The sequence below is a fragment of the Gordonia sp. (in: high G+C Gram-positive bacteria) genome, from assembly GCF_052106715.1.
GTDB lineage: Bacteria > Actinomycetota > Actinomycetes > Mycobacteriales > Mycobacteriaceae > Gordonia.
Genome location: NZ_JBQEDL010000027.1, coordinates 1 through 43,299, shown reverse-complemented (window position 1 = coordinate 43,299; position 43,299 = coordinate 1). Strand labels below are relative to the sequence as shown.

Genomic DNA, 43,299 nt, shown 5'->3' with positions numbered 1-43,299 from the left:
GGCTCCGATGGCGATCGTGTGGACCAGTTCCTCCAGATAGTCGGGGAGCTTGTCGTGGGTGATGCCCAGCTGTTCGTGCAGATCGACGACCAAGGCGGCGGCGCTGACCGGTAGGTCGGCACCGGAACGGACCCGACGGATCGACGACTCGTCGACGGCCCAACTGTCGAGAGCCAGAAGGTCGGCCGCGAATGTGTACTCGGTCCGGCGGTCGTCGGAGAACAGCGTGAACTGCCCGCGCCCGGTCTCGAGAGGAGCGAGCGCCTGCTCGTGGCAGAACTCGGCGATGATCTTGGCGGCGACCCGACGTTCGTACACCTGGCGAAACGACCGTTCTCCGGTGCCTGCAGTGGACGCGGCGTCGATGGAGGCGCTCATCGTCGGACTCCCGTCTCTGGGTCGACGACCGTTCCGTTCTGGGTGACTCGGATGAAGTCCTCACGCGTGCAGTAGCTCAGGCGGGCGGTCTTGGCGCCGACCGGGTAGTCGCCGACCACTGTGAATCCGACGGCGGCGTTGAGAGCCTGCACCGATGCGTTGCGCACGTCGGGCTCGACGACGACTCGCGAAGCGCCGACCTCGAACAATGCGGTGCGCATGATGTAGAGCATGACCTCGCTGGTGAATCCGGCGATCGGCTGATCGGCGGGCGCGACGAGCAGGTGCATGCCGATGTCGCCCGCGGCGTGGCGGTAGCCGGTGCCCGGGTCGGCGAGTTCACTGGTGGCCGGGTCGTACAACTCGAACATGAACTCGTCGCGGCCGTCGGCCTGCCCGATGTGCAGACCGTAGTCCGTGCCGGCGGCCGCCCGCATGGTGTCGTTCAGGAAGGTGCGGACCTCGTCGACGGAGGCCGACTCCATCTCCCAGTACTTCGACTTCGGGTGGCTCAACCAGCGGTGCACGGTTATTGCATCCCGGTCGGCGTCGACTCGGGTGGACGACAGCAGTGGTGTCGTCACGGGAGATTGGCTCGTCATCGGCCCTACTTCGCTAGAGGGAGAAACTGGGTGTCTGCGGGGCGGCAGAGTGCACAGCCGCACGCGGCTGGCAGAGACTTAGGTTAGGCTACATCACTTAGGTTAGGCTAATGAATGGTCCTCGATCTACCTCCGTGGGGTGCTGACCTCGACTGGAAGTCGCCGAGCCAGTAGCCGTGAGGTCACCCTAACCTTGCGGTGCCCCGAGGTGTTAAGTTTAGGCTAGCCTCATTCACTTCCCTCCCCGTGTAGAAAGGTGACCCATGACGACCGTCGACGATCACATGGAGACCGCCACCATCCGGAGTCTGATTCCCGATTGGCCGGCTGACTTCGCCGAGCGCTACCGCGACCTCGGTCTATGGGAAGGTAAGACGTTCAGCGCCAGACTGGACGAGTGGGCGCAGCGGTACGGCACGTCGACCGCGGTGGTCGATGGCGAACGTCGCTTCACCTACCGCGAGCTGGCGGCGCGTGCCACGCGCCTCGCGCACGGTCTGCGCGGCCTCGGCATCGGCCAGGGCGACGCCGTGCTTCTGCAACTGCCGAACTCGAGCGAGTTCGTCATCGGATGGTTCGCGCTGCAGCGTCTGGGCGCTGTTCCGGTCCACACCCAGCCCGGCCACCGCCATCTCGAGGTCAGTTACCTCGCCGGTGCGACGTCTGCCGTCGCCTACATCACCACCGATGAGTTCGCGCGCTTCGACCATCGCGTCCTTGCCGCCCAGGTGGCCGACGAGGTCGAGTCCATGGCCTCGGTGATCGTCGCGGGTGACCTGGGCGACCATGCGGGAGACGACCGGTTCCACACTTTCGAGTCGCTGTATGTCGACGACGACTCCTCCCTCGGCGACCCGGCGGCCCCGTCCGACATCGCGTTGCTCCTGCTGTCCGGCGGGACCACCGGCATGCCCAAGCTGATCGGCCGGACCCATGACGACTACGCGTACAACTCCCGGGTCGCCGGTGACCGCAGCCGACTCGATGCCGACAGTGTCTATCTCGCGATTCTGCCGATCGCGTTCAACTACACGTGGAACTGCCCCGGCATCCTGTCGACCTTCCGCGTCGGCGGCACCGTGGTCCTCGCGCCGAACCAGGATCCGGCGATCTGCTTCGAGCTGATCGAACGCGAGAAGGTCACGATGACCGCGATCAACCCGCAGCTCGCACCGATGTGGCTCGACGAACGCGAGTGGACCGAGAGCGATCTGAGCTCCCTGAAGATCATCGAGATCGGCTCGGCACGTCTGTCCGACTACGAAGCCCGGCGCATCATCGACGAGTTCGACGCGACTCTTCAGCAGATCCTCGGCATGTCCGAAGGACTGTTCTGCGCGACCCGCCTCGACGACGACCCGGACCTGCTCGCGACGACCCAAGGCGTCCCGGTATCCGAGTACGACGAGATCCGAGTAGTCGGCGCCGACGGCAGCATGGTCCCCGACGGGGAGATCGGCGAACTGACCGTCCGCGGTCCGTACACCCTGCGCGGCTACTTCGACGCTCCGGAACAGACCGCCAAGGCCATCACCGACGACGGCTTCTACTGCACGGGCGATCTCGTCCGCCGGCTCAGCACCGGTCATCTCATCGTCTCGGGTCGTATCAAAGACCAGATCAACAGGGGAGGCGAGAAGATCGCGGCGACCGAAGTGGAAGGCGCGCTCCTCGAACACCCCGACATCCGCTCCGTGGCGATCCTCGGCGAGCCCGACGAGACCCTCGGCGAACGGTCGGTGGCATTCGTCGTCCTCGAAGACGGTGCGGCGCAACTGACTCGACGAGACCTGCAGACCTTCACTGAATCGGTCGGTCTGGCCGCATACAAGGCGCCAGACGTGGTGCGGGTGATCGACGAGATGCCGTTGACGCCGCTCGGGAAGATGGACAAGAACGCGCTCCGCGCCGTCCTCGGTTGAGTCGTCAGACATGCAGACTCTCTCGACCTGTACGGCAGTCAGCGAACTCTCGGCGATCCTCGACGACGCTGTCGCCGACCACCCCAACCTCTGTGCGATATCCACGGAGACCGAACACATCACCTACGCCGAACTCGGGGGTCGGGTGGCGGCTCTCGCCGGTCGGCTCCGCGACGCCGGGGTCGGCCCCGATCGGATCGTCGCCGTCCATGTCCCGCGTTCGGCCACTGCGATCATCGCGATCCACGCGGTCATCGCCACCGGAGCCGTCGTCGCGCCCCTCGACGCCAACGATCGGCCCGAGCGTGTGTGCGCGCTGCTCGACCAGGCGGGCGCCTCGCACCTGATAGTCGCCGACCGCGAGCAGTCAGCGACAGAGATCGGTGAGGGGCTCGCGGTAGTTCGGCGCGACGTCGCACCGACACGTGTCGATCCCGGCTACCTGCTCTTCACATCCGGCAGCACCGGCGTCCCCAAGGGCGTGCTCCTGTCCGACCGTGCGGTCGCGCACTTCGCTCAGTGGGCAGCCGAGTCCGTCGGGCTGGCATCGGACGACCGCGTCGCGGCACAGGCATCCCTGACCTTCGACCTCAGCACTTTCGACGTGTTCGCCACGGCGGCCGCCGGAGCGACGGCGGTGATCTTCCCGGACTGGCTCAAACCGTTCCCCGCGGACACCGTCGACTGGCTGGCAGAGCAGAGGATCACCGCTCTGTACGGTGTCCCGACCCTGGTCAAAGGGATCGTCGCAGCAGGCGGCCGATCGTCGACGCTGCCCGACCTCACCACGGTGCTGTTCGCGGGGGAGCCCTATCCGGTCGCAGCGCTCGCCGACCTGCAGACAGCGTTCCCGGACGCCGCGATCGGGAACTGGTACGGGCCGACCGAGACCAACGTGTGCACCGCCTACGACGTCCGTCAGTGGCGGCCGGGCACTCCGGTGCCGATCGGTGAGGCGATCGACGGAGTGAGCGTCGCCGTCGTCGAGGACGAACTCGTCGTCGCGGGCCCCACCCTGTTGACCGGCTACGTCGTCGACGGAGTCGTGTCCGATCCGGCCACCGACATCGTCTTCCCGGACGGGCGGACCCGTCGCGCGTATCGGACCGGAGACCGCGCGTACCGCGACGACGACGGTCAGTTGGTCCTCCTCGGCCGGGTCGACCGACAGATCAAACGGAGCGGATACCGCATCGACCTGTCCGGCATCGAGGCCGTCGCCTCCGACGTCGGGTCGGTGCACGGCGCGGCAGCCGTCGTCACCGGCGACGACGAACGCCTTGTCCTGTTCGTCGACGTCGACCCGGCATCGACGACGGTGCTCGAAACCATCGACCACGCACTGTGTGGGGCGCTGCCGAGCTACTCGCTGCCCGACCGCGTCGTCGCGTACACCCCGCTGCCCACCAACCGTCGCGGGAAGGTGGATCTTCCCCGCCTGGAAGAACTCGCCGCACACATCCTCACCGACCAACAGGAGGCTCAGACATGACACAGGACGATTCCGGACAACTCACGATCGACGACGTGTGCGAGGTGGTATCGGAGGCGATCGTCCGTCGGCACGGCAAGACTGAGCCGATCGATGCCGACACGCAGATGCTTCTCACCGGCATGCTCGACTCGCTCACCCTGGTGAACATCGTCGGCGACCTCGAGAAGCGACTGGGGCGCAAGCTCCCGGAAGACATGGTCGTCGCGCGCAACTTCCGCACTCCGACGGCGCTGCACGTCGCGGTCGACACCGTGCTCGCGGAGCGCGTCTGATGACAGCGGTGATCCGAACCGCCGATGTCCCGGCGGCCGTCGCCGCCGAGGCCGCCGAAGTGGTTCCGGGGCTGGCGGGTGCGAGCTTCCGAGACGGGTGGCGTGCGCTGCTCTCACTCCCGCCGGTCAGGTCCGTCATGGCCGATTCGCTTCGTGGCGAGACAGGCGACGGCGTCGTCGAGAACGCGGTCGCGGTGATCGAGGGCATCGGGCGCGCAGGCGTCCCCGCCGGCCTGTGCTACGCGTTCACCTCGCAGGTGTTCGGCATCCAGTGGCCGTTGTCGGCGTCCGCGCGCGCACCACTGGCGCCCTACGTCGACGGCCTCGTCGACGGCTCCCTCATCTTGTGTCACGCACTCACCGAGGAGACCGGAGGCTCGGATCCGCTCTCGATGCGAACCGCGGCCACAGCGACCGACGGCGGGTACCGCATCGACGGACGCAAGGCGTACGTGACCGCGGCGCCGGAAGCCGACCTGATCCTGACGTTCGCACGCACCGACGAAGCGCGTCATCCGTTCGCGCTGAGTTCGTTCCTGATCCCGGTCGACCGCGCCGGGGTCACCCGATCGGACCCGTTCGCGAAAATCGCGCTCACCGAAGTACCGATGGGGGCCATCGACTTCGACGGCGTCGCAGTCACCGACGCGGACATGGTTGCCGCCGAAGGGTCCGGCCTGGCGTTCCTGTCGAGCACGACGACGTGGGAGCGCGCGCTGTTGATGAGCTATGCCGTCGGCGGGATGCACGCAACCATCGAACGAGTCGTCGCGTGGCTGCGCGACCGTGAACAGTTCGGTCGCAGTCTCGGCGCCAACCCGCTCGTCGCCTCTCACGTCGCGGACCTCTCGATGATCGCGTACCGAGTCCGCACTCTCGTGTACGACATGGCGCGTCGGATCGACGCGGGTGACACTCCGCTCAGCGCGTTGTCGACCGATGCCGCGCAGGTGAAGATCTCGTGTGCCCAGGACCTGTTGGCGTTCGAGACGACGGCGGCACCGCTGTTCGGCGCGCGTTCGGTGGTCGCCGACTCGGGATACAGCGCCGACCTGAGCAGTGCGATCGCCGCATCGATCTACGCGGGAACCAACGATCTGTTGCGGGTGTCCATCGCCCGCGACCTCGGACTTCCGGTGGCGAACTGACATGACTCTGGCAACGCATTCCGTCGACACCGCCCTGGAACTCGCCACGGCGATCACTCCGCGCCTGGCCGAACTCGCCGACCCGATCGACCGTGGCGAGACGTCCCCACACGTCGCCTACCAGTTGATCCGCGAGTCGGGCCTCCTGGCCGCGATGGTCCCGCGCGATCGCGGCGGACTCGGACTCGACTTCGCCGACTACACGCGGGTCCTCGCCGAACTCGCCGCAGCGAACGGCGCGATCGCACTCGGATTCAACATGCACAACGTGGCGATCGGCTCCCTGTTCGAGGCCGACGTCGACGCGCTAGGCGCGACCGGTGTCGCCTTCCGCGACTGGGTGATCGGCCAGGTCGTCGACGGTCGCAAGATGTTCGCTTCGGCCGCGTCCGAACCTACGACCGGTGCCCGGCTGCGCGGCATCGCGACGGCCTACCAGCGCGACGGCGACGCGTACGTTCTCGACGGTCACAAGTCGTTCGTGTCGCTATCGGGCGTCGCCGACTACTACGTCGTCACCGCGCGTGCTCACGACGACGACTCCGACGTCGAGGTGTCCCACTTCGTGGTGAGCGCCGACGATCCGGGCGTCTCGTTCTCGGCCGAATGGGCCGGGACCGCCCTGCGCGGCACGTCGACGGCTCAGATGTTCTTGGAGCACACCAGGATCGGAGTCGATCGACTGTTCCTCGGTGTCGAAGGCATGTCGTTGTTCAAGGCGGTGCGCGACCCGCACTGGATGGCGGCGGGTTACCTCGGCGCCTATCTCGGGCTCGCGGAGGCGATTGTGGACTTCGCTGCTCAGCGGCTCGGCGCCGACGAACGACGTCGTGATCAACCCGCAGACGTCCAACGTCTCGGTGCGATGACGGTGGCTCTGCACGCGACACGGGCGTTGACGATGACCGCGGCGCGGGGCGTCGTCGATCGCCGTTCCGACCAGGAGACCAACGCGACCGTGTACGCGGCGAAACACCATCTCAGCGAAACAGCGCAGTCGCTCGCCGCACAGTCCGTGGCACTCGTCGGGTCGGCTGCGATGGCCGCGGACGGCCCGATGCAACGACTGCTCCGCGAAGTCCAGTTCTGTTCGATCATGCCTGCCAAACCCGCCGACTGCCTCGACTACGTCGGGCGGGCACAGTTGGGCGCCAACATGTTCGACGTCTCCAACCACGGGTGGTGACGGCGGTGCCTGTTCTCGCGCACCCGCGCGGCGACCTCGAGTACGTGCTGCACGGCGGTGACCCGAATCTGCCGACCGTGGTGTTCCTGCACGAAGGACTCGGATCGGCAGGCCAGTGGGGGCGGCTGCCGTCGCTCGTCGGCCGCGCCACCGGGATGCGAGTCCTGGTGTACTCGCGACACGGGTACGGCGGTTCGGCGGGTGACGGTCCGACCGGGGCCGACTATCTGCACCGAGAGGCACTCGACGTCCTACCGGAGATCCTCGCCGAATTCGACATCGAGGCGCCGATCCTCGTCGGGCACAGCGACGGTGCGTCCATCGCAGCGATTTACGCCGGCGCGCACCCGGTGCGCGCCGCCGTCCTGATCGCACCGCACGTCCTCGTCGAGGACACGACCCTGAATGGGATCCGATACACCGCAGCACATTTCGCCGAACACGTCCGTCCGACGCTCGCCGCGTTCCACGACGATCCCGACGCGCTGTTCGCTCGATGGTCGGGCGTATGGCTCTCCGACGACTTCGCCGCGTTCGACCTGACCGGACTCCTACCGGACATCGCGGCCCCGCTACTCGTCGTGCAGGGGGTCGACGACGAGTACGGCACACCGGTGCACGTCGACGCCGTCGCTGAACATGCGTCGGGTCCCGTTCGGACGCGACTGCTCGCGGGCCACGGACATCACCCGCACCTGCACGACCCCGAGGCGATCGCCGTGTTGATCGCGGATTTCGCATCCCTTCCGACCAGTTCCACGAAAGAAGACGAGACGCCATGACGCAGCCGACTGTGCTCGACGTGACCGAAGCACCGAGTGTGTTCACCGAACCGTTCAGCAGAGCGATGCTCACCAGCGACGAGTCGCTGTCAGTCCTGGACGCCGAGACGGGGGAGTGGACCACCCGCACTTGGCCGCAGGTGCACGAGCGCGCCGTCCAGATCGCTGCGACGCTCGTCGTCCAGCGGCGGGAGGATGCGCCCCATGTCGGTCTCATCGGCGATCCGACCGTCGATCTGATCGCCGCCGTCCAGGGGGCCTGGCTCGCGGGCGTCGCCGTGTCGATCCTGCCGGGACCGATCCGCGGCGCCGACGAGAAGCGCTGGGCCGAAGGCACACTCGAACGGTTCGCGCGTATCGGCGTCGGCACCGTGCTCGGCGACGATACTCAACTCCACCTGCTCTCCGAGGCCGACCACGGCGGCCGGACCGGCGGCGGGCTGCATTTGACGACAGCCCGTGACTACGGTGTCGGCGCCGACGTCGCCGACTTCGTCCCGGTCGACGCGGGCCCTGACGCGCCGGCCGTTCTGCAGGGCACAGCGGGGTCGACCGGGGAACCGAAGACGGCGGTGCTGCCGGGCGCCGCGGTGCACACCAACACGCGCGAACTCGTTGTGCGCCTCGGCATGCACCACAGCCGCGACGTCGGATTCAGTTGGCTGCCGCTCTACCACGACATGGGGCTGACCTTCCTGCTCGCGACGATGGGGTCGGGTATGCGGTCGTACATCGTGCCGAACTCGGCGTTCGCGGCCGCACCGTTCAAATGGCTCGAATGGCTCACCGAGACCAAGGCGAGCGTTACCGCAGCACCGAACTTCGCGTACGACATCCTCGGTCGCTACGGGCGACTGCTGCAGTCGGCCGATCTGAGCGGTGTGCGCGTGGCGATCAGCGGCGGCGAACCCATCGATCCGGACGCGTTCGACAAGTTCCTCGCCGAGACAGAGCGTTTCGGATTCGATCCGGCGGCCGCCGCACCCGCCTACGGAATGGCCGAGTCGACGTGTGCGGTCACCATGCCGTCGACGGGCGAAGGCGCGGCGTACGACGAGGTGACAGTGACCGTGCCGGGCGAGGGCCGGGAACCCATGCGACGTCGCTATGCGATTCTCGGAAAACCGTTGGACGGCATGGAGGTCCGCATCGTCGAGCCGAACGTCGAGGTTCCCTTGATCGACGACAGGGACGTCGGACGTGTCGAGATCCGCGGTACGTCGATGATGGCGGGCTACCTGGGCCATGAGCCCATCGCCGATGGCGAATGGTTCGACACCGGCGACCTCGGTTACCTCGTCGATGGCCGTCTGGTCATCTGCGGTCGGGCCAAGGAGATCGTAATCGTCGCAGGACGAAACCTTTTCCCGGTCGAGATCGAGCGGGCGGCGGCGTCGGTCGCCGGCGTCAAACGCGGCGGCGTCGTCGCCATGGCTCGAAGTAGGGGGTCGGCTCGGCCCGGGTTGGTCGTCGTCGCCGAGCATCGGAGCGACGACTCGGCGGTCACCCGTTCGGCGGTGATCTCTGCTGTCGCCTCCGAGTGCGGAATCGTCCCAGCCGAGGTGATCCTCGTCGAACCGGGCACCGTGCCGCGCACCACGTCCGGCAAACTCCGACGGCTCGAGACCAAGCAACTCGTGGAATCGGGGGCCCTGTCATGACGGTGGCGCTCGACGAGTACCGCGCCCTCCTCGACGAGGTCTTCGATGACGAAGTCCGCTCGTGGGTGGACGAAGCCGAAGTCTCCGAACACTTTCCGCGAAAGCTCCTCGAACGGCTCGGCGCCGCGGGGGTCTTCGCGCAGAAGTGGGGCGAGGAGAAGAAGCCGGACGTCGCGAAGCTGTTCGCCCTCGGCTATGCCCTCGGCAGACAGGGCTCGGCCGGGATCAGCGTCGGTGTCAGTCTCCACGACTCGGCCATCTCCGTGCTCCGCCGTTTCGGCAGCCGGTCGCAGACACTCAGTCGGGTCGCCGAGGCGGCCATCCGCGGCGACGCTGTGCTGTGCCTGGCGGCCTCGGAGTCATCGGGCGGATCGGACCTCCAGATCGTCGAGACCACGGTCCGGACCGGCGACGACGGTCTGCACGTCGTGGGGCGCAAGAAGTTCGTGTCGCTCTCGCCGATCGCCGACTACATCCTCGTCGTCGCACGCAGCGTCGACCAGGACGCGGGCGATGCCGACGGCCCAGATCCGACTCATGGAAACGTCGCGCTGGTCCTGGTCCCGACGGCGCAGGTCGTCGTCGAGCCGCCGTACCGCAAGGCCAGCGCAGGCCCCCTGGACACGGCAGCGGTCGTCATCGACACCGTCGTGCCTGCCGACTACCTGATCGCGCGAGCCGGCACCGGTCTCGCCGCCGTCAGTTGGGGGCTCGCGCACGAACGACTGTCGATCGCGGCACAGGTCGCGTCGTCGTGCGACACCGTGATCGCGGTGACTCTCGCACGGATGCAGGAGCGCAGCCAATTCGGCAAGACCCTGTTCGAGCATCAGGCGCTTCGGCTGCGCGTGGCGGACCTGCAGGCGCGTGTCGACATGCTCCGGTATGCGCTCGATGGGATCGCTGCAGGCGGAAAGATGAATCTGCGGGCGGCCGCCGCGATGAAGGTGACCGCGGCGCGGTTGGGGGAGGAGGTCGTGTCCGAGTGCATGCATCTGTTCGGCGGTTCCGGCTTCCTCACTGATGAGACTCCGTTGGCGCGGTGGTGGCGCGATATGAAGCTGGCGCGGGTCGGTGGCGGGACCGATGAGGTGCTGTGGGAATTGGTCGCCGCGTCGATGAGGCCCGACGTCGCAGGGTATCGGCGGTTTGCCGGAACCATCACGTGACAGACATCGCATTGCCCCGCCCGAAAGGCCGGGTTTGAATGTTACCTGACATTCAGGTTAGCCTGACCTATATTACTTGGCGGGTGGCTCGGTGCCCGCGATGAAGGAGACCCACCATGACGCAGGCAGACCCCTACGGCGACGAGCCGTCTTACGCTGACCAGCAGTACCCGGAGCTGCAGCCTGCGGAGCCGAAATCGGAGTCGAAGGTCAACGTTCCGACGATCCTCGCGTCCGCGGGGGTCGCCGCCGTCATCTCAGCGCTCATCGTCACCATCGGAGTGGTCGGACTGGCCACATCGGACAAGCTCGGCAACAACTCGGCGGCGGCTCAGCCGACCGTCGTCAACCTCGGCAGTGCGCAGGGCACGCAGACTCCGAACGGGGTCACGGTTCCGCAGAACACCGGCGGCGACCCGGCCGCGGGTGACGCACCGGCGGGAGCGCCGACGGAGAACGTGCCGGAAAGCGACGGCGACGCCGGAACCGGCTCGGGCACCGAAGGCACCGGGGCGGGAACAACCGCACAGCCGGGCACTGCGGCACAGCAGGGCACGGCGGGCCAGCAGGGCTCGGGCCAGGGACAGTCGGGCTCGGGCCAGGGACAGTCGAACCCGTCGCCGCTGACCGCAGGCCAGCTCAACACCAAGATCAAGACCATCATGAACACCAGTGCGTCCGATGCGACGCGGGCCGACGAACTCCAGGGCGGCCAGCAGGCGCTCGGATCGATCAACTCCGTCGCCCAGATGTTGAAGGTCAGCGGCGCGGGCTTCAGCTACAAAGTCGTCGGGCCGGTCAACCAGAGCGGCACCACCCTCAACGCACGCCTGCAGATGTCGTTGGTCGGCAACGGCTCGCGGTACCGCGAGCTGAGCTGGGTGTGGGTCGACAACAAATGGAAGCTCTCGAACAAGAGTGTCTGTGTCATCGCGGAGTACGCGATGCTCAAGTGCACAGTCTGAGTCTGATTCATCGAATACTCCGCCTCGCGGAGTACAGGAAATAGGAGATAACCGATGACCAGGCTGAAATCGAGTCTTGTTCTCATCATCCTCGCGATCACCGCGCTCGTCGTCGGCGCATGCTCGTCGTCGGACGACGCCGATTCCGCGCCCGTCCAGATCAATCTGCCCGACGGCCGCACCGTCAACGTCCCCGAGACGCCACAGCGAATCGTCACCCTGGGCGGCCAGTGGACCGATGTCGCACTCTCGTTCGGCGTCACGCCGGTCGGCTACTACGACGCGCAAGAACTCCAGACCGGGGAGAAGGCTCCGTGGTTCGGAAACAAGCTCAACGACTCGGTCCTGGTCGATCCGAACAAGGACGTCGTCGGCGCGGTGGCCGAACTCAAACCCGATCTGATCCTGGCCCCGGGCTTCGCCTCGATGGCCGAAGGCTTCGACAAGCTCAGCGAACTCGCGCCGACGATCGACAAGATCAGCGGTGAGCAGGTCGACCCGTGGCAGGACATGGTCAACCTGATGGGGACCATCCTGCACCAGCCGGAGAAGGCCAAGGAGATCATCGACGGCGTCGACTCCAAGATCAAAGCGGTCGCCGACGAGTTCCCCGGGCTGAAGGACAAGACGTACACGTTCGCGTACCTGTACGGATCGGACCAGATCTCGGTGCTCGGCGACGAGTCCGACGGCGCAGCCAAGCTGTTCAGTCAACTCGGCCTCAAGATGTCCCCGAAGGCGACCGCGCAGTCCACCAAGACCGGCCAGCCGCGCTTCCAGATCAGCACCGAGAACATCAACCTCCTCGACTCGGACCTGCTCGTCGCCGCGAGTCAGTCTCCGAAACTGCAGCAGCGAGTGGAGGGGCTGCCCGGATACAAGGGGCTGAAGTCGGTCCGCAGCGGTGCGGTCGCGATGCTGTCGACAGTGGAGATCACCGGACTCAACGAGCCGTCGCCCAACGCCATCCCGTACGCGTTCGACCACATGAAGCCGGCCCTCAAGGCCGCAGCCGACGCGAAGTAGCGCGTTGGGAAAGACCCCACGGCGCCTCGGCGGCCTGCTGCTGCTCGTCGCAGCACTGGCCGCCGTGTGCGTGGCGTCCATCGCCTTCGGGTCGCGGGCGATCCCGGTCGGCGACGTCTGGTACTTCCTCTGGAACAAGGACGACACCGATATCTCCGGCATCGTGCACGGTCTGCGGATCCCGCGGACCGTTCTCGGTCTCGTCGCCGGTGCGGCGATCGGCGCCGCAGGTGCGCTGACGCAGGGGCACACACGCAACCCGATGGCCGATCCCGGAATCCTCGGGGTCAACGCGGGCGCGGCGTGCACGGTGGTACTCGGCGTCTATGTCATCGGCATCACCACTCCCATCCAGTACATGGGTTTCGGACTGGTCGGCGCGCTGGTCGCGTCGAGCCTGATGTTCCTGATCGCATCCGCGGGCAAAGGCGCGAATCCGCTCACGTTGATCCTCGCGGGCACGGGGCTCTCGGTGCTGTTGATGGCGATCACTTCCGCGATCGTTCTGGTCGACACCGAGTCGTTGGACGCCTGGCGCTTCTGGCAGGTCGGCTCCACCGAAGGCCGCGGCTGGGACGTCATCGGTGCGACGCTGCCGTTCGTGGTCCCCGGTCTGGTCCTCGCTGTGATGAGCGGCTTCTATCTCAATGTCCTGTCCCTGGGCGACGACGTCGCGCACGCGCTGGGCACCAGGGTCCGGCAAGCCCGGATCATCGGCATCGTCGGGATCGCCCTGCTCGTCGGAGCGGCGACCGCGGCGTGCGGCCCGATCGTCTTCCTCGGTCTGGTGGCGCCGCATGTCGCGCGGTTTATCACCGGTCCCGACTACCGGTGGGTGGTTCCGTATTCGGCGCTGATCGGCGGACTGTTGTTGGTCGGCAGCGACGTGATCGGACGAGTCGTCGCGCGGCCGGGTGAAGTGCAAGCGGGCATCATCCTCGCGGCGATCGGCGCCCCGTTCTTCATCGGGCTCGTGCAGGCCAAGAAGTTGGTGGCCGTCTGATGGACCTCACGAAGAGCGTCGACGAACGAGCGCCCCGCGTGCGGCGGCCCGTGCTACGGGTGGGCTCCGCGCAGTTCGTCGTCCATCGCTGGGCGCTCGGGGTCGGCGCGGTGCTCGCGGTGATCGCGTTCGTGTTGTTCGCGGTGAGCATCGGCACCAGCGAACTGTCGATGACCCCGATCGACGTCGTGCGCATCCTGTTCGGCGGCGGCACGAGATTCGAGAACGTCGTCGTCTTCGACTCGCAGCTTCCGATCGGACTCGTCAGCCTCCTCGTCGGGTTCGCCCTCGGAGTCTCGGGAGCGTTGACGCAGGTCATCGCGCGCAACCCGCTGGCCACCGCCGACATGCTCGGCATCACTGCCGGGGCCAGCGCGGGCGCCGTCGTCGTCATCACCTTCGGGACGACGTGGGCGTCGTGGCTGGCCGACCTGGGATTGACGACGGCCGCGCTGCTCGGCGGGCTGGTGGCTGCGGCCGCCATGTACGTGCTGACGTGGCGTCGCGGCATCGACCCGATTCGGCTGGTGCTCGTCGGCGTCGCGATGACTGCCGGGATGCAGGCGCTCATCGCCTTCCTGCTGACCAGGGCCGAGATAACCCAGGTGCACACTGCCCAGCATTGGATCGTCGGTTCGGTGTCGGGAGCCGCGTGGAGCAATGTGTGGCCGCTGGCCGGGGTGCTCGTCCTCGCCCTCGTGATCATCGCAGTCAACTCGCGCAACCTCGCGATCATCAGCCTGGGCGACGAGGTCAGTCGCGGTCTCGGTGTCCGTACCAACGTGACGTCCGGTGTGGTCTTGTTGACGGCCGTCGTCCTGGCGGCCGTCGCCGTCTCCGCAGCGGGACCGATCGCATTCGTCGCGCTGCTCGCACCTCAGGTCGCGATGCGTCTGGCGCGCGCGGAGATCCCCGGTCCGATCACGTCCGGACTGATGGGTGCCGTCCTGGTGATGGGCGGCGAAGTCCTCTGCCGCACGGTGCTGCCGGGCGGTCTGCCCGTCGGTGTCGTCACCGCGGGCATCGGTGGCGTCGCGTTGATCTACCTGATGATCCAGATCAACCGGAAGGCGTCGGTGTAGGAGGGTCGTCAGAATCGGCGAGTCGCCGTCAGCAGATCATGCCCACGCGGGACGGTACGGCTCCCACAGCAGGCGGATCCCTGCCTCTTCGGGGGTCCGATCACCCTTGTCCCAGTTGCACGGGCCGCACGCGGCCACACAGTTCCACCAGGTGTTTCCGCCGCCGCGTGACTGCGGCATCACGTGGTCCCACGTCTGCGCGTGCTCGCCGCAGTACGCGCACAGATGCTTGTCGCGGCGCAGTACCTTCTCACGCGTGGTGTGCTCACGCTCGACGTACGGGCGGTAGACGTACTCGCGCAGGATCACCTCGCGGGGAACCTCCACCTGCATCGAGACCGAATGGGCGATGATCGGCGGATCGAAGCCCTCGATCATCCACATCTTGTTCTCGAGGAGGTTCGAGACCACGTCACGAAAGGGGCGGCGGTGCAGCACAGCGTTATCGGCGTTGCGGACTATCACGGTAATCGCGTCGATCGCTGGAATCGCCATGGCACCTGTACCTCCCTGTAAGAAAATAGCCCAGACGAGGCCTTCTCGCTGGCTTAGACGGCGACGGCGCGCCCGCGAAGAGCAAACGTACGGGTGCGACCGGATCCGGTCAACGGTTTATCGGACATCGCGGTCCCGCCCTGCGGGTGCCGCTCTGCGGGTGCCGCTCTGCGGGTGCTGCCCTGGGGGTGCTGCTCTGGGCTCGTGCCCAGGGCACCAGTTTGTGCTCAGGGGCAGCCCCTGGGCGCAATGGTGGTGCGCTGGGCGGGAACCGGTGGTCGGGCATGCAAGAGCCCTCACGTAGACTTTCTCGCAGTCGGACGGCGCAATCCCCACCGCAGCCGACCGAGCCGCTCTCGTGGGACTGGCGGAAGTTCCTGTCTGCGCTGGCGAGAGTGTCGGCTGGCGATAGCGAGTAACGCGTGCCAGCCCTACCCGTAACGCATTGAGGCGGATCCCGGTGTCGGTGCGGAATGGGACGCGTGGGGCGTCTGATCGAGGCGAGCTGACGTGTTGTCTAGGCGGCCGCAGACAAGTCTCGCGTCCGGTGGGGCCTATTCAGGCGACTCGGTATCAAACAGCGTGGCCTGCTCGCCGCCGTCAACCACCTGCACCTGCGATAGCGCTGCCGTAAGCACCTTGTCGACGGGTGCTGGCACACCGAACTGGCCACGCAAGAAGGCCCCGATCAAGTGGATCTGTCGCTCGGTGGCCTGGTTCATACTCAGGCGGTTTTGGAGTTCGATCGTGAGGTCTCGACGGCGGGCGAGGCGCTCGAAGACCAGCGCATCCATCTGCCGGGGAAGGCTAGCTGTTGTCGCGGCGTCTGCCGCGAGGCGGGATATGAGTTCTAGCAGTGGTTCTGCGTAATCGGGTGCCAACGGGAGAAACGCTCCCATCGCTTTGGTGTGCAGGTCAGCTGGCGCATCGAGGGAGTTGAGAATCTTCGCGACATACTCGTCAACCCGCTCGGATTGCTTACGCATGGCGTAGAACGGCACGTCGCCGGTTGCAAGGCGAGCTGTGGCGACCTGGCGAAAGGTGTTGGTGTCCATCGTGTTCGCTTCGCTGGCGATGATTGCGAGATTGACTGTGACAATCGAGATGGCCTCGGCGAAGAACCAGCGTGCAGCTTTGGTGGCATCGGTGTGGGAGTTGGGTGGCCATATCTTGCTCAGCTCGCGGATCAGACCAAGCGTGCGCTTGACGGCGTCAAAGGGATCGAGAAACCATACCTCTGATATCAGGAACCAGTAGCCTCGTTCCAGCATGGGATCGGGCTTCACGAAGGTGGAAACATCCTTGCGGAGAACGGCGATGGTCACGCCTTGGGAACCCACATCGTCGACATCTCTGATCGCAAGTCGCTGCTCGCGGTCGGTGAGGTCTTCCATGTGCTGGATCGTGACGCCCAGGCGGCGGCAGGCATCGCGTGTTGCCGTCGACGTATTGAAGGCCGTCGTGATCTCCCCCCGGTCTGCGCCCACCAGCTCACGGAGGCCACGGCTCCAAAGGGCACGGTCCAGTGGGCGGGGCGTGGCCTTTGAGGTTCCCGTCTTAACCTCACCGATCTGCTTATGGTGTGTTAATGCTGGGCTGAATGCATACCCCAGTACGTCCAGGTCGGTAACCGTCGAGACCTCCGAGCCGAACCGGTGCTGTAGATCGACTCCACGCCGTACGTAAAAGCCGTCCCAGAACCAAGCCTGAGCCACCCGAATCTCGGCAAGGTCCCCGGCGTTAAGCCCAGGGGTCGTCACGGCGCGCGGCACGCTGCATCTCCTTTCGCAGTTCTTCGACAGAGGCAACCATGATTTCGTGCGAAGCTCCGAGGCTCTCGGCGGTCCGGCCGTCCTCCGGTGTGATGAACGTAGCGGGTCGCTCCCCGCGGGTCAGATCTGCTGCCCCCGATGTGTCGGTGATCCGGCGGATCCATGTCAACGCCGACTCGGCGATTTCTGGTTTGACGAGTCTCAGGTACGCGCGTCCCTGGTCGTTCGGTTCGACGGCGACGACGCCAGCGGCCTCAAGAAGGTGATAGTCGGATTTGATGTTGGTGGCCGGGCCCACGACTCCTTTCCTCAGCAGGGCCTCCACCAGGGTGCCTGGATCCTCAATGCGTCCACGACCGAGGGCAGCCGCATCGCGCCCAAAGAGCATGTGAGCAACGAAAAGCTTCCGCAGGTGGAAGGCCTCCGTCGTGGTGCACGCGTTGTCCTCTGCTTCCATCAGCGGCGAGAAGACATACGTCGAAGAGATGCCTGTTGCGGACTGGACAGTCGCAGCTTGAATGAGCCCGGCATTCGTCGCACTGCGGATGATGGCCGGGGTGGCCTTCAGTTTCGACAAGTGCAGACCTGGGGCGGATAGCACCTGCTCGCTCATGCCCAGCAAGGCGTCGCGCTCGTTCGCAGGCAGTTTTCCGAGGAAAGTTGCGAGTGATAGTTGCTTGGTTCCCCACACGTACGGGCTGAAGACCACCAGCTCGTTGAGTTCTTCGGACGCCGAGTCACGATTGAGACCAACTGCGCGCGCGAGACGCAAGGCTTGCTCGGCTTCTTGCTCGGTAAACCCTCGCGTCACGATCTCGTTCAGGTGCTGACTCGCGGCCAACGGCGCGATCGCGCCGATCTCCACCGAATGCAGGAACGCCAGATCGGAACGGTGGGGCCTGAGCGACTCCAGCAACGCAACGGTCTGCTCTGTGACGGAAGCTGACACCCCGACGTACTCTTCGAGGCTCGAGATCCGGTTAGCGTCGTCGACCCTGTAGTCGATCAGCCCCGTATTCTTCAGCGCGGGCAGCACCGTGTTGATGAGCTCCAAGCCTCCAAGGCCCGCGTGCTTGGCATAACTAACGACCAGATCGTGAGTGAGCAGAACGAGGTTCTGGTGGCCCTTGAGGCGCGCGGCGAAATCCATTGCTTTGCCGGTGAGAAGTAGAACCTCAACTTCAGCTCGCACCAGAGGTCCGGTGATCTTGTGGTCGTGCTGGTGGACAAACACGACCGCACGCCCCAGCCGCTTCACTTCGTCCCGGCGTTCATCGTCCACGCAGTCGCCCCTGAATCATGCTCCGGCAATGTCGCCGCGCTAGTCGAGCCTATCGACGACTGGTTCGCCGACGGTTCATTCTGTCAGGCCAACAGTAGGTCAAGACTCGGAAGCACGTTCTAATAGTCGGGGTTGACCGACTCGGACAGAGCGTCGTCGCCGCCGATACTGTCGCACGAGGTGGCGCTGCCGGTCTCGACCAGATGCTTCTTGCCCCCGATTCGCGGTGTTTGGGTCGGTTCAATCGCTGAAATTCTGGCACGCCATCGTGCGCCCCGACGACCACATCAACTCCCGCCTCTACCTCGACATGAGGTACGCGCCCGCGGCCGGGCCCGGCCACCTGTTGATGGCCGGGGCGTGGCGTATAGGTGATCGTGAAACAGCTACGCGACCGTTGGAACCCCTTTGAGCTGGCCGTGATTCTGCAGGTCGGTAATGGCGACATGCCGTACTCCAGGTATGCCGCCTCGATTTGCGAATCCCAGTGGGATATCTAGGTCGATCGGCTCGCCTAAAAAGATCGCGTCGTAACCATTTTCCCAGCTGGCAGTGGCAGTGACCGCCTTGATGTAACCGTCGAGGATGCGTCCGTACTTTTTGGGGAGCTTGGAGCTCTGATCTCCTGCGCAGCCGAGAGTGAACCGTGCCACGACGGGCCTGACGATATTCAGTCGCTGAGCACTGTCGGTGCCCAAATATTCAATGGCGTCGTTGATTCTCTGCTTCAGTCGTGGCGCTCGCAGATAGACGCCGCGGTCCATTCCTTCCTTGGCGGTACTCTCGCTGGGGACGACGGCGATGACTCCGGTGTGCTGCGAGCCCGCCCATGGTCTGGGCACGCAGTAGTTCTCATCGGCCTCCCAAGCGAATTGGTGTGCAGCCAGGTCGTCGTGAATCTTGCGGACTTCGGCCGGGGTGAGACCGGCTGCCTCGAAGTCTGCTCGGCTTAGCGGGTGTGCTTCTCCGAGTTTGATCAGCTCCGATTTCGCCGCCGCGCGCTCGGCTTGGCTTTCCTCGACACGCTTGCGTGCGGCAATGAGCTCGGTCCCAACAGTTTGTGGTGATCGCATTCTTCCGCGCCCTTCATTGTATGGGCTAACTGCTGTTAGCAATTTATAGACTACAGCACTAAGCCCAAATGGCAAGGGGTGCTCGGGAACGCTCGGCGACTCCGAGGTTAACGACGGGATCTATTGCGTCAGTGGGTCTCATCGAGTCGGGACTGAGTGTGGTCTCGTTCGCGCCACGACTCGACATGAACCATGGGGGCCTGCTGTGTCTACTGTCGCACCCGGATCGACAAGTGCGCGGCGGGTGACGAAACGGCGCTGCATCGAGTGCCTGTGTCACGTAGTAAAAGGACGGCGCTGTGCCACGGCAAGTACTACCTCGCCTTGTTATTGTCTGGTTTTGTGCAAGAATGTGAGGAGACTTCAACCCAAGGACGAGACATGTCGCAGCCGTTGCGTACCCCCGCCCCCCGGACTCTATTGATCGGCCCCGACGATTCCGCAGCCTACCTGCGGAGGCTGGGGGTTTCACTTGAGGACGTCCTAGTTGCGGTGGAGCGGGGTGAGGCGCGCGCAGCGGAGACGAGTGGACCAGAGTATCCCCGGACAGGAGCGGGACTCTCCCGGTGGGTCGAGACTGTTGGAGCCCTCCGGCATGCGCTGATGCGTGACGGCTGGACCCCTCAAGACCCACGAAATCGGCCGATTTGCGCCAATCCTGACCAGACGATTCATCTCGGAGTGCTTGGTGGCACATGTGCCACCGGCGATGCCAATTCTGAGATCGGGCCGAAGGCTCAGAGACGAAAGGGGCCAGCGACTGACGAGGCTCTCGGGGACCAGCCTGTGCTGTACGTTCGTGCTGAACTAGTCAAGGCCCCGGCTGCGCTAGCGCTAAGCGATCCGCCGCCCCCAGGAGCCTGGTTTCTGGTTTACCACCGTGGTGAGGCCGGTGTGCAGGTCGAAGTATCGCATCCAGCGGGGTCGACGGACGGGCAGATTGACGGCTGGACGGTACGCGTCATCCTGCCGCGCTTCACCCCGGACGACGCGGACATCTCTCCGCAGGACGTAGGCGGCGGCGATGTCGGATTCAATGTCACCCTTGCTTCCTGAGCAATTTCTTGACCCTGAACGCATCACCCTAGCTAGGACCCGCCGAGGAATGACGAAGGCAGACCTTGCGAGGGAACTTGGGGTCACGCCACGGAGTATCACCCGCTACGAGTCCGACGGAGCACCACTTTCGGCTGCCAGCGCATTGTCGAGTGCGCTGGAGTTCCCTATCAAGTTCTTCTCGACGCCGCCCACAGCTCAAATTGAGGCCAACGGCGTGAACTTCCGAGCAGCTCGGCGGGCGGGAGCGCGGCAGCGCGCCGCGGCCGTTGCTGCGGGAGCGATCGGAATCGAGGTCGGTCTGTGGATTAGTGAGCGCTTCAATCTGCCCCCTGTTGCTGTGCCCAGGCGATTTGAAGATGATCCGGCATTGGCGGCGCGAATCCTGCGCGCGAACTGGGCGCTCGGGGTCAAGCCATTGCCGAATGCTGTGCAACTCGTCGAGGCGCATGGTGTCCGTGTGTTCACACTCCCGCCGATCGCGGAGCAAGTCGACGCTTTTTCGTGTTGGCATGGGGACGTGCCATACATCTTCTTGTCACGACGTCGTTCGCCTGAGCGGATGCGGTTCGATGTAGCGCACGAACTCGGGCATTTGGTGATGCATCGCGCTAAGGATCGCGACGACACAGCGCAAGAGCGCGAAGCCGATCAGTTCGCCAGTGAGTTCCTGATGCCAAGAGAAGCTTTACCGGTCCAGGTGCGAAGAAACCCGACGACGTCTGAAGTCCTTGAAGCGCGCGCACGTTTGAAAGTATCGGCGATGGCGCTCGTTCGTGCATTGCACCACGCAAAGCGGATGAGCGACTGGCACTACCGCCAGATGTGCATCGACCTGTCCGGCCGCGGGTACCGGTCGGGAGAACCTGGCGGCATGCCCTCACACGAGATGTCGCGGGTCTTTCCGCAGGTACTCAAAGCCGTGGGCGCGAAGGAGATCGCGGAAGATCTCCTTGTTCCAGCCGAAGAAGTTAGAGCGCTCACGTTTGGGGTCGAGCTTCGGGTGACACGAGCAGAGCGAGGTTCGACAGTCGGCCGACCCGTTGACGGCGTGGCACGCCCGCTGAGGGTCGTGCGAGGTTAGCGAGAAGTTCGGTCAGGAACGGCGCCTCTATAACGACGATCCGTCTTGGCCCGCGACCACCTGGTAGAACCACTTCGCGATGTCTGACATGAGGTGCGCCCGGCCGGGGGTGTTGCTGAAGAAGTAGTCGCTCATCTTGGCGTGTGCGCCCTGGTTGTCGGCGACTGCGCCGGTGACGGCGAAGTCGAAGTCTGGCGACTCGGTGAACTGCTTGGCGCTGTTGACCTTGGCTTGCTGCACGAGTTCGTGATCGGCGAGGAGCGTGTGCAGCAGCGATTCGATGAACGAGGCTTTTTGCGTCTGAGTGAAGTCCTCGGAGCCGAATAGGTCGTTGAGGCGGTCGAGTACCTGTTGGAAGGCGACCATCGTCGGGTCTCGCTTTTCCCCGGACCCTGCCGCGGTCAGCCCCGACAAGCCGATTTTGGCACCGAGCCTGATGTCGGTCTTTCCTTGGTCGACCTGCTTGACCTGCTTGAGCGTGACATCAGAAAGATCGATGGGTGCGGTGTAGTTCTCGGGTTGGATGATTCGCTCGAGGTGGCGGAGGTAGATCTGCTTCTTCTCCAGGTCGGGGTCGCCGTAGTCGATGATCTGGGACATGAAGTCGTACAGGCGGACGAACGAGCCGACGTCGCGTCGGAACATGTCCAGCGCGGCGAGTTCAGCTTTGTCGCCCTCGCCTCCGTTGTGGATGAGGGCAGCTGAGTAGCGGTCGGCGAATCGTTTCTGTCCAGGGCCGACGGCGGCGGCGAGGGCGTTGTTGCCCTTGTTCTTTACGAACGCCTCGGTGCATTTGTCGACCTCGGTTGGGGTGTAGATCGCGGCGGTGTCGAGTTTGGCGGCCAGATCGTGCACCAGGTTGGGGTCTGTCTCGGTTTCGAGGAAGGCGTCGGTGAAGTACGGCTCGAACGCCTCACGGATCGCCGCTGGGTCGTTGACGAAGTCCACCACCTGAGTCATCGCCGCGGTCTTGGATGTACCTGACGGGGTGCGGTAGGTGCGGTTCAGTCGCGACAGTGTCTGCACAGCGGTCACGCCAGAGAGTTTGCGGTCGACATACATCGCACACAGGAGTGGTTGGTCGAAGCCGGTCTGGAACTTGTTGGCGACGATCATTACCTTGTACTGATCGCCGGTGAACGAGGTCCGCAGGTCTCGGACTCCCGGGTTCATCGTCGCCTCGGTGAAGTCCTCTGGTCCCGAGTCAGGGTCGTGGACAGCGCCGGAGAAGGCGACCAGTGTGTCGTAGCCGTAGCCCTTCTTTGCGATGTAGTCGTCGATCGCGAGCTTGTAGCGGACGGCCGCTTTGCGGGAGTCGGCGACCACCATCGCTTTCCCGTGCCCTTCCAGAAGGTTCGCGACGTTGGCGCGGAAGTGCTCGACGATGATCGCGGACTTCTGGGCGATGGTCTGCGGGTTGAGCTTGACCCACTTCATCACCGCCTTTGTCGCCTCGGCCTGGTCGACTTCTTCGTTCTCGGTGGCAGCGTTCTGGCCTATCTGGAACGCCAGCTTGAAGCTGTGATAGCCAGTCAAAACGTCGAGGATGTAGCCCTCCTCGATGGCCTGCTTCATGGTGTAGATGTGGAATGGCACCGGCGCGTCGTCCGGGGTTGGGCGGCGGCCGAACAACTCGAGCGTCTTGCCCTTCGGTGTCGCGGTGAACGCGAAGTAGGAGATGTTCGACGAGCTCGCCCGGTCGGTGGCCTCGGCGGCCAGGAGCGACTCGACGTCCACCTCGCCGCCGTCCTCGATATCTTCGATTTCCTCGGCGGTGAGTACGGCTTTGAGTTTGCCGGCGATCTGACCGGACTGCGACGAATGCGCTTCGTCGGCAATCACCGCAAAATTTTTGCCCTTGAGGCCCTTGTTTTCCCGGATCGCCTTCATCGCGAACGGAAATGTTTGGATGGTCACAACGATGATGAGCTTGCCGTCGGTGAGTGCTTTAGCGAGCAGGTCGGACTTTGACCCACCGGCTTTCGCGGCCTCGTCTCGATCGATAGCGACCACGATGCCCTGATCGTTGTCGTGCTGGTCAAAGCGAGTAGTTGCGTCCACGCGTTCAGGTCGAACGCCAATGCCACGATCGCGGTCCAGATCTGGTTTTGGGCGAATGTGTGCAGCGGCAGGTTCGTCAGTCCGCAGTCTTTGCTTTGCCGGATCCGGTCCTCGCACCGTGCGCGACGGCGATGTCGTAGTTCCAGGTCAGCCAACTGCCCGAGCGTGGTGTTGGTCGCGAACGCGGTCAGTCGCCACCCGTTCTGGTCGGTGATCCGCAGTTGCGCACCAGGGTGAGGCTTCTCGCGGCGCACGATCACCCGCATCCCGGGCGGCCACGATGTCAGGTCGATGACGCCGGTCAGTTCCGCGACGTCAGCGCCGGGCCGCCGGTCGCGGTCGCTGTTGTAGGCCGGGGTCCATGCCTGTGTCGGGAGGCGGTCGGTGATCGCACCGAGTCGGGTGTCCAGGCCGAACCCGACGGAGTAGGAGACTCGCTGTGTGTGTAGGTAGTTGAGGAACTCGTGCGTGGCGCCCGCTGAGTCGGTGCGGATCAAGATCTTCCGGCCGGGTCGGGCAGCAAGGTTGGGGATCTGTGCGAACGCAGCGCGGGTGGCGGTGATGTGATCGGCGGCGGTGTTCGACCCGGCGTTGCCTGGTCGCAGCACGATCGTCCCGGCTTCACCGGTGCCGCCGGGGCCGTGGTCGATGAACGCGGTCATCGGATGGAATCCGTAGCCGCCCTTATAGTTTCCCGCTGCTGATTGTTTGTCGGAGTGAGCGGTGACCAGGGTCGCGTCGAGATCGATGACCAGCGGCTTCCTCGCCGAGATGTCATGGTTCGGAGATGCAGTGCCGGCTAGCGACCACACCCGTGCCCGGGTCGCGGCTCGAGCAGTTGCGATCGCCGACAGCGCCTGGACCGGCGACTGCGCGAGCGACGAGATCAGGCGGGACACCGTCGGATCGGAGGCGACGGTGTCCGAAGGAGTCGGGGTGATCACGCACGGTAGAGACGTCAGCGAGGCAGTCGCCGCCGGCGACCAACGATACGGCGAGATCGGCGACGATCTTGCCCGGATCATGCGTCGCGAACGGCTTGCGCCACGGCGCGAGCGCGGTCGACAACGCTGTTGCCAGGCCGCTGACCTCGACAGTTCTGGTCAACAGGATGGTTCCGGCGTGAGACACGAGGTTCTCTCCGTCGCCGGTGGCCTGGATCTGCGGGTAGAACACGGTAGAGTTGCTCACCAGAAGGGTGCTCCTTCATTCTGACGTAATCGGACTGTCGCAAGAACGATTATCGCAGGTGAGAGCACCTTTCTTCATACTTCAGGCCCGGCGCGTCAAACTCACCGATGAAAGGCCGAGGTTAGGTCCGGTGGTCCGTAACGCGGCGGCGTTTCCGCGTGCCGCAGCGGTCGCGACGTCGACCCACCTGACGGGGTCGAGGGGTGGGAGGGTGTCGCGGTCGCTGATGACGCTGTATATCACTGCGATCTCGAAGACTGTCATGGGTTTGTATCCACGCAAGATTCGGGTGAGGCGGTCAGGAGTCATGTGAACCTGCCGGGCGAATTCTTGCTGGGGGATGCGCTGCAGTGTCAGGTATTGCCGCGTCGCCACTGCAATTCGGTGTTGCGTCACTGCCCCGATCAACGCGATGTCCTCGGGGCCTCCAGCGTCGCCGGAGAGTGCGAACTGTGCCGGCTCAAGGTCGCCGAATTGGGCAGGCTGCACGCATAGGCAACGGGGCACGACCATCTTGCGACGTGCTGTTTTGTCAACCATACGTCGAATCCTCACACACTGTGTGTCAAGAGACTAACTTTCTCCACACACGAGTTTCTGGCCCCACGGCAAGTTATCTATTTGCTACACGAGTGATTTCGGGCGAATGCGCGAGAGTTGACGAAGAAACACGCGCCATTGGTCGTGGACGGGCTCGCCTCAAATGGGGTCCGGACATGGCGACGGCCCCCGCCTTGCCGGGCGGAGGGCCGCCAAAGATCGGTCCCAGCCACAAACTGGGGCCACCAACACACGCCATCGCTATTTCCAAGGTTCAGGAGTGCTGTTTTGATCGTAGGACTGCAACGCTCGTGTGCGCAATCGTGCGCCCCCCGACCTGTATGGCCTGTCGCTAGTGCGCGGCAACTAGGGCGCAGAAGCGTCTTCTCCGCGGCTGTGGCCGCGACCTGGTCGATACTGTGGCCAGAGGGGGGAGTCGAGCCCCACTTCGAGTTTGGCCAGGGTGCTCGCATCGCAGAATCGGCGGCCTGCGAGGACGCGGCTGATTGTGGCGTGATTGACGCCAACGCGCGCCGCCAGTGCCCGCAGTCCGAGGTCCCGGATTGTGAGGGCGTGACGGAGATTCCGGGCAAGCATCTGGGCGACGCGCACCTGCTCAGGTGCATCCTCGCGGAGAGTGGCGGTAGGCCATTCTCCGTCGGAGATGTATTCGATTGGGGCGCGTGGTGTGTGTGTGGATACCACCACGCTAGGTTACCTCTCCGGGTGAAGGATGCGTGGTCCGCAGTGCAGCGGGCTAGTGCATTTGTCGGACGCACGGCGCATAGTGGTGCGTATGAGCACCAATCGAGGGTGTGGTGGCTGTGACCGCCGCACAGCTGTATCTGCCGCTGCGGTGGTCGATCATGGCGGATGACGGGGTCGCAACGTTTGTCGATGCGGTCATCGACTCGTGGTTGCAGGCTGAGCGTGGTGGACTCCTGTCTGCGCAGACGGTAACGAAGTTCACTTCTGTGGCATCACGGTTCGTCATGTTCACTGAGGCCCTCGACATTGCAGCCATCCAGGATGTCGACGTCGACGTGTGCCGGCGTTTATCCACGCTCACGGAAAGGGGCGAGCAGGAGAGCGAACGCGACCGGCGCTGGCTACGATGCACAATCGGCGCGCTGTCATTCGGGCGCTGTATGCGACGGCGCGGAGTCTCGGCATCGGTTGCTCCGATCCGACTGCTGACATCGCGCTTCCCGATCGCAACCGGCACGGTTTCGGTCGTCCGCTCACTGAAGAAGAGGCTGATCAAGTCCGCTTTTTCGCTGACCGGGGGTCTGGCACACGGCATTTCGTGACCCCTGCGCTCTTGCTCGCCGGGGCCCGGACAGCTGAGGTCGGCTGGGTTACCGTCGCCGATATCGATCTCGACGCCGGGTCGGCCTATGTTCACGGGTCTGTGAAGTACGCGAACCGTACCGTCACCCTCCGCCGGCAAGATCTCCCGTGGTTCCGCGCCCGGGTCGCGCATCTGAATGGCCACGACGCAGCTCTACTATGCGGCCCAATCGGCGGGACTGCCGCGAACCGGCAGTCGACTATTGGTATGACGGTGGGCGCGGTCCTCACAACTGCCGGGTTGGCCAACGATCCTGCCGTCACCCCGACCTCGCTGACAGCGTTTGCGGGACATTATGCGTTCGAGCGCACTGGCCAGATAGAGGCTGCGGCACGGGTGACCGGATGCCGCTCTCTGGACGCTGCAGCTACGCTCGTTAACCACCGATGGCAAGACGGCACGAATGGCTAGGCGGCCCTCTTCTATCCCGGCGCTCGCCCCCGCACGGTCCGAGCGCGGTACGCCGTTGGAGATTGATTTCGTCCATGCAATCGCCAACGATCCGGCCGTCTATGCACTCGCACCTCTGATTCCGGGCAAGAGCCCTGACAGCCCCGGGCCGCGCCGCCTGTACGACGATTTGCTGTTCGTCCTCTATATAGCTGTTACGGGCGCGGTCGGGTCTCACCGCAAAGCCGCTCGCATCCTCGGCCATCCGACGCATTGGGAGATTATCCGGACAGCAGCGCACTCGCACGGCGTTGAACTGCCCGGGCGGCCGCCAAAGCGCGCCAACTGCGAGGACGCCAAGCGCCGCGTCCACGCGATTCAGGGTGACCGTGGACCTGACAGCGGGCTTACGGAAGAAGTCCGCGTACGCGCGGTAATCGAATGGCAGAAGTCCGCCCGCGAACAAGGCGCACTCGCACCTGGCCGCCGCTCGAACACAGACCCTCTCCAGGGAAACACCGTGTACGGAGACGGCAAAGTTATCTCCAGCATGTTTGGCGCGAAAGCCCGCGAGAATCGTCGCGTCGCCGGGCAGCGAGTCGACGGCATGAAACACGTCCAAGGTGGTGACGACGGCACCCCGACGCACGGATTAAAGTTCATGCTCCTGGGAGTACGGCCCAACAATGCCATCAACTCACGACTGATCCTAGACATCCGGTACGTACCCACAACCGGTTACGGCGGCGAAGCGGGGATCGGCGTCAATGCGCTCCTCGACCTTGCTGCCGCCGAGCCCGGCGCGAACACCGTCTGCTACGACGGTGCATTACGCGGTACACACCTGCAGCAACTCGCCAACGCTGGCTACCTAGTGCTCTCACCGGTGCACAGCACGACTGCCAAACCAACTCCGCTAGAGAATGTCATCACCTGCATGTGTGGGCGGCCGCACCCGTTGTTCACCGTCGACGGCTACGCCGCTGAGCAGGAACTCGACGACAACGGCACATTCACCTACGCCCGCTGCCACGTCATCAAACTGTCAGCAATCAAGCGCAGCAACGGAACTCACGATTGGTATCAAGACGTCGAACTGTCTTGCGGACACCAGCACCGCATCCGCGTCAACAAGCCGACAGTCGACCAGCAGCCGTTTCGCATAGAACGCCTACGCCAGGCAGCCAAAGACGAGACCGACGACGCGCTCTACAACCGCATCTACGGACGCCGCGAAGACTCCGAGTCGACGAACAACATCATCGAACGCACTATGCATGGTGGCCGGGCCACCAGCCCCACTGCCGTCGGCCAATTCCTAGTGATGCTCGGCCACGCCCTGGCTCGCAATGCCTACACCCGCATGCTCTGGCAACGAGAGCACGCTACAGCCGACCCGCCAACCGCAGCGTAGGCGAACTACCACCCAATACGGAGGCAATACCCAGCCGACCGCCGACACCGCTTACCTTCGCGGCCCACGGGACGCGAGGCAATAATGCCTGTCCCGTGCACCTACCGTAGACTTCACTCGTCGGCGACCTGATCCCCAACTAGGGCGCTGACGCGACTGGCCAGGCTGGTGATCGCTATCTTCCGCCACAACTTCCGCCAGTCCCCGCTCTCGTAGCTCAGGGGATAGAGCACCGCTCTCCTAAAGCGGGTGTCGCAGGTTCGAATCCTGCCGGGAGCACCACACCGTCTCACCACTCCGCAGATTCCAGTCCGCCGCGGCCGCCGACTACCGTGGACGCCATGACTGCACAGACCTCGGGCCCGCTCACCGTCCTCGTGACCGGCGCAAGTAGTGGAATCGGCGCGGACGTCGCACGCCAGATGGTTGCTGCGGGCCACCGCGTGTACGGCACCAGCCGGAATCCGGCCACCGTGAAGAACCCGATCGACGGTGTGACGTACGTGCGCCTGGACAATGCCGACTACGACTCGGCCGCGGCATGTGTCGCCGAGGTCGGCGACGTCGACATCCTCATCAACAACGCGGGCGAGAGCGCCGCGGGAGCATTCGAGGACACCCCGATGGACGCCGTCGAGCACCTGTTCGCGGTGAACGTCTTCGGCCCCGTAGCCCTGACGAAGGCCGTCCTCCCTGGAATGCGCGAACGCGGTACCGGCACCATCGTCATGGTCGGATCGATGCTCGCGAGCTTCCCCGTCGCCTTCCGCACCAATTACGCCGCGACTAAGGCCGCGCTCAAGGGGTACGCGATGGCGCTGCGCCGGGAGGTTGCGCCCTACGGCGTCCGCGTCGTGACGGTCGAGCCAGGCACCATCGCCACCGGAATCGGCGACCGCCGGACCATCCATATCGGCGACGACTCCCCGTATCGCGCCGAGTACGAGACCGTCGCCGCCGCGACGCGGGACAACGAGGCCAAAGGCATCTCCGGTGGCGCGATGGCCAAGACCGTTGTCCAAGCTGCCCTCGCCCAGAATCCGAAGCCGTTCTACGCCAAGGGGAATCGCGCACCGGTCGTCTTCGCGTTACGGCGTCTGGCACCGCGCCAGTTGGTCCTCGATCTGACCGCGCGCATCCACGGACTCGCGAAGATCCGACCGTGAGCGACGTCGTCCTCCGCGTGATCGGGATCGGTCCGGGAGGCCCCCGCCAGATCACCCTCGAAGCCGTCGACGCGATCGCTGCGACCGACGTGTTCCTGCTCCTCGACAAAGGGGAGCGGACCGCCGAACTGACCGGCGTACGGCAGCAGATGCTCGATGCGCACGCCCGAGAAGGCCACACCGTCGTCTCGGTGCCCGACCCGCCGCGCGACCGGAACCCCGCCGACTACGAGGCCGAAGTACGACGCTGGCACGCTGCCCGCGTCGACGTCATCGAGGCGGCGCTCACCGAACATCTCCCGGATGGCGGGTCCGCGGCGATCCTCGTCTGGGGCGACCCCGCACTCTACGACTCGACCCTGCGCATCACCGACGCCCTCGCACGACGACGCGACCTGACCGTCGAGGTCGTCCCCGGCGTGACCAGTGCGTCGGCGCTGACCGCCGCGCACGGGATCGTCGCCCACGCCGTCGGCGAACCGATCTTCACCACCACCGGCCGACGACTCGCCGCGACACCCGCTGGAGCGGACCTCAACCAGATCGTCATGCTCGACTCGGCGCTCGCCTTCCGGGAGACGGCCGACCCCGACGACATCGTCTACTGGGGTGCGTACCTCGGCACCGAGCACCAGGTCACCGTCAGCGGCCGCGTCGGTGACGTCACCGACGAGATCGTCGCCAAACGCGCCGAAGCCCGAGAGCGGCTCGGCTGGATCATGGACATCTACCTGTTGCGTAGGGGGTAGGGGCCTCGCCCCCCTTCCGTTGGTCGAGCGGAGTCGAGGCCTTTTCCGTTGGTCGAGCGGAGTCGAGACCCTTTCCGTTGGTCGAGCGGAGTCGAGGCCCTCCCCGCTGGTCGAGCGGAGGCGAGGCCCTTTCCGTTGGTCGAGCGGAGTCGAGACCCTTTCCGCTGGTCGAGCGGAGTCGAGACCACTCACCACGGACTGGCCAGCGCGTCGAGGATCTCGTCGGCGATCTCGCTGCGGCAGATGACGAAGTCGGGCATGTACGGCTGCGGGTTGTTGTAGACGATGTCGCGGCCGTCGATCCGACTGCAGTGCAGGCCTGCGGCGAGAGCGACCCCGACCGGCGCGCAGTTGTCCCACTCGTATTGGCCGCCCGAATGCACGTATGCATCGGCGTCGCCGCGGACGACGGACATCGCCTTCGCGCCCGCTGACCCGATCCGCACCGCGCTCAGGTTCAGCCGGTCGGCGACGGCGGCCGAATGATACGAGTGCCCGTACCGCGACACCGCGAGACGGTGCGTGAGCGGGCCGGTGACCTCGGCGACCGTGTCGCTGCGAAACACCTCGCCCTGCGCGGGCAGCGACACCGCGGACGCCTCCGGAACGCCGTCGATCGTGAGTGCGACGTGCACCGCCCAATTGTCGGTGCCCATCGAGTACTCGCTCGTGCCGTCCAACGGGTCGATGATCCAGACTCGGCTCGCCCTCGCACGGTCGCCGACGTCTTCGGCCTCCTCCGACAACACCGCGTCCTGCGGTCGGTGCACGCGCAGCACGGTCGCGATCCACGCCTGCGCCAACATGTCGCCTGCGTCGCCGACGAGGCGGCCGTCGAGCAGGTCGCCGTGGCGGATTCCGTTCAAGATCTCGCCCGCACCCTCGGCGATGTGAGCGGCGAGGTCGGCGTCGGATAGGCGGGCGGGCACCCATACAGCCAATCACATCGGGTGGCAGACATGCCGCCGACGGCAGTACACACTGGAGGTATGCCGGAACTTCCCGAGGTCTCCGCGATCGCCGCTTACCTGGACTCGCGGATGGCGGGCCTGCCGATCCGCCGCGTCGACATCGCGTCGCTGTCGGTCCTCAAGACCGCCGATCCGCCGTACACGGCGCTGCCCGGACAGACGGTGAGCGCCGTCGACCGCATCGGCAAATACTTGGTGATCCGCACGGTTCCCGGTCCGGACACCGGCGACGACCCCGAGATCGACCTGGTGGTCCACCTCTCGCGCGCAGGCTGGGTCCGGTGGAGCGACGCGCTGTCGCAGACTCCGCCCCGCCCCGGTGGCAAGAGTCCGATCGCGGTGCGTGTGCACTGCGGGCTGCCCGGCGAAGGCTTCGACGTCACCGAGGCAGGCACCCAGAAACGTCTCGCCGCGTGGATCGTCCGGGACACGTCCGACGTCGAACGCATCGCGACCCTCGGCCCCGACGTGCTGGCCGTCAGCCGAGACGAGTTCGCGGCGATCCTGCGCGGGACGACGTCTCGGCTCAAGACCGTTCTCACGGACCAACGCACGATCAGCGGCGTGGGCAACGCGTACTCCGACGAGATCCTGCACACCGCGCGACTGTCACCGTTCGCGTCCGCGAAGACGCTTGACGACGACCAGATCGACACCCTGTACGAGACGGTGCGGACCGTCCTCGCCGACGCTACCCAACGCCTCGAGACGCGCGAGGTGGCGAAGATGAAGTCCGAGAAGCGAACCGGGCTGCGTGTCCACGCCCGCACCGGGCTGCCGTGTCCGGTGTGCGGTGACACGGTGCGCGAAGTGTCGTACGCCGATCGGTCGTTCCAATACTGTCCGACCTGTCAGACCGGCGGAAAGGTCCTCGCCGACCGCCGCATGTCCCGGCTGTTGAAGTAGGGGGTCTCGACCGGCGGGGCCTCGACTCCGCTCGACCAGCGACGGGGGTCTCGACCAGCGACGGGGGTCTCGGCCAGCGATGGGGGTCTCGACTCCGCTCGACCGGCGGGGGCGGGGCTAGCGCACCTTGGTGCGGATCAACGCGACGTTGTAGTCGTCCCAGCGCGAGGCGTTGAAGTACAGCTCGGGGCCGGTGCCGCGGAGGGCGGGCGACGACGGAAGCATCATCGGTGCGTACAACTCGAGGCTCGCCGGAGCGATCCGACGACCTGGGCTCCACGGGCCCTGCGGGTGGTTCGCGGTGCGCATGCGGACACCGTTCGGGCTGTCGAGCATGACGTACTTGTTCAAGTACGGGCTCCACATGACCGAGAGCTCGGTGACCGGGCCGCGAACGATCGCGGCGGGCCGAGCCGCGCCGCCTGCCCAACGGGAGCCGGTCCAGTACTGGTACTTGCCCGGATCGAGGATGTCGGCGGGACGGAAGCGGGCGATGTGTGCGGCGCCGAACCGACCGTTCGGGGTGCCGTACTGGTAGACCCAGCCAGCGTCCGCGCCCGCCCCGTTGAGGTATGCGCTCTGCTGGAACAACGGATTCACATGGTTCACCGACGGCCACCCAGCGGGCAACGGGACGTCGAGCCCGACGTTCGCGCGGATGGTGCTCTGCGGCGTGTACCAGCTGCGTCCGTTGTTCGACGACACCGCCGTCGCCGAGTAGTTCGTGAACCAGCGGCTCGGCGGACCCCAGGCGCGGACCGACATGTAGTTGACGTACTGCTTGCCACCGATCGAGATGCCGGCCGTCGGGATCTTCGTCTTCTCGATGCCGCTGAAGCCGAAGGCGCCGAACATCGGACCGGCGTGCCCGCTGCGCTGCAGCGTCAGACCGTTCTCCAGATTCGAGTCGGTCGACCGCAGGAGAGTGTTGTTACGCCAACCGCGGTCCTGTCGCAGACAGTTGCCGAACGTGTCACCGAACGCCATCAGGGTCTGACCGCGACCGTTGTCCCAGGCGACGCCCACGTCCGTGCCGGAGATGCCGAACCGCGAGAACGTCTTGTTCTGGCTGCGAGGACCGGTCACCCAGGAGATGGCCTTGGTGCGACCGTTGTCGAAGTGCGGCAGCGGCTTCTGCGGCCCCTGTGCGGCGCCGCCGCGTGGGAAACCGAGCGAGCCGAAGTCGAACGGCAGGGGGATCCCCGTCCCGGAGTTGCTGCACGCGCCCGAGGCGTCCGCCGGGGGTGCCGCGACCCCGGCGGTGAGTGCGGCGGCGGCCATCGCGGCACTGATCGTGAGGGTCGTGAAGGCTCGAGTGAGTCGTCGCATCGCGTCGGGTCCTCTGACGGGGGATAGTTCGGTCTCAATCAGTTGTACAGGCGTATGTCATTCGAAAGAAGCGGTACCACCAATATCGCCGCATCACGATATGGCAACCGCCATCGGTATATTCGCTGCTATGACCCGCGACAATATCATCATCACCGGTGCCAGTTCGGGACTTGGAGAGGGGATGGCACGTGAGTTCGCCGCCCGGGGGCGCGGCCTCGGACTCGCGGCCCGACGCCTCGATCGGCTCGAGTCTCTCGCCGCCGAACTGACCCCGACCGCGCGCGCAGTGGCGCTCGCGCAGCTCGACGTGACCGACGCCGACGCCGTGCCCGCAGCGTTCGGGCAGCTGGCCGACGAGCTCGGCGGCGTCGACCGCGTCATCGTCAACGCGGGCCTCGGCAAAGGTGCTCCGATCGGGACCGGCAAGGCAGCCGCCAACATCGAGACCGTCCAGACCAACCTCGTCGGCGCCCTCACCCAGATCGAGGCCGCGCTCGAGATCTTCCGCGCCCAGAACAGCGGTCATCTCGTCCTCGTCAGCTCGATGAGCGCCGTCCGTGGGCTCCCCAAAGCACAGGCCGCCTACTCGGCGTCCAAGGCGGGGCTGGCCACCCTCGGTCAAGGTCTGCAGGCCGAACTGAAGGGGACCGGCATCGCCGTCACCGTGCTGCTGCCCGGCTACATCGAGACCGACATCAACCGCGGCGTGAAGACGTCGATGATGACCGATACCGCGACCGGTGTCGCCGCGATGGTGAAAGCCGTCGAGGCCGAACCCGCGCGGGCCGCCGTCCCCGGATGGCCGTGGACTCCGATCTCCTGGGCGCTGCGCTATCTCCCGGACGCGGTCAGCGCCCGCCTCGTCTGACCCCAATTGTCTGACCGCCGAACGGCACAGGCGGGCGTGACCACATAGGGTTGAGTCATGTTGGGCTCTCACACCGATGTCACCGGCGAATACGACATAACGACGACGGTGTCGTGGCATGCGCTCGCCGCCCACTACCCGCACGTGTACGCCCTTCACCTCCGCGAACTGTTCGCGATGGATCCCGAGCGCGGCTCGTCGCTCGTCGTCGACGCAGGCGATCTGCACATCGACTACTCCAAGCATCTCGTCACCGAAGAGACCCTCGAACTCCTGATGAGTCTGGCACGCGAAGCGGGCCTGGAGGAGCGACGCGACGCGATGTTCGCGGGCGAGCACGTCAACACCTCCGAGGACCGTGCCGCGCTGCACATCGCGCTGCGCCTGCCCCGGGACGCGAAACTGGTGGTCGACGGCCAGGACGTGGTGGCCGACGTGCACTCGGTGCTCGACGCGATGGGTGAGTTCTCCGACCGCGTGCGCAGCGGCGAGTGGGTCGGGCACACCGGCGCAGCGATCACCGACGTCGTCAACATCGGGATCGGCGGCAGCGACCTCGGTCCGGCGATGGCGTACGACGCGCTCCGCCACTACCGCCAGGACGGGCTGCGCTGCCATTTCGTCTCCAACATCGATCCGGTCGATGTCGTGTCCACCCTGGAGACCCTCGATCCGGCGACGACGCTCGTCGTCGTCGCGTCGAAGACCTTCACCACATTGGAGACCATCACGAACGCGGTCGCCGCGCGACGCTGGCTGCTCGCCGGGCTCGGGGTAGCCGACGACGACTCCGATGTCGTTGCCAAACATTTCGTCGCGGTCAGCACCAACGCCGACGAGGTTGCGAAGTTCGGCATCGACACCGCGAACATGTTCGGGTTCTGGGGGTGGGTCGGCGGCCGCTACTCCGTCGACTCGGCGATCGGGCTGAGCCTGATGATCGCCGTCGGACGGGAACGCTTCGCCGAGTTCCTCGCCGGCTTCCACACCGTCGACGAGCACTTCCGCACGCAGCCGCTGGAACGCAACGCCCCGGTCCTACTCGGCATGATCGGCCTCTGGTACTCCAACTTCTTCCAGGCGCAGTCGCAGGCGGTGCTCCCGTACGCGCAAGACCTCGACCGGTTCCCGGCGTATCTGCAGCAGTTGACGATGGAGTCGAACGGGAAGTCGGTGACGGCGGGCGGCCGCCCCGTCACCGCCACGACCGGCACCGTCTACTGGGGCGAACCCGGGACCAACGGGCAGCACGCCTTCTATCAGTTGCTGCACCAGGGAACGTGGCTGGTGCCTGCGGACTTCATCGGCTTCGCACGCCCCACCGATGACCTCGACGGGGCGTCCGGCGGCTCGATGCACGACATCCTGATGGCCAACTTCTTCGCTCAGACCGAGGTACTCGCGTTCGGGAAGACGGCAGACGACATCGCCGCCGAAGATGTTCCCGCCGACCGTATTCCGCACAAGGTAATGCCGGGCAACCGGCCGTCGACGAGCATCCTCGCGCCGCGTCTGACGCCGTCGGTCCTCGGCCAGCTCATCGCGCTCTACGAGCACGTCACGTTCGTGAAGGCCGTCGTCTGGGGCATCGACCCGTTCGACCAGTGGGGAGTGCAACTCGGCAAGGAACGCGCCAATGCGCTCGTCGGCGTGCTCACCGACAAGGTGGAGCCTGCGCCGTCGCACGACTCGTCGACCGAGGCGTTGGTCCGGTGGTATCGCTCGCAGCGGGGACGCTAGATCGGGCGACGCCGCAGCCCAAGTTCTCGTGCCGCAGGCGCGTATACCGCCTCGCACCATCAATGCGTCTTAGCAGCCTCAGCGCAGGCTGCTAAGACGCATTGATGGTGCTATCGCATAGATGAGTCTGCGACGAGGAAGTTGAGGCTGCGGTAGGGGAGCTACCGTCCCAGCGGTCCGCGGCCCAGCCGCAGCAGCAGCATCGCCAGCGTATGACCCTCCGAACCGAGGGCCGAGAAACGGTCAAGGACCTTCACCTCGCGACTGTGCACGAGGCGCGGGCCTCCGGTCGCCATCCGATACGCGCCGATCTTTTTCGAGACTGCGCTGCGCCGCTGGATCGCAGCGAGAATGACCGCGTCCATCCGGTCGATCTCCAGGCGCAGGGTGTCGATGTCGTCGGGGAGGTCGGCGACATCAGAGCTCAGGCCCTCGATCCCCGTGTCGGCGGGGGTCGATCCGCTGGGTCGCGTATCCGGGGTCTCCCGGTTCGCCGGGTCGGTTGGCTCAGTCACAACTAGTGATTTTGCCACGTCGCCGTGCCCGCATGTCGTGCGACCGGCGTGGGACTGTCGTCGGTGACGGCCGGGTGCGAGACAATGCGGGGATGCTGCAGGCCCGCAAGCTCGTTCCCATCGCCGTCGCGCTCCTCGTCGCGCAACTCGTCGTCCGAGCCTGGCTCGTCGCGCGCGGCGACTTCTATTGGGACGACCTCGTCCTCATCGCGCAGGCGTCCAGCGATCCGATCCTCAGTTGGAACTATCTCGGAACCAGCCACGACGGGCACCTGATGCCCGGCGCGTTCCTGGTGGCCGGGGTGTCGACGGTGATCGCGCCCGTCCAGTGGTGGCTGCCCGCGGCGACCCTCGTCGTCCTGCAGGCGATCGCGTCGCTCGCGGTGTGGCGGATGATTCGGATCATCGCTCCGCGTGCGGGCGTCGGCGCCCTCGCGGCGTTCGCCTTCTATCTGTTCGTCCCGATGACGATCAGCGCGTACGTGTGGTGGGCCGCCGGCCTCAACACGCTGCCGATGCAGGCGGCGCTCGCCTACATCGTCGGCACCGTCGTGCTGCTCGTGCGGGAGGACGTGTCGGGTGCGCGCCGCACTCGGCTCCTCGTGGGCGCGGTGATCGCGTTCGTGGTGGCTCTCGCGTTCTTCGAGAAGTCACTGCTGATCGTGCCCGTCGCGTTCGTCGCAGCGGTGTTGGCTGCGCGGCGTCCGACGAACAGATACGAGGAGGAGTCGGGTGCCGACTTCCGGAGTTCGCCACTGACGGTCGCGTTCACGCGGGCTCGCGGGCTGTGGGCGGTGCTCGGCGTCGTATTCGTCGCCTGGGCCGTCCTGTTCCTCGCGACGACGACGGCCACCACGGGCAGTCATTCGCTCTCGCAGGCCGCACACCTGGTGTGGCGCAGCGTGAACGACGCGATCGTCCCGTCGATGGTCGGCGGGCCGTGGCACTGGGAGCGGTGGGTGCCGTCGCCGCCGATGGGATTCGCTCCGGTGTGGATGATCGTGCTCGGCTGGGTGGTGATCGCGGTGCTCGTGGTCGCGACGGTCCGCGCGCGGCGCGGCGTCGTCGCGGTGTGGGTGTGCGCAGCGATCTATGCGGTCGCGGCGCAGATCCCCGTCATGTGGAACCGTTCGGGTGAGAACACCGCCCTCGAACTCGCGCAGACGATGCGCTACCTGCCCGACACGGCGCTCGTGCTGACGATCGCATTCGCCTTCATCGCTGCGGCGCCGGCGAGTACCGGAACCCACTCGGCGCCCGCCGAACCGGATCGTCGCCCGGCGATCGCAGTCGCGGTCGGCGCCGCGCTGCTGGTGATCTCGTCGATGATCGCGACAAGCGCCTACTCCACGACGTGGCGCGACGACCCGACGTCCGACTACCTGGCGAACGCACGGCAGTCGATGAAAGACAATGCGGGCCGCACCATGTTCGACCAAGCAGTCCCCTTGGAAGTGCTTCTCCCCGTGGCGTATCCGGACAACCAGATCAGCCGCATCTTCGGTCGGCTGCGCGATCGGCCCGAGTTCGGCTCCTACACTGACGACCTCGTCGTCCTCGACCCGAACGGCAAGGCGGCCCCCGGCAGCGTGACCCGGTCGAGGACCATCGAGCCGAGCGCGGGATCGTGCCGTCGACCCGCCATCGACGGGCCGGTGCGGGTGCCGCTCGATGGCCCGCTCATCGACGTCCAGTGGACGCTGCAGATCAGTTACTGCGCCGACCGCGACGGCGAGGTCGAACTGCGGCTCGACGGCGGCGAGGCGTTGCGGGTCCCTGTCCAGTCGGGACTGCACATCGTCTACGTGCAACTGAACGGGCAGGGCGACGCCGTCCAGGTTCGCCCCGTCACCCCTGGACTTCGGCTACACACCGGCGAAGGTCGGGTAGGCGTCCCGGTCATGGCTGGGCTGGCCCCGTGACGACGGTCATGTCGGACCCCGCGGGTAGCCTGACTAGGCGATGAACTCCACGAATACTCCTGCCCTCGCCAGCACCGACACTGACCTCACCGACCGTGGTCGGGAGTTGCTCGACGGGCTCAACCCGCAGCAGCGGGCAGCCGTCGTTCACCTCGGTGTGCCGCTGCTGATCGTCGCGGGCGCAGGGTCCGGGAAGACCGCGGTGCTGACCCGCCGCATCGCCTTCCTGCTCGCCGAGCGAGATGTGACGCCGGGCCAGATCCTGGCGATCACGTTCACCAACAAGGCCGCTGCCGAGATGCGCGAACGCGTCATCGACCTCGTCGGACCGCGCGCCGCGTACATGTGGGTGTCGACGTTCCACTCGACGTGCGTGCGGATCCTGCGCGCGCAGTCGGCGCTGCTCGGAAACCGGAACTCGAACTTCTCGATCTACGACGCGGACGACTCCCGCCGACTGCTCGGGATGGTGGTTCGCGACCTCGGACTCGATCCGAAGAAGTTCAGTCCGCGTGGCGTCGGCACCGTGATCTCGAACTACAAGAACGAGCTCGTGGAGCCGGACGAGGCGGCCGCCAAGGTCGCCGACGCCGAGCAGCCCGATCCGGCGGCGCAGACGATCACCGAGATCTACGCCGAGTACCAGCGTCGTCTCGCCGCGGCCAACGCATTCGACTTCGACGACCTGATCGGTGAGACGGTGTCGCTGTTGCAACGGCACCCCGATATCGCCGAATACTATCGGCGGCGCTTTCGCCACGTGCTCGTCGACGAGTACCAGGACACCAACCACGCCCAGTACATGTTTGTGCGCGAGCTGGTGGGTTACGAGACCAGCGAGGCGGGCGTCGAGCCGTCCGGGCTATGCGTCGTCGGTGACGCCGACCAGTCGATCTACGCATTCCGCGGTGCGACGATCCGCAACATCGAAGAGTTCGAGCGCGACTACCCGAACGCCGAGACCATCCTGCTCGAACAGAACTACCGGTCGACGCAGACCATTCTGTCGGCGGCGAACTCCGTCATCTCCCGCAATACCGGGCGACGCGAGAAGCGGCTGTGGACCGACACCGGCGACGGCGACCTCATCACCGGATACGTCGCCGACTCCGACCGCGACGAGGCGGCGTTCATCGCCAAGGAGATCGAGCGGCTCGTCGACTATTCGATCGGCGGCTCGGCAAGCCACACCTACTCCGACATCGCAGTGTTCTATCGGACCAACACCGGCTCCCGTGCGTTAGAAGAGGTCTTCGTCCGGCACGGGATGCCGTACAAGGTGGTGGGCGGCACCAAGTTCTATGAGCGTAAAGAGGTCCGCGACATCGTCGCCTACCTGCGCGTCGTCTCCAACCCCGACGACCAGGTGAGCCTGCGCCGCATCCTCAACACCCCGCGACGCGGCATCGGCGACCGAGCCGAAGCCTGCGTCGCCGTCCACGCCGAGAATCTCGGAGTCAGCTTCTACCAAGGGCTCCTCGATGCCACCGAGAACCGCGTCGCGCTGCTGAACACGCGAGCCGTCAAGCAGATCACCGGGTTCGTCGAGCTCATCGAAGGACTCCGCACCGACTTCCTGATGTCGTTCGGGGCGGTCGGCGGGGCGGCCGACGAGGCCGTCGCCGACGCGACGACCGAGGGCGCGGACATCGGCGACCTCGTGGACGCGATCGTCGACCGCTCCGGATACCGCGATGAACTCGAATCGTCCAACGACCCGCAGGACGGCGCTCGCCTGGACAACATCAACGAGCTCGTCGCCGTGGCCCGCGACTTCAGTGTCGAGGCCGCTCAACGCACCGAGGACGACGCCGATCCGGATCTCGAGGCTCCCGCGCCCGCAGAGGAAGGGGAGCCCGAGCCGGGGTCGCTGGCCGCCTTCCTGGAGAAGGTCTCGCTCGTCGCCGACGCCGACCAGGTTCCCGACGAAGGCGACGGCGTCGTCACGATGATGACGCTGCACACCGCGAAGGGCCTCGAGTTCCCCGTCGTGTTCGTCACCGGGTGGGAGGACGGGCACTTCCCGCACATGCGCGCGCTCGGCGATCCGAACGAACTCAGTGAGGAGCGACGCCTGGCCTACGTCGGCCTCACCCGCGCCCGGCAGCGCCTGTACCTGACGCGCGCGATGTCGCGCGCGTCGTGGGGGCAACCGGTGTCTAATCCGGAATCGCGCTTCCTGCAGGAGATTCCGCAGCACCTCATCGACTGGCGGCGCACCGAGCCGCGTCGTGCGCCGCGGGAGTCACGAGGCGGTGCGTTCGGGTACTCGAGCTCTGGTTCATCGTTCGGGGGCTCATCGTTCGGGGGATCGTCGTTCGGCGACTCCGGTCGCGCCCGCCCGCGAAACACCGCCGTTCACTACGACATCGGCGACCGCATGAATCACCCCAAGTTCGGGATGGGCAAGGCCGTGGCGAAAGAGGGCACCGGCATCACCGAGCGCATCACCTTCGATTTCGGCGGCAGCGTCGGACGCGTCACCCTGATGACCGCAGGCGGTCTGCCGGGCGAGAAGTTATAGTCGTTCGAACCGCCGGGCGAGACCTCGGCGCGTGGAAACTGGAGTCAGCCGTGAAGGGCTGAGAGGTGAACGCCCTTCGAGGCGAGCCAGACAGCGGGGTCGATCTTCAGCTTCCCGTTCTTCCAAACCTCGAAGTGGCAGTGCGGGCCGGTGGAGAACCCTTCGCTGCCGACGAGGGCGATGATGTCGCCCGCGGTGACTTTGTCACCCTTCTGGACCTGCACGCCCGACGACGACATGTGGCCGTACATCGTGATAGTGCCGTCGGGAGCCTTGACCTGCACCCAGTTGCCGTAACCGGAAGCCGGCCCGGCTTCGACGACGACGCCGTCGGTCGCGGCGTGGATCGGGGTGCCCAGCGGAGCGGCCAGGTCGATACCGCCGTGGAACGCGCCCCAGCGAGGAGCGAACGCGGAGGTCAAGTCGTAGACGCCCATCGGGATCGGGCTCGTCACCTCGGGCTTGAGCTTCGCCTCGCGGGCCGCGGCCTTTGCCTTGGCGATCTTGGTGCCCTGCGGGAGTTGGTCGTCGAAAACGCTCATGTCCGACTCGGAGGCCGATGCTGCCACGCCCGGACCGAGGTCTTCGCCGGTGCCGGACGCAGCGAGCGCGACATCAGACGCGGCCTGCGGCTCGGGGGCCGGTTCTTGAATGGGAGTCGCCTGGTCGACGCTCGGACCGACGAGGGCGAAAGCGCCTGCACCTGCAGCCATCGCGACGAGCGCGGTACGCGCCTTCAGTGCGGACGACGGGGCAGGTAGACGGTGTCGGCCAGTGGACGCGGTTCGTGGCGGATCGGAGGGAGCAATGGCCCCCTGTGTCGCAGGGACGTCGTCGGCAGACACCGGGATCTCGGCCGTCGAGACAGCGGGGTCCAGCGGATCGGAACCGAGGCCGATGCGGAGACTGCGAGAGGGAAGCGGGATGTCGCGGGTGGCGGGCTGATCGACCGGTGGAGGAGTGAGGGTCTCCGAGCGCATCGCGCTACCTACTGCCACCGTCTGCTCACCTCAAATCGCACTTGGTCCTGTGACCATCCCGTTACCAACCCAGTTGACGGTAACCAAGAGTCCGTCTTAAGTCCACCTTGCGCGACAACTGAGTGAGATGGGGCACAAGGTCGGCACCAAGTGTGAGGCGGCGCGAGCAACAGGATTACAGTCCGTTATGGTCCGCGTTACACCGAAGCGGACGAAACTTACTTCAGATGGTGAGCTGAATGGATCTCTTCGAATACCAGGCGAAGGAACTGTTCGCCAAGCATGGGGTACCCACCACACCGGGTCGGGTGACCGATACTGCTGCTGATGCACGAGCTATCGCCGAGGAAATCGGCAAGCCCGTCATGATCAAGGCACAGGTCAAGGTCGGCGGACGCGGCAAGGCGGGCGGCGTCAAGTACGCCGCAACCCCCGATGACGCACAGACACACGCCGAAAACATCCTCGGGCTCGATATCAAGGGCCATGTCGTCAAGCGACTTCTCGTTGCAGAGGCCAGCGACATCGCCGAGGAGTACTACATCTCGTTCCTGCTCGATCGGTCCAACCGCACCTACCTGGCCATGTGCTCGGTGGAAGGCGGTATGGAGATCGAAGAGGTCGCTGCGACCAAGCCCGACCGGCTGGCCCGCATCGCAGTGGACGCCGTCAAGGGCGTCGACGTCGCGTTCGCGCGTGAGATCGCCGAGGCCGGGCACCTGCCCGCCGAGGTTCTCGACGCCGCCGCCGTGACCATCCAGAAGCTGTGGGAGGTCTTCATCAACGAAGACGCCAGCCTCGTGGAGGTCAACCCGCTGGTCCGCACCCCGAACGACGAGATCCTCGCCCTCGACGGCAAGGTCACGCTCGACGAGAACGCAGACTTCCGCCAGCCCGGCCATGCGGAGTTCGCCGACAAGGACGCGACCGACCCCCTTGAGCTCAAGGCCAAGGAGAACGACCTCAACTACGTCAAGCTCGACGGACAGGTCGGAATCATCGGCAACGGTGCCGGTCTGGTCATGTCGACCCTGGACGTCGTCGCATACGCAGGCGAGAACCACGGCGGCGTCAAGCCCGCCAACTTCCTGGACATCGGCGGCGGCGCTTCGGCCGACGTCATGGCTGCCGGCCTCGACGTCATCCTCGGTGACGAGCAGGTCAAGAGCGTCTTCGTGAACGTCTTCGGCGGCATCACCGCGTGCGACGCGGTCGCCAACGGCATC

At 65.7% G+C, this 43,299-nt stretch carries 35 protein-coding genes, 1 tRNA gene and 2 pseudogenes; 25 read left to right on the top strand and 13 right to left on the bottom strand.

Features of this window, described 5'->3' with window-relative positions; genetic code table 11:
• Window positions 1–378 (bottom strand): annotated as a pseudogene (locus ACTIMF_RS13915) (IucA/IucC family protein); the annotation flags it as partial.
• A complete protein-coding gene (locus ACTIMF_RS13910; protein ID WP_442350887.1) occupies window positions 375–980 on the bottom strand; it encodes a GNAT family N-acetyltransferase in 606 nt (201 codons plus the stop codon). The pseudogene ACTIMF_RS13915 and the gene ACTIMF_RS13910, both read right to left, overlap by 4 nt.
• Window positions 981–1,243: 263 nt before the next feature.
• Between ACTIMF_RS13910 and ACTIMF_RS13905 the strand changes: the two genes are divergently transcribed.
• From ACTIMF_RS13905 to ACTIMF_RS13850, 12 genes are all read left to right on the top strand, one after another.
• The gene (locus ACTIMF_RS13905) at window positions 1,244–2,902 is read left to right on the top strand and encodes a (2,3-dihydroxybenzoyl)adenylate synthase (RefSeq protein ID WP_442350886.1); all 1,659 of its coding nucleotides are present in this window, start codon (window positions 1,244–1,246) and stop codon (window positions 2,900–2,902) included.
• A 10-nt stretch (window positions 2,903–2,912) separates the two neighbouring features.
• On the top strand, window positions 2,913–4,394 hold the full coding sequence (locus ACTIMF_RS13900; protein WP_442350885.1) for an AMP-binding protein: 1,482 nt from the start codon (window positions 2,913–2,915) through the stop codon (window positions 4,392–4,394).
• On the top strand, window positions 4,391–4,669 hold the full coding sequence (locus tag ACTIMF_RS13895; protein WP_442350884.1) for an acyl carrier protein: 279 nt from the start codon (window positions 4,391–4,393) through the stop codon (window positions 4,667–4,669). The genes ACTIMF_RS13900 and ACTIMF_RS13895 overlap by 4 nt, the downstream gene beginning before the upstream one ends.
• Window positions 4,669–5,817, top strand: coding sequence for an acyl-CoA dehydrogenase family protein (locus ACTIMF_RS13890; protein ID WP_442350883.1), 1,149 nt, complete (start codon window positions 4,669–4,671; stop codon window positions 5,815–5,817). The genes ACTIMF_RS13895 and ACTIMF_RS13890 overlap by 1 nt, the downstream gene beginning before the upstream one ends.
• Before the next feature lies 1 nt (window position 5,818).
• Window positions 5,819–7,003 (top strand): acyl-CoA dehydrogenase family protein, encoded by a 1,185-nt coding sequence (locus ACTIMF_RS13885; protein WP_442350882.1) that lies wholly within the window; start codon window positions 5,819–5,821, stop codon window positions 7,001–7,003.
• Between the two features lie 5 nt (window positions 7,004–7,008).
• On the top strand, window positions 7,009–7,785 hold the full coding sequence (locus ACTIMF_RS13880) for an alpha/beta fold hydrolase (RefSeq protein ID WP_442350881.1): 777 nt from the start codon (window positions 7,009–7,011) through the stop codon (window positions 7,783–7,785).
• Complete coding sequence (gene mbtM, locus ACTIMF_RS13875) at window positions 7,782–9,446, top strand: long-chain-fatty acid--ACP ligase MbtM (RefSeq protein WP_442350880.1); 1,665 nt, start codon at window positions 7,782–7,784, stop codon at window positions 9,444–9,446. Before ACTIMF_RS13880 ends, mbtM begins: the two co-directional genes overlap by 4 nt.
• Window positions 9,443–10,615, top strand: coding sequence for an acyl-CoA dehydrogenase family protein (locus ACTIMF_RS13870; RefSeq protein WP_442350879.1), 1,173 nt, complete (start codon window positions 9,443–9,445; stop codon window positions 10,613–10,615). The genes mbtM and ACTIMF_RS13870 overlap by 4 nt, the downstream gene beginning before the upstream one ends.
• Window positions 10,616–10,731: 116 nt before the next feature.
• On the top strand, window positions 10,732–11,580 hold the full coding sequence (locus ACTIMF_RS13865; protein ID WP_442350878.1) for a hypothetical protein: 849 nt from the start codon (window positions 10,732–10,734) through the stop codon (window positions 11,578–11,580).
• Window positions 11,581–11,634: 54 nt separating this feature from the next.
• A complete protein-coding gene (locus ACTIMF_RS13860; protein ID WP_442350877.1) occupies window positions 11,635–12,606 on the top strand; it encodes an ABC transporter substrate-binding protein in 972 nt (323 codons plus the stop codon).
• Between the two features lie 4 nt (window positions 12,607–12,610).
• Entirely contained in the window at window positions 12,611–13,609 is a 999-nt protein-coding gene (locus tag ACTIMF_RS13855) for a FecCD family ABC transporter permease (RefSeq protein WP_442350876.1), read from the top strand.
• Window positions 13,609–14,691: a FecCD family ABC transporter permease gene (locus ACTIMF_RS13850; protein WP_442350875.1), complete on the top strand. Its 1,083-nt coding sequence runs from the start codon at window positions 13,609–13,611 to the stop codon at window positions 14,689–14,691. The genes ACTIMF_RS13855 and ACTIMF_RS13850 overlap by 1 nt, the downstream gene beginning before the upstream one ends.
• A 36-nt stretch (window positions 14,692–14,727) precedes the next feature.
• Here the strand turns inward: ACTIMF_RS13850 and ACTIMF_RS13845 are convergent, their stop codons facing one another.
• The 4 genes from ACTIMF_RS13845 to ACTIMF_RS13830 form a co-directional block, all read right to left on the bottom strand.
• Window positions 14,728–15,186, bottom strand: a complete 459-nt coding sequence (locus ACTIMF_RS13845; protein WP_442350874.1) for an HNH endonuclease — start codon at window positions 15,184–15,186, stop codon at window positions 14,728–14,730.
• Window positions 15,187–15,740: 554 nt separating this feature from the next.
• Window positions 15,741–16,958, bottom strand: a complete 1,218-nt coding sequence (locus tag ACTIMF_RS13840) for a hypothetical protein (protein WP_442350873.1) — start codon at window positions 16,956–16,958, stop codon at window positions 15,741–15,743.
• A complete protein-coding gene (locus ACTIMF_RS13835; protein WP_442350872.1) occupies window positions 16,927–18,240 on the bottom strand; it encodes a hypothetical protein in 1,314 nt (437 codons plus the stop codon). The genes ACTIMF_RS13840 and ACTIMF_RS13835 overlap by 32 nt, the downstream gene beginning before the upstream one ends.
• Window positions 18,241–18,626: 386 nt before the next feature.
• On the bottom strand, window positions 18,627–19,313 hold the full coding sequence (locus ACTIMF_RS13830; RefSeq protein ID WP_442350871.1) for a hypothetical protein: 687 nt from the start codon (window positions 19,311–19,313) through the stop codon (window positions 18,627–18,629).
• 894 nt (window positions 19,314–20,207) lie between these two features.
• On the opposite strand from ACTIMF_RS13830, the gene ACTIMF_RS13825 reads away from it, so the two are divergent.
• Complete coding sequence (locus ACTIMF_RS13825; protein WP_442350870.1) at window positions 20,208–20,369, top strand: hypothetical protein; 162 nt, start codon at window positions 20,208–20,210, stop codon at window positions 20,367–20,369.
• Window positions 20,338–21,453, top strand: a complete 1,116-nt coding sequence (locus ACTIMF_RS13820; RefSeq protein WP_442350869.1) for an ImmA/IrrE family metallo-endopeptidase — start codon at window positions 20,338–20,340, stop codon at window positions 21,451–21,453. The genes ACTIMF_RS13825 and ACTIMF_RS13820 overlap by 32 nt, the downstream gene beginning before the upstream one ends.
• A gap of 27 nt (window positions 21,454–21,480) precedes the next feature.
• Here the strand turns inward: ACTIMF_RS13820 and ACTIMF_RS13815 are convergent, their stop codons facing one another.
• The 3 genes and pseudogenes from ACTIMF_RS13815 to ACTIMF_RS13805 all read right to left on the bottom strand — a co-directional run bounded on the left by ACTIMF_RS13815 (window position 21,481) and on the right by ACTIMF_RS13805 (window position 25,842).
• On the bottom strand, window positions 21,481–23,466 hold the full coding sequence (locus ACTIMF_RS13815; RefSeq protein ID WP_442350898.1) for a type I restriction enzyme subunit R domain-containing protein: 1,986 nt from the start codon (window positions 23,464–23,466) through the stop codon (window positions 21,481–21,483).
• A gap of 23 nt (window positions 23,467–23,489) precedes the next feature.
• Window positions 23,490–24,705, bottom strand: a pseudogene (locus tag ACTIMF_RS13810) (IS1380 family transposase); the annotation flags it as partial.
• A gap of 906 nt (window positions 24,706–25,611) precedes the next feature.
• Complete coding sequence (locus ACTIMF_RS13805) at window positions 25,612–25,842, bottom strand: helix-turn-helix domain-containing protein (RefSeq protein WP_442350897.1); 231 nt, start codon at window positions 25,840–25,842, stop codon at window positions 25,612–25,614.
• Between the two features lie 227 nt (window positions 25,843–26,069).
• Here ACTIMF_RS13805 and ACTIMF_RS13800 point away from each other — a divergent pair, with 227 nt between their 5' ends.
• The 5 genes from ACTIMF_RS13800 to cobF all read left to right on the top strand — a co-directional run bounded on the left by ACTIMF_RS13800 (window position 26,070) and on the right by cobF (window position 30,315).
• The gene (locus ACTIMF_RS13800) at window positions 26,070–26,555 is read left to right on the top strand and encodes a hypothetical protein (protein WP_442350868.1); all 486 of its coding nucleotides are present in this window, start codon (window positions 26,070–26,072) and stop codon (window positions 26,553–26,555) included.
• A 444-nt stretch (window positions 26,556–26,999) separates the two neighbouring features.
• A complete protein-coding gene (locus tag ACTIMF_RS13795) occupies window positions 27,000–28,400 on the top strand; it encodes a hypothetical protein (RefSeq protein WP_442350867.1) in 1,401 nt (466 codons plus the stop codon).
• Between the two features lie 206 nt (window positions 28,401–28,606).
• Window positions 28,607–28,682 (top strand) — tRNA-Arg (locus tag ACTIMF_RS13790).
• Window positions 28,683–28,741: 59 nt separating this feature from the next.
• Complete coding sequence (locus ACTIMF_RS13785) at window positions 28,742–29,566, top strand: SDR family oxidoreductase (RefSeq protein WP_442350866.1); 825 nt, start codon at window positions 28,742–28,744, stop codon at window positions 29,564–29,566.
• A complete protein-coding gene (gene cobF / locus ACTIMF_RS13780) occupies window positions 29,563–30,315 on the top strand; it encodes a precorrin-6A synthase (deacetylating) (RefSeq protein WP_442350865.1) in 753 nt (250 codons plus the stop codon). Before ACTIMF_RS13785 ends, cobF begins: the two co-directional genes overlap by 4 nt.
• Before the next feature lie 188 nt (window positions 30,316–30,503).
• Here the strand turns inward: cobF and ACTIMF_RS13775 are convergent, their stop codons facing one another.
• Complete coding sequence (locus ACTIMF_RS13775; protein ID WP_442350864.1) at window positions 30,504–31,244, bottom strand: 3'(2'),5'-bisphosphate nucleotidase CysQ; 741 nt, start codon at window positions 31,242–31,244, stop codon at window positions 30,504–30,506.
• 60 nt (window positions 31,245–31,304) lie between these two features.
• Here ACTIMF_RS13775 and ACTIMF_RS13770 point away from each other — a divergent pair, with 60 nt between their 5' ends.
• The gene (locus tag ACTIMF_RS13770) at window positions 31,305–32,192 is read left to right on the top strand and encodes an Fpg/Nei family DNA glycosylase (protein WP_442350863.1); all 888 of its coding nucleotides are present in this window, start codon (window positions 31,305–31,307) and stop codon (window positions 32,190–32,192) included.
• 117 nt (window positions 32,193–32,309) lie between these two features.
• Here ACTIMF_RS13770 and ACTIMF_RS13765 read toward each other — a convergent pair whose 3' ends face one another.
• On the bottom strand, window positions 32,310–33,521 hold the full coding sequence (locus tag ACTIMF_RS13765; protein ID WP_442350862.1) for a DUF4185 domain-containing protein: 1,212 nt from the start codon (window positions 33,519–33,521) through the stop codon (window positions 32,310–32,312).
• 130 nt (window positions 33,522–33,651) lie between these two features.
• Between ACTIMF_RS13765 and ACTIMF_RS13760 the strand changes: the two genes are divergently transcribed.
• Window positions 33,652–34,392 carry an SDR family oxidoreductase gene (locus tag ACTIMF_RS13760; RefSeq protein WP_442350861.1) on the top strand — a complete coding sequence of 247 codons (741 nt, stop codon included), beginning with the start codon at window positions 33,652–33,654 and terminating at the stop codon, window positions 34,390–34,392.
• Between the two features lie 57 nt (window positions 34,393–34,449).
• A complete protein-coding gene (gene pgi, locus ACTIMF_RS13755) occupies window positions 34,450–36,132 on the top strand; it encodes a glucose-6-phosphate isomerase (protein WP_442350860.1) in 1,683 nt (560 codons plus the stop codon).
• A 161-nt stretch (window positions 36,133–36,293) separates the two neighbouring features.
• Here pgi and ACTIMF_RS13750 read toward each other — a convergent pair whose 3' ends face one another.
• On the bottom strand, window positions 36,294–36,569 hold the full coding sequence (locus tag ACTIMF_RS13750; protein ID WP_442350896.1) for a chorismate mutase: 276 nt from the start codon (window positions 36,567–36,569) through the stop codon (window positions 36,294–36,296).
• Between the two features lie 170 nt (window positions 36,570–36,739).
• Between ACTIMF_RS13750 and ACTIMF_RS13745 the strand changes: the two genes are divergently transcribed.
• Both ACTIMF_RS13745 and ACTIMF_RS13740 read left to right on the top strand, forming a co-directional pair.
• On the top strand, window positions 36,740–38,569 hold the full coding sequence (locus ACTIMF_RS13745) for a hypothetical protein (protein WP_442350895.1): 1,830 nt from the start codon (window positions 36,740–36,742) through the stop codon (window positions 38,567–38,569).
• A gap of 40 nt (window positions 38,570–38,609) precedes the next feature.
• Complete coding sequence (locus tag ACTIMF_RS13740; RefSeq protein ID WP_442350859.1) at window positions 38,610–41,093, top strand: UvrD-helicase domain-containing protein; 2,484 nt, start codon at window positions 38,610–38,612, stop codon at window positions 41,091–41,093.
• Between the two features lie 44 nt (window positions 41,094–41,137).
• Here ACTIMF_RS13740 and ACTIMF_RS13735 read toward each other — a convergent pair whose 3' ends face one another.
• Complete coding sequence (locus ACTIMF_RS13735; RefSeq protein WP_442350858.1) at window positions 41,138–42,091, bottom strand: M23 family metallopeptidase; 954 nt, start codon at window positions 42,089–42,091, stop codon at window positions 41,138–41,140.
• A 221-nt stretch (window positions 42,092–42,312) separates the two neighbouring features.
• Here ACTIMF_RS13735 and sucC point away from each other — a divergent pair.
• The coding region (sucC, locus tag ACTIMF_RS13730; RefSeq protein WP_442350857.1) for an ADP-forming succinate--CoA ligase subunit beta at window positions 42,313–43,299 on the top strand (987 nt) is incomplete at its 3' end.

What these genes read in the sequence shown, in the direction of transcription:
- ACTIMF_RS13760 (WP_442350861.1), top strand. Translation starts at nt 33,652, where the DNA reads ATGACCCGCGACAATATCATCATCACCGGTGCCAGTTCGGGACTTGGA.
- ACTIMF_RS13885 (WP_442350882.1), top strand. Translation starts at nt 5,819, where the DNA reads ATGACTCTGGCAACGCATTCCGTCGACACCGCCCTGGAACTCGCCACG.
- ACTIMF_RS13830 (WP_442350871.1), bottom strand. Translation starts at nt 19,313, where the DNA reads ATGCGATCACCACAAACTGTTGGGACCGAGCTCATTGCCGCACGCAAG.
- ACTIMF_RS13795 (WP_442350867.1), top strand. Translation starts at nt 27,000, where the DNA reads ATGGCTAGGCGGCCCTCTTCTATCCCGGCGCTCGCCCCCGCACGGTCC.
- ACTIMF_RS13745 (WP_442350895.1), top strand. Translation starts at nt 36,740, where the DNA reads ATGCTGCAGGCCCGCAAGCTCGTTCCCATCGCCGTCGCGCTCCTCGTC.
- ACTIMF_RS13850 (WP_442350875.1), top strand. Translation starts at nt 13,609, where the DNA reads ATGGACCTCACGAAGAGCGTCGACGAACGAGCGCCCCGCGTGCGGCGG.
- ACTIMF_RS13765 (WP_442350862.1), bottom strand. Translation starts at nt 33,521, where the DNA reads ATGCGACGACTCACTCGAGCCTTCACGACCCTCACGATCAGTGCCGCG.
- ACTIMF_RS13865 (WP_442350878.1), top strand. Translation starts at nt 10,732, where the DNA reads ATGACGCAGGCAGACCCCTACGGCGACGAGCCGTCTTACGCTGACCAG.
- ACTIMF_RS13900 (WP_442350885.1), top strand. Translation starts at nt 2,913, where the DNA reads ATGCAGACTCTCTCGACCTGTACGGCAGTCAGCGAACTCTCGGCGATC.
- ACTIMF_RS13820 (WP_442350869.1), top strand. Translation starts at nt 20,338, where the DNA reads ATGTCGGATTCAATGTCACCCTTGCTTCCTGAGCAATTTCTTGACCCT.
- ACTIMF_RS13740 (WP_442350859.1), top strand. Translation starts at nt 38,610, where the DNA reads ATGAACTCCACGAATACTCCTGCCCTCGCCAGCACCGACACTGACCTC.
- ACTIMF_RS13890 (WP_442350883.1), top strand. Translation starts at nt 4,669, where the DNA reads ATGACAGCGGTGATCCGAACCGCCGATGTCCCGGCGGCCGTCGCCGCC.
- ACTIMF_RS13870 (WP_442350879.1), top strand. Translation starts at nt 9,443, where the DNA reads ATGACGGTGGCGCTCGACGAGTACCGCGCCCTCCTCGACGAGGTCTTC.
- ACTIMF_RS13845 (WP_442350874.1), bottom strand. Translation starts at nt 15,186, where the DNA reads ATGGCGATTCCAGCGATCGACGCGATTACCGTGATAGTCCGCAACGCC.
- ACTIMF_RS13905 (WP_442350886.1), top strand. Translation starts at nt 1,244, where the DNA reads ATGACGACCGTCGACGATCACATGGAGACCGCCACCATCCGGAGTCTG.
- ACTIMF_RS13895 (WP_442350884.1), top strand. Translation starts at nt 4,391, where the DNA reads ATGACACAGGACGATTCCGGACAACTCACGATCGACGACGTGTGCGAG.
- ACTIMF_RS13860 (WP_442350877.1), top strand. Translation starts at nt 11,635, where the DNA reads ATGACCAGGCTGAAATCGAGTCTTGTTCTCATCATCCTCGCGATCACC.
- mbtM (WP_442350880.1), top strand. Translation starts at nt 7,782, where the DNA reads ATGACGCAGCCGACTGTGCTCGACGTGACCGAAGCACCGAGTGTGTTC.
- ACTIMF_RS13785 (WP_442350866.1), top strand. Translation starts at nt 28,742, where the DNA reads ATGACTGCACAGACCTCGGGCCCGCTCACCGTCCTCGTGACCGGCGCA.
- ACTIMF_RS13910 (WP_442350887.1), bottom strand. Translation starts at nt 980, where the DNA reads ATGACGAGCCAATCTCCCGTGACGACACCACTGCTGTCGTCCACCCGA.
- ACTIMF_RS13805 (WP_442350897.1), bottom strand. Translation starts at nt 25,842, where the DNA reads ATGCTTGCCCGGAATCTCCGTCACGCCCTCACAATCCGGGACCTCGGA.
- ACTIMF_RS13770 (WP_442350863.1), top strand. Translation starts at nt 31,305, where the DNA reads ATGCCGGAACTTCCCGAGGTCTCCGCGATCGCCGCTTACCTGGACTCG.
- pgi (WP_442350860.1), top strand. Translation starts at nt 34,450, where the DNA reads ATGTTGGGCTCTCACACCGATGTCACCGGCGAATACGACATAACGACG.